Origin of the sequence: uncultured Pontibacter sp. (genome assembly GCF_947495565.1) — a bacterium.
In the GTDB taxonomy this organism is placed as follows: Bacteria; Bacteroidota; Bacteroidia; order Cytophagales; family Hymenobacteraceae; genus Pontibacter.
Genome location: NZ_CANLZM010000003.1, coordinates 1 through 57,671, shown reverse-complemented (window position 1 = coordinate 57,671; position 57,671 = coordinate 1). Strand labels below are relative to the sequence as shown.

The 57,671-nt window shown below is 48.5% G+C and carries 41 protein-coding genes (1 of these 41 running past the window's edge); 30 read left to right on the top strand and 11 right to left on the bottom strand.

The features are described from left to right. Together cysS and Q1B04_RS04935 are read right to left on the bottom strand one after the other, a co-directional pair. Positions 1-160: the 5' end (the start) of a cysteine--tRNA ligase gene (cysS, locus tag Q1B04_RS04940; protein ID WP_299756310.1), read on the bottom strand. Its footprint begins 1,337 nt before the window's first position; 160 of the gene's 1,497 nt are visible here — the first part of the coding sequence; its start codon is at positions 158-160; the stop codon falls past the left edge of the window. Positions 161-257: 97 nt separating this feature from the next. Further along, the gene (locus tag Q1B04_RS04935) at positions 258-1,397 is read right to left on the bottom strand and encodes an endonuclease/exonuclease/phosphatase family protein (protein ID WP_299756308.1); all 1,140 of its coding nucleotides are present in this window, start codon (positions 1,395-1,397) and stop codon (positions 258-260) included. Positions 1,398-1,741: 344 nt separating this feature from the next. Between Q1B04_RS04935 and Q1B04_RS04930 the strand changes: the two genes are divergently transcribed. The 3 genes from Q1B04_RS04930 (at position 1,742) to infB (ending at position 6,704) form a co-directional block, all read left to right on the top strand. Further along, positions 1,742-2,215 carry a ribosome maturation factor gene (locus Q1B04_RS04930; protein WP_299756305.1) on the top strand — a complete coding sequence of 158 codons (474 nt, stop codon included), beginning with the start codon at positions 1,742-1,744 and terminating at the stop codon, positions 2,213-2,215. Between the two features lie 7 nt (positions 2,216-2,222). After that, positions 2,223-3,476, top strand: coding sequence for a transcription termination factor NusA (gene nusA / locus Q1B04_RS04925; protein WP_299756302.1), 1,254 nt, complete (start codon positions 2,223-2,225; stop codon positions 3,474-3,476). Between the two features lie 123 nt (positions 3,477-3,599). Continuing rightward, positions 3,600-6,704, top strand: coding sequence for a translation initiation factor IF-2 (gene infB, locus Q1B04_RS04920; protein ID WP_299756299.1), 3,105 nt, complete (start codon positions 3,600-3,602; stop codon positions 6,702-6,704). Between the two features lie 369 nt (positions 6,705-7,073). Here the strand turns inward: infB and Q1B04_RS04915 are convergent, their stop codons facing one another. The 3 genes from Q1B04_RS04915 to mscL form a co-directional block, all read right to left on the bottom strand. After that, entirely contained in the window at positions 7,074-7,424 is a 351-nt protein-coding gene (locus tag Q1B04_RS04915) for a hypothetical protein (protein ID WP_299756296.1), read from the bottom strand. Positions 7,425-7,516: 92 nt separating this feature from the next. Further along, positions 7,517-8,464 (bottom strand): DUF3078 domain-containing protein, encoded by a 948-nt coding sequence (locus tag Q1B04_RS04910; protein ID WP_299756294.1) that lies wholly within the window; start codon positions 8,462-8,464, stop codon positions 7,517-7,519. A gap of 14 nt (positions 8,465-8,478) precedes the next feature. Beyond that, on the bottom strand, positions 8,479-8,928 hold the full coding sequence (gene mscL, locus Q1B04_RS04905) for a large-conductance mechanosensitive channel protein MscL (RefSeq protein WP_299756292.1): 450 nt from the start codon (positions 8,926-8,928) through the stop codon (positions 8,479-8,481). A gap of 179 nt (positions 8,929-9,107) precedes the next feature. Here mscL and Q1B04_RS04900 point away from each other — a divergent pair, with 179 nt between their 5' ends. The 18 genes from Q1B04_RS04900 (at position 9,108) to Q1B04_RS04815 (ending at position 36,941) form a co-directional block, all read left to right on the top strand. Further along, positions 9,108-9,890 carry an enoyl-CoA hydratase-related protein gene (locus Q1B04_RS04900; RefSeq protein WP_299756289.1) on the top strand — a complete coding sequence of 261 codons (783 nt, stop codon included), beginning with the start codon at positions 9,108-9,110 and terminating at the stop codon, positions 9,888-9,890. Between the two features lie 33 nt (positions 9,891-9,923). Beyond that, complete coding sequence (locus Q1B04_RS04895) at positions 9,924-11,414, top strand: oligosaccharide flippase family protein (protein WP_299756287.1); 1,491 nt, start codon at positions 9,924-9,926, stop codon at positions 11,412-11,414. Positions 11,415-11,432: 18 nt separating this feature from the next. Beyond that, the gene (gene dut / locus Q1B04_RS04890) at positions 11,433-11,882 is read left to right on the top strand and encodes a dUTP diphosphatase (protein ID WP_299756944.1); all 450 of its coding nucleotides are present in this window, start codon (positions 11,433-11,435) and stop codon (positions 11,880-11,882) included. 109 nt (positions 11,883-11,991) lie between these two features. Beyond that, positions 11,992-12,999 carry a sugar phosphate nucleotidyltransferase gene (locus tag Q1B04_RS04885; RefSeq protein WP_299756285.1) on the top strand — a complete coding sequence of 336 codons (1,008 nt, stop codon included), beginning with the start codon at positions 11,992-11,994 and terminating at the stop codon, positions 12,997-12,999. A gap of 3 nt (positions 13,000-13,002) precedes the next feature. Further along, positions 13,003-14,763, top strand: coding sequence for a tetratricopeptide repeat protein (locus tag Q1B04_RS04880; RefSeq protein ID WP_299756283.1), 1,761 nt, complete (start codon positions 13,003-13,005; stop codon positions 14,761-14,763). Continuing rightward, on the top strand, positions 14,756-15,508 hold the full coding sequence (locus tag Q1B04_RS04875; RefSeq protein ID WP_299756281.1) for a DUF4292 domain-containing protein: 753 nt from the start codon (positions 14,756-14,758) through the stop codon (positions 15,506-15,508). The genes Q1B04_RS04880 and Q1B04_RS04875 overlap by 8 nt, the downstream gene beginning before the upstream one ends. 76 nt (positions 15,509-15,584) lie before the next feature. After that, the gene (locus Q1B04_RS04870) at positions 15,585-16,820 is read left to right on the top strand and encodes a peptidoglycan DD-metalloendopeptidase family protein (RefSeq protein WP_299756279.1); all 1,236 of its coding nucleotides are present in this window, start codon (positions 15,585-15,587) and stop codon (positions 16,818-16,820) included. Between the two features lie 797 nt (positions 16,821-17,617). After that, positions 17,618-17,833 (top strand): twin-arginine translocase TatA/TatE family subunit, encoded by a 216-nt coding sequence (tatA, locus tag Q1B04_RS04865; protein ID WP_299756276.1) that lies wholly within the window; start codon positions 17,618-17,620, stop codon positions 17,831-17,833. Positions 17,834-17,873: 40 nt separating this feature from the next. After that, positions 17,874-18,092 (top strand): twin-arginine translocase TatA/TatE family subunit, encoded by a 219-nt coding sequence (locus Q1B04_RS04860; RefSeq protein ID WP_299756273.1) that lies wholly within the window; start codon positions 17,874-17,876, stop codon positions 18,090-18,092. After that, positions 18,089-19,525, top strand: a complete 1,437-nt coding sequence (gatA, locus tag Q1B04_RS04855) for an Asp-tRNA(Asn)/Glu-tRNA(Gln) amidotransferase subunit GatA (protein ID WP_299756271.1) — start codon at positions 18,089-18,091, stop codon at positions 19,523-19,525. Before Q1B04_RS04860 ends, gatA begins: the two co-directional genes overlap by 4 nt. Before the next feature lie 8 nt (positions 19,526-19,533). Further along, positions 19,534-21,057 carry a lytic transglycosylase domain-containing protein gene (locus Q1B04_RS04850; RefSeq protein ID WP_299756268.1) on the top strand — a complete coding sequence of 508 codons (1,524 nt, stop codon included), beginning with the start codon at positions 19,534-19,536 and terminating at the stop codon, positions 21,055-21,057. A 258-nt stretch (positions 21,058-21,315) separates the two neighbouring features. Continuing rightward, positions 21,316-23,589, top strand: coding sequence for an NADP-dependent malic enzyme (locus Q1B04_RS04845; RefSeq protein WP_299756266.1), 2,274 nt, complete (start codon positions 21,316-21,318; stop codon positions 23,587-23,589). Further along, positions 23,590-24,180, top strand: coding sequence for a Holliday junction branch migration protein RuvA (gene ruvA, locus Q1B04_RS04840; protein WP_299756264.1), 591 nt, complete (start codon positions 23,590-23,592; stop codon positions 24,178-24,180). Positions 24,181-24,196: 16 nt separating this feature from the next. After that, a complete protein-coding gene (gene sprA, locus Q1B04_RS04835) occupies positions 24,197-31,369 on the top strand; it encodes a cell surface protein SprA (protein WP_299756262.1) in 7,173 nt (2,390 codons plus the stop codon). Positions 31,370-31,428: 59 nt separating this feature from the next. Beyond that, positions 31,429-31,809 carry a glycine cleavage system protein GcvH gene (gene gcvH / locus Q1B04_RS04830; RefSeq protein ID WP_299756259.1) on the top strand — a complete coding sequence of 127 codons (381 nt, stop codon included), beginning with the start codon at positions 31,429-31,431 and terminating at the stop codon, positions 31,807-31,809. Positions 31,810-31,869: 60 nt separating this feature from the next. After that, positions 31,870-32,205 carry a VanZ family protein gene (locus Q1B04_RS04825; RefSeq protein WP_299756256.1) on the top strand — a complete coding sequence of 112 codons (336 nt, stop codon included), beginning with the start codon at positions 31,870-31,872 and terminating at the stop codon, positions 32,203-32,205. Positions 32,206-32,848: 643 nt separating this feature from the next. Beyond that, positions 32,849-34,132 carry a M28 family peptidase gene (locus Q1B04_RS04820; RefSeq protein ID WP_299756253.1) on the top strand — a complete coding sequence of 428 codons (1,284 nt, stop codon included), beginning with the start codon at positions 32,849-32,851 and terminating at the stop codon, positions 34,130-34,132. 232 nt (positions 34,133-34,364) lie between these two features. Next, on the top strand, positions 34,365-36,941 hold the full coding sequence (locus Q1B04_RS04815) for a S8 family peptidase (RefSeq protein ID WP_299756251.1): 2,577 nt from the start codon (positions 34,365-34,367) through the stop codon (positions 36,939-36,941). 87 nt (positions 36,942-37,028) lie between these two features. On the opposite strand, the gene Q1B04_RS04810 is transcribed toward Q1B04_RS04815, so the two are convergent. Together Q1B04_RS04810 and Q1B04_RS04805 are read right to left on the bottom strand one after the other, a co-directional pair. After that, positions 37,029-37,829 (bottom strand): M57 family metalloprotease, encoded by an 801-nt coding sequence (locus Q1B04_RS04810; RefSeq protein WP_299756249.1) that lies wholly within the window; start codon positions 37,827-37,829, stop codon positions 37,029-37,031. A gap of 502 nt (positions 37,830-38,331) precedes the next feature. Further along, entirely contained in the window at positions 38,332-39,129 is a 798-nt protein-coding gene (locus tag Q1B04_RS04805) for a M57 family metalloprotease (protein ID WP_299756247.1), read from the bottom strand. A 341-nt stretch (positions 39,130-39,470) separates the two neighbouring features. Here Q1B04_RS04805 and Q1B04_RS04800 point away from each other — a divergent pair, with 341 nt between their 5' ends. Further along, entirely contained in the window at positions 39,471-40,289 is an 819-nt protein-coding gene (locus Q1B04_RS04800; protein ID WP_299756245.1) for a hypothetical protein, read from the top strand. Positions 40,290-40,372: 83 nt separating this feature from the next. Here Q1B04_RS04800 and Q1B04_RS04795 read toward each other — a convergent pair whose 3' ends face one another. Further along, positions 40,373-41,254, bottom strand: coding sequence for a YicC/YloC family endoribonuclease (locus Q1B04_RS04795; RefSeq protein WP_299756243.1), 882 nt, complete (start codon positions 41,252-41,254; stop codon positions 40,373-40,375). A 131-nt stretch (positions 41,255-41,385) separates the two neighbouring features. Between Q1B04_RS04795 and purQ the strand changes: the two genes are divergently transcribed. Together purQ and Q1B04_RS04785 are read left to right on the top strand one after the other, a co-directional pair. Further along, positions 41,386-42,078, top strand: a complete 693-nt coding sequence (purQ, locus tag Q1B04_RS04790; protein WP_299756241.1) for a phosphoribosylformylglycinamidine synthase subunit PurQ — start codon at positions 41,386-41,388, stop codon at positions 42,076-42,078. A 557-nt stretch (positions 42,079-42,635) separates the two neighbouring features. Then, a complete protein-coding gene (locus tag Q1B04_RS04785) occupies positions 42,636-44,177 on the top strand; it encodes a SulP family inorganic anion transporter (RefSeq protein ID WP_299756239.1) in 1,542 nt (513 codons plus the stop codon). 111 nt (positions 44,178-44,288) lie between these two features. Here Q1B04_RS04785 and Q1B04_RS04780 read toward each other — a convergent pair whose 3' ends face one another. From Q1B04_RS04780 to Q1B04_RS04770, 3 genes are read right to left on the bottom strand one after another with little or no spacing between them, the layout of a single operon-like run. Then, positions 44,289-45,440, bottom strand: a complete 1,152-nt coding sequence (locus Q1B04_RS04780; RefSeq protein WP_299756237.1) for a serine hydrolase — start codon at positions 45,438-45,440, stop codon at positions 44,289-44,291. 15 nt (positions 45,441-45,455) lie between these two features. Beyond that, on the bottom strand, positions 45,456-48,665 hold the full coding sequence (locus Q1B04_RS04775) for a hypothetical protein (RefSeq protein WP_299756234.1): 3,210 nt from the start codon (positions 48,663-48,665) through the stop codon (positions 45,456-45,458). Positions 48,666-48,669: 4 nt separating this feature from the next. Beyond that, positions 48,670-49,758 carry an FAD-dependent oxidoreductase gene (locus Q1B04_RS04770; protein ID WP_299756231.1) on the bottom strand — a complete coding sequence of 363 codons (1,089 nt, stop codon included), beginning with the start codon at positions 49,756-49,758 and terminating at the stop codon, positions 48,670-48,672. 84 nt (positions 49,759-49,842) lie between these two features. Here Q1B04_RS04770 and Q1B04_RS04765 point away from each other — a divergent pair, with 84 nt between their 5' ends. The 6 genes from Q1B04_RS04765 (at position 49,843) to Q1B04_RS04740 (ending at position 57,524) form a co-directional block, all read left to right on the top strand. Next, entirely contained in the window at positions 49,843-50,478 is a 636-nt protein-coding gene (locus Q1B04_RS04765) for an MBL fold metallo-hydrolase (protein WP_299756228.1), read from the top strand. A 24-nt stretch (positions 50,479-50,502) separates the two neighbouring features. After that, positions 50,503-51,210: a CDP-diacylglycerol--serine O-phosphatidyltransferase gene (pssA, locus tag Q1B04_RS04760; protein ID WP_299756226.1), complete on the top strand. Its 708-nt coding sequence runs from the start codon at positions 50,503-50,505 to the stop codon at positions 51,208-51,210. Then, positions 51,207-51,458 carry a phosphoribosylformylglycinamidine synthase subunit PurS gene (gene purS / locus Q1B04_RS04755; protein ID WP_299756224.1) on the top strand — a complete coding sequence of 84 codons (252 nt, stop codon included), beginning with the start codon at positions 51,207-51,209 and terminating at the stop codon, positions 51,456-51,458. Before pssA ends, purS begins: the two co-directional genes overlap by 4 nt. A 108-nt stretch (positions 51,459-51,566) precedes the next feature. Next, positions 51,567-55,037 carry a type IX secretion system sortase PorU gene (porU, locus tag Q1B04_RS04750; RefSeq protein WP_299756221.1) on the top strand — a complete coding sequence of 1,157 codons (3,471 nt, stop codon included), beginning with the start codon at positions 51,567-51,569 and terminating at the stop codon, positions 55,035-55,037. Between the two features lie 50 nt (positions 55,038-55,087). Further along, a complete protein-coding gene (gene porV, locus Q1B04_RS04745; protein ID WP_299756218.1) occupies positions 55,088-56,221 on the top strand; it encodes a type IX secretion system outer membrane channel protein PorV in 1,134 nt (377 codons plus the stop codon). 16 nt (positions 56,222-56,237) lie between these two features. Further along, positions 56,238-57,524 (top strand): pitrilysin family protein, encoded by a 1,287-nt coding sequence (locus tag Q1B04_RS04740; RefSeq protein WP_299756216.1) that lies wholly within the window; start codon positions 56,238-56,240, stop codon positions 57,522-57,524. The last annotated feature ends 147 nt before the right edge of the window (positions 57,525-57,671 follow it).

The following is a 57,671-nucleotide window of genomic DNA, read 5'->3' as shown; positions in this document are numbered from 1 at the left end:
ACAGCACATCAAAAGTAACTGCGCTGCGGGCATGGCCCAGGTGCGGCTCACCGTATACGGTTGGCCCGCAGACATACATCCCTACAAAAGGGGCATGCAGCGGCTCAAACTCTTCTTTCTTTCGCGTTAGCGTATTATACAGGTTTAGTTTCTGTTGCATAGTTTACGAAGTATAAGCACCCCTGGCGCCGTACTCTATATGATCTCTGCCCTAAGGCCGGTTGTGGTTCAAAACTATAAATATTGCCTTCTTTCTCCTAACGCTGTTCCGCGTCCTTTGGCTGTAGCACATACGTAGCCGATATCGGAAAATGGTCTGAAAGGCCCATTTCGTAATGTGTCTCAAAGTGATAGGCTTCCAGGCCTTCGCTGTAAAACTGGTTATCGATGCGCAGAAACGGGAGCAGCCCATTGTATGTGGCCCCCACACCGCTTCCGGCCTCTTCGTGCGCGTTTTTCAGCTCCTTTGCCAGCTCGTTGTAAGTATAACTGAACGGTATATCGTTAAAGTCGCCGCAGATTATAATTGGGTAAGGCGATGCCTTTACATGGTCTAACAGTTGCTGCACCTGTGCGGCGCGCGATATAAAACCACTTCTCAGGCGGCGCGCCAGGTTTCGGCTTTCTTTCTCAAAGCTTGTCTCATCGCCAATGGCCGAGTACGTATTCTCGATATCCTCCGACTTTATACTCATCGACTGCAGGTGCACCGCGTACACGCGCACCATATCGCCGTTCACGTCTATATCCGCCCAGGCAGCACGGTTGGCGCTACGCTCCGGTGTGTTGGAAAAACGAATGGTACCACCCTCCACAATCGGGTACCTGGAAAAAATAACGATCCCTAAATCCGCTTTGATACGATCTCCTACAGAAGTAGAAGAAAATTTATACTTGCCGTAGCGGGTGCCGATGCGCTTAAAATTGTTGTACTCCACAGAGTTAACGCGGCTGTAGAACTCCTGCAGGCAGAACACATCGGCCGGGTGTGTGGCTACCCAGTCAATCATATCGGTGGATACCTGCGGCACACCCTCCACTATCTTATCGTAGGCGTTAAACACATGCGTGTTAAAGCTCATCACCTGCAGCGTTTTCGCCTCTGCCGGAATCACCTTTTCAAAGTTGAGGGTTACTAAGCGGGCGTAATAACTCCAGGCAAGAATAAACGCGGAGAGGGGCAACACCAGGAGCCAAGAGCGGCGCAGCACCCAGTAAAACAGGAACAAAAAGTTAAGCACCAGCGCCCCAGGCAGCGAAAAAGCCACAAAGCCCGCCAGCCAAAAGCTGCTGGGCGGCACCTGTAGGCAAAGCACTGCCACCAGCATCCAAAGCACCACCAGGGTGTTCAGAATAAGCCATACTCGCCTGCGTATATTTTTGAATGTTCCCGACACGAAAGCAAACTTACGAATTCTGCACCTATCTATTTCAAGCAGCCTCAGATATTATATTTGCGCGGTGCTTTATGGTTCTGCCGCGCTAAACTATAATTCAGATTATAGGCGAACTAAAATATAGCTCCGGGTGTTAAGCTACAAGTCTCGGGCTCACTCACCTCCGGTATAAACATACTTCTACCCATAAATTTGTTTTACAAGTATGCTGGTAAATATTTAATACAGAGCAACGCTGCACAATTTGTTGTGTATATTATGAATTTGTAGTAAATTTGCAGTAAATATTTCCAAGGAGCTGAGGGGACACTAAAGTCCCCTTCTTTATTTCTTAACCATTTGATATGGCACTTACCGCAAAGAATATAAGAGAGATGGCGGTGGCGAGCCTGCCGGATAACGAACTGTTTATTGTAGATGTTGCCGTGTCGGACTCTACGGCCAGGCCTAAAATAACTGTGCTGGCCGATGGCGAGCAAGGCATTACAATAGACCAGTGCGCCACCATCAGCCGCCGCATCAATAAGCAGATTGAAGAGCAGTTTGGCCCGGACATGGCCTATGTGCTGGAGGTGAGCTCTCCGGGGGTAGACTTCCCGCTTACACAGCCGCAGCAGTTTAAGCGCCACACGGGCCGCAGCCTGAAGGTAAAACTGCAGGATGGCTCCGAGAAAACAGGCAAGCTGGAAGAAGTAACCGAAACAGGGCTTAACCTGATGGAGGAAGTAAAACAAAAAGGAAAAAAGGCAACGTATGTGCCTGTGCAGATACCCTTCGGGGACATTGTAAAAGCAAATGTTGTAATCTCATTTAAATGATAAGATAATGAACAGTTCAGTCCTGATCGAGTCGTTCGCTGAATTTGCGAAATTCAAGAACATAGACCGCCCGACCATGATGCGCATCCTGGAGGATGTGTTCCGCACCATGATCCGCAAGAAGTGGAGCACCGATGAGAACTTCGACATCATCCTGAATGTGGAGAAGGGAGACCTGGAGATTTGGCGTAACCGCGAGATTGTGGACGACAACTCTGAGGACATCTGGGACCACGATAAAATAGCGTTGTCTGACGCCCGCAAGATTGAGCCGGACTTTGAGGTTGGTGAGGAAGTATCAGAGGAGGTGAAGCTGGAGGATTTTGGCCGCCGAGCTGTACTTACTGCACGCCAGACGCTGATTCAGCGCATCAAGGACATGGAGAAGGAATTACTGTTCCAGAAGTATAAAGACCTTGTTGGCGAGATCATTTCTGGTGAAGTATACCAGGTATGGAACCGCGAAGTGTTACTGTTAGACCAGGAGGAAAACGAACTGCTTATCCCGAAGGCGGAGCAGATCCCGAAAGATCGTTATCGTAAAGGTGACGTAGTAAGAGCGGTAGTGCAGCGTGTGGAGATTGTAAACGGTAACCCGAAAATTATACTTTCGCGCACCTCTCCTACCTTTCTGGAGCGTTTGTTTGAGAATGAGGTTCCGGAAATTTTTGACGGACTGATCGCTATCAAAAAAATTGTGCGCGAGCCAGGCGAACGTGCAAAAGTAGCCGTAGAGTCTTTCGATGACCGTATCGACCCGGTGGGTGCCTGCGTAGGTATGAAAGGTTCCCGTATACACAGCATCGTGCGCGAGCTGGAGAACGAGAACATTGACGTGATCAATTATACAGAAAACCTGGAGCTATACATTCAGCGTGCGCTTAGCCCGGCTAAGATCAGCAGCATGAAGATAGACGAGGAGGCAGGTCGCGTATCAGTGTTCCTGAAGCCCGACCAGGTATCTCTTGCTATCGGTAAAGGAGGCCAGAACATTAAATTGGCCAGCCGTTTGGTAGATATGGAGATTGATGTGTTCCGTGAGTCTGAAAGCTACGAGGAAGATATCAGCCTGGAAGAGTTTACAGATGAGATCGAAGACTGGGTAATTGCAGAACTTCGCCGTATTGGTTTGGACACTGCTAAAAGTGTGCTGGCCATTAGCAAAGAAGATCTGCTTCGCCGCACAGAGCTAGAGGAAGAGACCATAGATGATGTGCTCTCGATCCTCCGCGAAGAGTTGGAAGAAGAAGATAATCAATAGTTGTGAGTTGTGCTCCATTGCGCTAATTTTGAGAAAACTTAGACGTGGGGCACAACTTATACCTTCTAGGTAAGGCAGCTATACTTTAATACAGAACAAATAAGACAGCATATTAGAACAAAAATGGCAGAAGAAAAAACAAGGAGGCTTAAACAGGTTGCGACTACTTTAAACATTGGTACATCTACTATTGTGGATTACCTCTCTGCTAAAGGGTTTGAGGTGGAAAATAAACCAACCACCAAAATCACGGCAGAGCAGTTCGGTATGCTGGCTAAAGAATTCGCTGCGTCTATGCAAGAAAAGCAGGAGGCAGATGAAATTAACATTGGTAAGAAGCCGCAGAGCAACCAGGTAATTGAGTCGGAGCCTGCACACGAGCCGAAAAAAGCGAGTGAGCCCGAGGAAGAGATTCTTATTAAGAACGCTAAAAAGCCTGAAGCGCCCGCGCCTAAGAAAGAGGAGCCTGCTGCAGAACCTGCATCTAAGCTGCCAGGCATTAAAGTGCTAGGCAAAATAGAGCTGGATGCAAAAGGCAGACCTGTTGCTAAGCAACCAACACCAGCCCCGGCACCTGCTCCAGAGGCCCCTAAAGCCGAAGAGCCAGAGCCAGTAAAGCCAGCTGAAGCACCAAAAGCCGAGGAACCAGCTAAACAGCCGGAAGCACCAAAAGTAGAAGCAAAACCAGCTCCTGCACCTGCTCCGGAGCCCCCTAAAGCCGAAGAACCAGCGAAGCCAGCTCCGGAAGCACCAAAAGCCGAGGAACCAGCTAAACAGCCGGAAACGCCTGCAGCAGCACCTGTCGCTAAAGCCCCTGAAGCGCCTGCCACGCCTCAGAAGCCGGAAGCGCCAAAGCAGCAGCCGGAGGCCCCTGCTAAACCAGCCGCTGAGAAGCCAACTGAACAAGCACCAAAAGAGCCCGCAGCAGAGAAGGAGCCACAGCAACCGGCCGCACCTGCAGAGGCAAACAAAAGCACAGAAACAAAAGAAGACATAGAAAAGATTACAGCAAAAGCAGACCAGCTAAAAGGTCTTACTGTACTTGGCAAAATTGAACTGCCAGTAGAGTCGCGCAGAAAAGGCGCAAAGCCTGTTGCCTCATCCGATGATCGCAAAGGCAAGAAGAAAAAACGCAAGCGCATTATGGTGGCTACCGAAGGTGGCCAGCAGCAGGGTGCCGGACAAGGTCCAGGCCAAGGCAACCAGCGCCCGATACAGCCTGCCCAACAGCATGGCGGACGCCCAGGCGGTGGCCAGCAGCGCCCTCCAAAACCAACCGGCGGCAAAGGCAGACCAGCCAGAGCTGAGAAAACGGAGGTTACGGATAAGGAAATTCAGGAGCAGATTAAAGCTACCCTTGCTAAGCTTAGCGGAGGCAAAGGAGGCGGAGGTAACCGTGCCAAGTATCGCCGTGAGAAGCGTTCGGCTATTGCCGATGCAACCGAAGAGCGCCGCATGCAGGAGCAGGCAGAGTCTAAGACCCTGCGCGTAACCGAATTCGTTTCGGCTAACGACTTGGCTGCTCTTATGGATGTAAGCGTGAACGACGTAATCAAGGTCTGCATGCAGCTTGGTATGTTCGTATCCATCAACCAGCGTCTCGACGCCGAAGCTATCACCATCATTGCTGATGAATTTGGTTATAATGTAGAGTTCATCACGACAGAGGAAGAACAAGGCTTAGAGGATATTGTAGAGGAGAACGAGGAAGACCTGAAAGAGCGTGCCCCGGTTGTAACAATCATGGGCCACGTTGACCACGGTAAAACTTCCCTACTTGACTACATCCGTAGCGCCAACGTTACAGCCGGTGAGGCCGGTGGTATTACGCAGCACATCGGTGCCTATAAGGTACAGACGGAGAGCGGCCGTACCATTACCTTCCTGGATACACCTGGTCACGAAGCCTTTACGGCAATGCGTGCCCGTGGTGCCAAGGTAACAGACGTTGTTATTATTGTGGTAGCCGCTGACGACTCTGTGATGCCACAGACGAAAGAGGCCATCAACCACGCACAGGCTGCGGGCGCTCCAATCATCATTGCTCTGAACAAAGTTGACAAGCCAGGTGCTAACCCGGACAAAGTTCGTGAGGAGCTTGCCCAAATGAACGTTCTGGTTGAGGAATGGGGTGGTAAATACCAAGCCCAGGAAGTATCAGCCAAAACAGGACAAGGTATACCTGACCTATTGGAGAAAGTATTGCTTGAGGCAGAACTTCTTGAGCTGAAAGCTAACCCAGAGCGCCAGGCTATCGGTACTGTAATCGAAGCTTCCCTAGATAAAGGGCGCGGATATGTTGCCACTGTACTTGTACAGACCGGTAACCTTAAAATAGGTGATGTTGTATTGGCAGGCTCTCACTACGGTAGAGTAAAAGCCATGACAGATCACCGTGGCAAGAAAATGAAAGAGGCTGGCCCTTCTACACCGGTACAGTTACTAGGTCTGGATGGAGCGCCACAGGCAGGTGATAAGTTCCTGGTAATGGATTCTGAGCGTGAGGCCAGAGAAATTGCTTCTAACAGATCGCAACTGCAGCGTGAGCAAAGCCTGCGCACACGTAAGCATATCACACTTGATGAGATCGGTCGTCGTTTGGCAATCGGTACATTTAAGGAGCTGAACGTGATTGTAAAAGGTGACGTGGACGGTTCCGTAGAGGCACTTTCCGACTCCCTATTGAAGCTGTCTACTCCTGAGGTTCAGGTGAGCATCATCAACAAAGGCGTGGGCGCAATCTCAGAGTCTGACGTGTTGCTTGCCTCAGCATCTGATGCCATTATCATCGGCTTCCAGGTTCGTCCGTCTGTAAACGCACGAAGGCTGGCAGAGCAGGAGCAAATTGATGTGCGCCTGTACTCTATCATCTACGACGCCATTAATGAGGTGAAAGACGCCATGGAAGGCATGCTTGCCCCTACCCTGAAAGAGGAGATTACCGGTAACGTAGAAGTACGTGAGGTGTTCAAGATCACAAAGGTGGGTACCATAGCCGGCTGTATGGTGACAGATGGCACGATACAGCGTAACTCTAAAGTACGCTTAGTACGCGACGGCATCGTAGTGCATGACGGCGAGATACTTGCCCTGAAGCGCTTCAAAGACGATGTAGCGGAAGTAAGACAAGGCTACGAGTGCGGTATCAGCTTGAGAGGATACAATGATATCCAGGAAGGTGACGTGATCGAAGCTTATGTAGAGAAAGAAGTGAAGCGTACGCTGTAGTATAAAGCGTAGCATATAACAAAAAATCCCCCTGTAGCTCTTAAAAGCCGCAGGGGGATTTTTTGTTATAATGAAGTGAAGTGGCTTGCCAACTGTTTCAGCTTAAGCTGTGTAAACTTAGCACCTGCTAACAAGTACAAACATCAGCTAAAGTATAAATGGCTAAGCTGAACGAACCTGTTCAAAACAGACTATACTTCAGCTGCACTTCATCACAATCTTGTTAACTTTTACAAAGCTTCACGGTACGTTGGGATAAGGAAGAAGCTGCTAACACAAGTATAACTAAAGTATAAGTGAACGTTTAAAACAGAAAGGGCTGCCCATACAGGCAGCCCTTTCTGTTTTAAACGTGGTTCTCTTGATACATTAATTGCTAGGACCTTGAAGAAGCCCCATACGCTTAAGCCTGCTTCGGTCGCGCTTTCGCTTCTTCATCATCTTATCTTCTTTCTTTAGGATCTCTTTCATGCGTTTGCTATTGGCAATTGATCTTTTAGCGAAGTTAGATCGAGACTGGCCTTCGTAGGTATTGTAACGTGTGTCCAATCCGGCGGCGCGGCGGTCTACCGCATCTACAGCTGTACCTTTAGTTTCAGCCTTGGCTGTGCCCCAAAATTCATCCTTGCCACTTTCGCTGCTTAAAGATGACTGGGCTTTGGCCTCTGACAAGAAAAGTACAATTCCAAGAGAAAACAGCAAAAGGGTTAGTTTTTTCATAACAGCTTGCTAATGTTTAGTGTATACAACGTAAGCACTATCTAAAAGTATACATTTTTTATTAAACGCAAAGCTGCAACAGAAAATTCCTGCTATTTAAATTTGTACGAAACTCCGATTCCGAGTGTCTGCTTCAGTTGCAGGCGTGGCCCTCTCCCATCTACTTTATCGTCGTTATTGCGGTCTACATCTACCTTCACATTGTCGTCATAGATCATGTGCGCAAAGAAACTAGCCGACACTACTTTATTAACTTTGAAATTTATCAGGTTCTCCCAGTTCAGGTCCACATTCTCAGGCTTGCGCAGGTAATTCGAGAACAGGTCCAGCTTAGACTGTAGGGTGATATTCTTCAGAACCTCATTTTTATAGCGCACGTTCACGTACCCGCCAAACTCCTTGCGTAAGTGCTTGCCTGTGCCCGGAACAATGTTACCTTCCACATCTTTTTGGGCAGGCTCTACTCCGAAAGCGCCTTTATCTGCCAGCACCTGGCTCGAGACAATGGTATACTTACCTGTAAAAGGCGAAATGAAAACAGACAGCTTGTTATTCGGCTTAAAATCCATACCAAGGGAGGCAAGTATAAAAGCCGGCGCGAAGAAGTTGGACCGCAGCGTATCGCGGGTGATAGTATAGGTTGGCGTTAGCTGTGTTTTAACGTTCAGCTGGCTGGTGTAAAACCATCTTTTTGAAGCTCTGTAACCATACTTCAAATTAAGCTCAAGCTTATCGTCACTTTTCTGAACACGCCTTCCCTCCAGTTTCACAAGCCCGTAAGTCAGGTCCAGGGAGTTGTTCCAGGTATTTTTGCCCTGCTCATAGTTGGCGTGCAAATTGGCGTTGCCCAGCACCGATACAGTATTTTGGCCGCCAGCTGCCCAGTTAGACAAGCTAACCTGGCTAAAGTTGAGGGTACCTATTCCGCCGAAGTCCCAGATGTTAACTGTATCAGCGGGAGACTGGGCCATAGCGCCTGTGAGGCAGAGAAGTATAAATGTGAAGAAGAGTGAGAAAAAACGGCAAAAAGCAAAAAACATGATCAATACTATACTTATACAATTTTGTTATGAGGCTCTGCGGCGGCATCAGGTTGCTGCCCTTTAAGTAAGTCGCGGATTTCGCCTAAAAGCACCTCCTGCTTGTTAACTGCAGGGGCTGGCTTGGCGGCCTCTTGCTCGCGCATGCGGTTTATAGTGCGCACAAGCAGAAAAATAGCGAACGCAATGATCAGAAAGTTAAGCACAACCTGCATGAAATTACCGTAGCGTATGGCTACTGCTTTTGTAACTACCTCTCCGTTCTCTACCACCGCCTCTTTCAGCACCAGTTGCATGGCTGTAAAATCAATGCCACTAACTAGCAAGCCGAGTGGCGGCATAATAACATCGTCTACTAATGATTTGGTAATGGCCCCAAAGGCTGCGCCAATTACAACGCCCACAGCCAAATCAATTACATTACCTTTAACAGCAAACTTTTTAAACTCAGACAAGAAACTCATTCCTATAAAATGCTTAGGGTTAAAAAATCATCTGAAGCTGCAGCCAAAACAATGCACCCGCCGTATTCTCAACCTACCCCACAAAAGTGCTGCATTTATAACCGCTGTTCCGAATTGAACTAAATCCTTATATTTGTGACAAAGAAAACAGATTCTCACAAGAATTGACACTGAACAATATGGCAATATACGAAAACCTGCTGCTAGACCAGCAAAACGGCATCCTATTCATCACCATCAATCGCGCTGACAAACTTAACGCCTTAAGCATAGATACTGTAAAGGAAATAAGAAATGCGATGCAGCAGGTGTATGACGACGCCAGTATAAAAGGAGCTATTATTACGGGAGCAGGTCCGAAGGCATTTGTGGCCGGCGCCGATATTTCCGAGATTGCTGAACTGAGCGAGGTAACGGCCCGTAGCTTTGCCGAGCGTGGCCAGGACGTATTTGCTATGATTGAGCGTAGCAACAAGCCAGTTATTGCCGCAGTAAACGGTTTTGCCCTTGGCGGAGGCTGCGAGTTAGCAATGGCCTGCCACATTCGGGTGGCCGCTGAGAATGCGAAATTCGGTCAGCCGGAAGTAAATTTAGGCATCATACCAGGTTACGGCGGCACTCAGCGCCTGACACAGCTTATCGGGAAAGGTAAGGCCGTAGAGTTGATGATGACCGCCGACATGATAAATGCACAAGAGGCCCTGCAGCTTGGCTTAGCGAACCATGTGGTGCCGCAAGAGCAGTTGATGGATAAGTGCGTGGAGATTATGGGGAAGATCATGAGCAAGGCGCCGCTGGCCATTGGGTTAGTAATTGAGTGTGTGAACGCTGTATTCAACAACGACGAAAACGGTTACCAAACAGAAGCCAACGCGTTTGCCCGCTGCTGCACCTCCGAAGATTTTGTAGAAGGAACCAGCGCATTTATAGAGAAGCGTAAGGCCAACTTTGCAGGAAACTAAGTATAAGCCTCTCCCGACCCTGAACTAAATTACATGAGTATAGCCAAGAAATTGGTCGGGCAAACTGCTGCCTATGGTTTAAGCAGTATCGTCGGCAGAGCGCTTAATTACCTGCTAGTACCAGTTTATACCCGGGTTTTTCTGCCTGAGGAGTATGGTATTGTATCCTATCTCTACGCCTTTGTGGCCTTCTTTAACATCCTGTATACTTATGGGATGGAAACGGCCTTTTTCCGGTTTGCCAATAGGCCCGAGTCGGATGCAAAGGCAGTATATAACCGCGTATTAAGCGCCATACTCGTCAGCAGTGCAATTTTAACGGCAGTGCTGCTGCTGGCTTCTGGTGCTATTGCACGCTACATCGGCTACCCAGACCAAAAGGAGTATATTGTTTGGTTGGCACTGGTACTGGCTATCGACGCTATCGTTGCGATACCATTTGCCTGGCTTCGGCATCAGAACAAGGCCATTAAGTTTGCCTCCATTAAGCTTTCCAACATCCTGATAACAGTAGCTGCCAACCTGCTTTTCCTGGTGTTTTTCCGTCATATCTATGAGGGTAAGTACCTGCAGGAGCTAAGGCCGCTGGTAAGTTATGTCTATGATCCTGATTTCGGGGTAGGCTATATTTTCCTTATCAACCTGGTAGCCAACGCACTGCTGTTGCCTATGCTATGGAAAGAACTTCGCATTTTCCGGTTTAAGCTGGATGTGGAGCAACTGAAGCCTATGCTGCAGTATGCTTACCCCCTGCTGTTTATGGGGCTAGCTGGCATGGTGAACGAGGTGCTGGACAGGCTGTTGCTGGAGCAGCGGCTGCCTGAGAACTTTTACCCAGGCATGAGCAATATGGCGGCTGTCGGCATCTACAGTGCCTGCTATAAACTCGCTATTTTCATGACGCTTACCATACAGGCGTTTCGGTATGCGGCTGAGCCGTTCTTCTTCTCACAATCAAAAGATAAAGACTCGCCGAAAACCTTTGCCACAGTCATGAAGTGGTTTGTGATTTTCTGCGCCTTCATATTTCTGTTCATCTCTGCCAACCTGGAAGATTTTGCTTACTTTATCGGGCCTGAATACTGGGACGGCCTTATGATCGTGCCTGTGCTGCTGCTGGCCAATCTATTTCTGGGTGTGTACTACAACCTTTCGGTATGGTTTAAGCTGACAGATAAAACACACTTTGGCACCTACATCAGCTTCGGCGGCGCGGCCATCACTGTACTTTTCAACCTGCTGCTCATTCCTATACTTGGCTATATGGGCTCAGCTATTGCCACACTTGTCTGCTATTTTAGCATGGCATTGGTGAGCTATATTTTGGGCCAGCGCCACTATCCTATCCCTTACCCGGCCAAAAGTATACTTGCCTATGTGTTGCTGGCAATTGGGCTGGTGTGGCTGGCCTTAGGTATTGACATTGAGGGCTTTTGGCTCCGCCATGCTTATCACTTGGCATTATGCGGGGCCTTTCTGGCGATTGTGTGGTTGCGGGAGCGCCCTGGCTTCCTTAAACTTTAATGCATATATTTAAAGATGATGAACAACAAGATCCTTTCGGTTAACGTCATTAACCAATCTAAGCACGATTTACCGAGTTACCAAACCATACACGCTGCGGGCATGGACCTGCGGGCAAACCTGGAGACAGCCGTTACGTTGAAGCCACTGCAACGCGCCCTCATCCCGACAGGCCTTTTTATTGAGCTGCCAGAGGGGCACGAGGCGCAGATTCGCCCGAGAAGCGGCCTGGCGTATAAGCACGGAATCTCTATTGTAAACAGCCCGGGCACCATAGATGCTGATTACCGTGGCGAGATAAAAGTGCTGCTGGTTAACCTGTCGGATCAGGATTTTGTGGTGGAAGACGGCGAGCGTATTGCCCAGATGGTAGTGGCCAAGTATGAGCGCGTGGCGTGGCAGGAGGCAACCAGCCTGCAAGATACCGACCGCGGCGCGGGCGGCTACGGCAGCACCGGCACCAAGTAAGTATAACTTATACTTACAAAGCATCTTATAGAGAAAAATCTATTGTTAAATAAAGTATAGCTGCAGCAGGCGCTGTAGTTTAAATAAAACTTGAAACCATAAAAAAGCTATGAGGATTATCATACCGATGGCCGGCATGGGTAAGCGCATGCGCCCCCATACTCTTACAGTTCCAAAACCACTTATACCTATCGCGGGCAAGCCTATTGTGCAGCGCCTGGTGGAGGATATCGCTAAAGTATGCCATGAGCCGATTGAGGAAGTGGCATTCATCATCGGCCATTTCGGTGAGGAAGTGGAGAACGACCTAAGAGAAATCGCCACTAAAATTGGCGCTAAAGGAACAATTGTGTACCAGGAGGAAGCGCTGGGAACAGCTCATGCCATACTTTGCGCCAAGGAGTCTTTAGAAGGAAAAGTAGTTGTGGCTTTTGCCGACACGCTTTTCAAGGCTGATTTCCAGCTCGACACCAATGCTGACGGCACTATTTGGGTGCAGCGCGTGGAGGATCCGCGTCCGTTTGGCGTTATCAAGCTGAACGAGAACAACGAGATTACCGATTTTGTAGAAAAACCACAGGAGTTTATCTCTGATTTGGCCATTATCGGTATCTACTACTTCCGCGATGGCGCTTACCTGCGCGACGAACTGCAGTACCTGCTCGATAACGACATCAAGGATAAAGGTGAGTACCAACTGACCAATGCCCTGGAGAACATGAAGAACAAAGGCACTAAGTTTATACCTGCCGTTATCTCTGAATGGTTAGATTGCGGAAATAAAAACGCAACTGTTTATACTAACCAACGCTATTTAGAGTATATAAAGGATGAGGAAGGCCTGGTGGCCTCGTCAGCGAAGCTGGAGAACGCAGTGATTATCCCGCCTGTGTACATTGGCGAAAATGCACAGATCACCAACTCGGTGGTTGGCCCGCATGTTTCTATAGGCAACGGCACAAACGTAACCAACTCCGTGGTGAGCAACTCCATTATTCAGGAGAACACCACCCTTAAAAACGGCAACGTTGCAAACTCAATGCTCGGCAACTTTGTTGTGTATGAGGGGCGCCAGTCTGACCTCAGCCTTGGCGACTACAATACACTTGCGGAGTAAACCATGACTACTACATTCAGAAACATTATACTTGCCACCTGCTGCCTGGCTTTTATAGCCCCAGCAGAAAGCACGGCACAATCCTCAAAAAAGAAAAAAGCCAAAGCCGCACAGGAGGCACCAGCACCGCAGGTGCAGGCCCTAAACGAGCGCGACAGGCAGATAAGTGAGGCGATGTTTCTGGATGGGATGAAATACTTTATGCTGGAGGACTATCAACAAGCCCTCCAGCTTTTTCAAAAGGCGTATACCGTAACTCCGGGCAATGCTGCACTTAACTATAAGATCGGCGAAACCTACCTGCACCTGAAGGAGTCAAAATCGGCTATGCCTTTTGCCCTGGCGGCTGTAAACCTGGAGAAGAAAAACGCCTACTATTACCTGCTGCTGGCTCAACTGCATACAGAGCAAAAGCAGTACGACGCTGCCGCACAGGCATTCAATGACCTGTTACGCAACGTTCCAAACTCCAACGAATATTTATTCAACCTTGCCGATTTATACTTGTCTCAGTCGCGCTACGATGATGCCCTGCGCACCTACGACCGCATAGAGAAGGAATTTGGCGAAATGGAGCAATTACTGGTTAACCGCCAGCAAATATACTTGCGCCAGAAGAATGTTGACAAAGCCATTGCCGAGGGCGAAAAACTCCTGAAATCAAATCCTTCGGATGTTCGCTACTTTTTATCGCAGGCTGAGCTATACAATGCCTCCCGCCGACCTGATGAAGCCATCAATACTTTAAATAAAGCACTGCGCCTGGAGCCCGGCAACCCGTTTGCCCACCTGATGCTTTCGGACCTTAAGCGCCAGAAAGGTGATCTGGGGGAGTCGGAGCGGCAGGTAAAATTAGCCTTTGCCAGCTCTGACCTTGACATTGACACCAAGGTGCGTATACTTGTAGATTTTATTCGGCAGCTGCCTAACCCGCAGATTGAGCCTGTAGCCTTAGATCTGGTAGATTTAACGATAGAAACACACCCTGAGGAAGCCAAAGCCTACGCCGTAGCCGCAGACCTGCAAACAATTGTCGGCAGAAAAGAGGTAGCCCGCAATAATTACCTCAAAGCGGTAAAACTGGATGACTCACACTTTAAGATTTGGCAGCAGATTGTTTTGCTGGATGCTGAGTTAGAGCAACCTTCTGAAATGGTGAAGCATGCGGAGCAGGCGCTGGAGTTGTTCCCAAACCAGGCTGTTTTCTGGTTTTACAGCGGCACAGGTCACCTGATAGAAAAGAATTTTGAGAAAGCCGTAAAGGCACTTGAGTACGGAAAACGCCTATCCATAAACGAACCTGAGTTAGCCATGCAATTTAACATGCAGTTGGGGGATGGCTACAACTCACTAAATGACTTTAAAAAATCTGATGCCGCTTATGATGCCGTATTGGCTCAGGATGCTAACAACGAGCACGTGCTTAACAACTACAGCTATTTCCTGTCGCTGAGAGGTGAGCACCTGGACCGTGCCAAGCAAATGGCTGAGCGGCTGGTAAAAAATCACCCCACAAACCCTACCTACCTGGACACCTATGCTTGGGTGCTCTACAAAATGGGCAACTTTACAGATGCACGCAAGTACCTGGAGCAGGCTGTTGCTATTTCTGATGACGCTACTATTGTAGAGCATTACGGCGATGTGCTGTATAAACTGGGCAAAAAAGAAGAAGCCGTAAGCCAGTGGCAAAAAGCCAAACTTAAAGGCGAAGCCTCCGCCTTTATCGACAGAAAGATAAAAGAGAAAAAACTTTATGAGTAAGCATCTATTGCTTTTAGTTTTCGGCTTGCTGCTTTTGGCAAGCTGCAAGAAAGATAATGTACCTACCTCCGCCACTGCCGCCACCACTGCCATTGGTGCTGTAAAAGTAGATAACCTGGATTTCGAGTACCTCACCAGCAAAGGCCAAGTAACCCTGAATGATAAAAACGACAACCTGTCCTCCGGTGTAAGTATCCGCATGCAGAAAGACAGTGTGATTTGGATTTCGGTGCTTCCAGGGCTTGGCATTGAAGCTGCCCGTATGATGCTGACGCAAGACTCGGTATACTTTATGAACCGCCTTAAGAGAGAATATGCAGCCACAGATTACCGTTTTCTGCGCAATAAACTGCAGGTAGATATTGATTTTGAGGTACTGCAGGCTATACTGTTAGGCAATTATCAGGCGATAGGTTCAGAAAAAGTCATGAGCCAGGACCAGCAGCACCATGTACAGCAGCAACGCCAGAACCTTACCTTCGACTACTTCATCAGCAACCTGAATAATAAACTGGAGCAACTAAACGCTAAAGATATTAACACAGGCAATACCATCACTGTAAAGTATAATAGCTTTGAGGCCATTGGGCAAGTGCCTTTTGCTTATGAGTTGGTGGCCCAGGTACTGCAAAAGGGCGAAGTCTCAGACTTTACCCTAAAACATAGCCGCGTTAACGTTTCTGAGGAGCCTCTCTCCTTTCCGTTTGGCGTTCCAAGCGACTATAAACACCTCACATTTAATTAAATCTCAGGGCCTGTTGGTTCTTCCGTTTTAGATTCACCATATTTGTAGACTGAGAGAAGAAGAACCATACGTTTTGATGAAGGCCCTTTACAGATTAGCCTTTTTCTTGCTTCTGCTAAGCCTGCCGTTTGTTACCGTAGCCCAAAAAGCAAAGTCTAAAGCGCAGCTAGAGAAGGAGAAAAAGGAAAACCTCAACCGAATAAAAGAAGCTAACCGAATTCTGCAGCAAACCAAGAAGCAGAAGCAAGCTTCTATTGGCCAGCTAAACGCCATTAAAGAAAAAATAACGGTACAGCAGGGCGTTATAGAAAACATCTCCCGCGAAATATACTTACTGGAGTCTGATGTACAGGAGACAGAAGGTATTGTAGGAGCACTGCAAAACGACCTTCAGAAGCTAAAGGAAGAGTATGCCACCATGGTGTACGCAGCATCTAAAACAGCGAACAGTTACAATAAGCTTATGTTCCTGTTCGCATCCGACTCATTTAACCAATTTGTGATGCGCCTGCGCTACCTGCAGCAGTACTCAGAGGCGCGCAAAAAGCAGGTTGAGCAGATAAGTAAAGTACAGGCTGCCCTAAACGGCCAGTTGGCTGTGCTGGAGTCTAAAAAGGATCAGAAGAAAAAGCTGTTAGGCAAACAGTTGGACGAAAGCCAAAACCTGCAAGGCCTAAAGCAGCAGCAGGATACGATGATATCGCGCCTAAGCCAGCAGGAAAGCGGCCTGAAGAAGGAAGTGGCAGAGCGGCAGCAAGCGGTAAAAAAACTGGACAACCTGATTGCAGACATAGTGCGGGAAGAAATTGCCCGTGCAGCGCGCGCAGCACGTGAGGCAGGCAAAGCAACCAGCGGCAGCCCTAACAAGGTAACACTAACACCAGAAGCCGCACTTATTTCATCCTCTTTTGCAGGTAACAAAGGCAGGCTTGCATGGCCAGTAGAGCGCGGCTTTGTTTCACAAAAGTTTGGTCGCCACAATCACCCGGTTTTAAAGGGCGTGGTAGTAGAAAACCGTGGTGTAGACATTCAAACGGCGCAAGGCGCTACAGCCCGTGCCATTTTTGAGGGTAAGGTACTAACAGTAGCAACTGTGCCAGGCATGAACAACATTGTGATGGTACAGCACGGCGAATACTTTACAGTCTACGCAAAGCTGAAAACCGTAACAGTGAAGCCTGGCCAAAGTATAAAGCTGAAAGACACCATCGGCACAGTTTACACTGACAGCGACGGCACAACAGAACTGCAGTTCCAGATCTGGAAGAACAGCTCAAACATGAACCCGGAAAGCTGGATTGCCAAACCGTAACAAAAGATATCTTGCTGTAAATGAAGAAAGCCACAGCAAATGCTGTGGCTTTCTTCATTTGGCTTGCCTCCCCCAGGCAAGCCAACTTGATAACTAAAGGTCTGTTTGTGATATAATCCAGAACAGCACCGGGTAAAAATAAAAAAACACCCCACAGTGTAGGGTGCCTTTCCAAGCTATGAAAACAAACTTAATATTTATATCTATAAGCAAGCCTTACCGGCTGCTGAGACTTCGTATCACTAAATTACAACCTCCTTTGTAGAAATGCAACACTGAGGCAAAAACTAATTGCTATTTACTGAAGCATCTTTGTATAGCTATACTGCTATTTTAAAGTAAAGTTTCAGAATTTAGCTCTTATTTCTGAAACAGTAACAAATGCAATAAAGTTGCATTGAAGGTTAAAAATTAACAGCTGCTCTATTAATTAAAAAGACAGGAATGAAACTATTTTATTCCCTTCTTTGATATCTGACATTACAAGTCGTGTGCCAAAACAAATAAATTTCATAATCTACTAATAATCAGACACCTCAAAACCTATCTACACCTTGGGTATTCCATTAATGGGACAAATTTTTTGACTTATTTCCTGATTATGGAAAATGGTAAAAGCATAGAGAAGATTAGTATTGAATTTAAGCTATAAACGAGGCAGCTTTTTGGGGCTAAGCCAAAAAAGTAAAGCATTTATACTTGTACTTAAATCTGGGGTTTTAAACTTATCGTATCTTAGATGGGTTTATTTAAAATATTAACCCTAATTTTGTAACACACTTTTAAAGATTAATGACATGGGTATCACCAACATTTTCTTATTTATTGGAGGCCTAGGCGGTACAGAAGTAGTTCTGATTTTATTCGCTATTCTGTTACTGTTCGGCGCTAAACGTATTCCTGAGCTGGCTAAAGGTCTTGGCCGCGGCATCCGTGAATTTAAGGACGCTACCAAAGAGATCAAAAGTGATATTGAGAGCTCGGTAAAAGACGACAATAACACTACAAAGTAATTTCTTTCCCACAGAAGTATAGTTTTTAAGGTAGCAGCACGTGTGCCTTAATATCATATTCCTCTTCCTGGGGGACCTGGGAGGAGGTGAGATGATGGTTATCTTAACCGCCATCCTTTTGTTGTTTGGTGCAGACAGGATTCCTAACATGGCTCGCTCTTTAGGGCGAGGTATGCGGGAGTTTAAGGACGCCACAAACAACATTAGACACGAACTAGAGCAATCCATTAAAGACGATCTTAAGTCCAAAGAAGATTGAGACAGTATAATTCGCTACACGAAATACGCACAGACATTGCCGGTGGCCAGGTCTCGTGCAGGCAATTAGTAGAGCAATACCTCCAGAATATTAAGGAGAGAGCCGAGTTAAATGCCTTTCTGGAAGTTTTTGAAAAAGAAGCATTGGCTCAGGCTGATGTTGTAGATAAAAAATTAGCAGACGGTGCGGCTGGTAAGCTGGCAGGTATGGTGATAGGTATAAAGGATGTGCTAGCCTATGAAGGTCACAGCCTGCAAGCCTCCAGCCAGATCCTGAACGGCTTTAAGTCGCTTTATACTGCTTCTGCGGTACAACGCCTGCTGGCCGAGGATGCTGTTATAATTGGCCGCCAGAACTGTGACGAGTTTGCAATGGGTGCCTCTAACGAAAACTCATCCTTCGGGAATGTGCTGAATGCTGATGATCATACCCGAGTGCCAGGCGGCTCTTCGGGTGGCTCTGCCGTAGCCGTTCAAGCTGACCTTTGCCTGGCCTCTATCGGTTCCGATACAGGCGGCTCGGTGCGTCAGCCAGCTTCGTTCTGCGGCGTTATTGGCCTAAAGCCTACTTATTCCCGCATTTCCCGCTACGGGCTTATTGCCTATGCCTCTTCTTTTGACCAGATTGGCTTGATTACAAAAAGCGTAGAAGATGCGGCCCTGCTGCTAGAGGTTATGGCCGGCCAAGACGGCATGGATAGCACTGCCAGCCAGCGCGAGGTACCAGCCTATAGCCAGCTGCTGCAAACGGATAAGAAGTATAAGATCGGATATATCCGCGACTGCTTTGAGCGCGAAGGTCTCGAAACAGAAGTAAAAGACGCCATACTTGGTGTAAAGGATATGCTGCGCGATGCAGGCCATGAAGTAGAGGCTGTGGACTTCCCATACCTGGATTTCATGGTGCCAACCTACTATATCCTGACTACCGCAGAAGCCAGTTCTAACCTGGGCCGCTACGATGGCGTAAAGTATGGCTATCGCTCAAACAATGTAACGGACCTTACATCGTTGTACAAGAAGACAAGAGCCGAAGGTTTTGGCCAGGAAGTACAGCGCCGTATTGTGTTAGGCACCTTTGTTCTCAGCGCCGATTACTATGACGCCTATTACACCAAGGCACAGAAGGTGAGACGCCTTATAAAAGAGAAGACCGACGAGTTGCTGCAGCAATATGATTTCCTTATATTGCCTACGGCTCCTACTACTGCTTTTAAAATAGGAGAAAACACAGCGAACCCGTTAGCCATGTACCTGGCTGATATCTTTACAGTCCAGGCCTCACTTGCAGGCGTGCCAGCCATCTCTATTCCGGTGGGGCGCGATGCCAACGGCCTGTCCATCGGGTTGCAGTTAATGACCCGCTCATTTGAGGAGCCGCAATTGCTTGCTTTCTCAAATTACATCCTGGACAAGATAACCGTTGAAGCCTAAACCTTGACATGACTTACAGCAAATTCTTTACATTGCTAACGGCTATGGCTGGCAGCATCTGCGCATTAAGTGCCAGTGCTATCGGCCATAGCCGTTTAGCTGAAACACCAACTATTTCCGGCGAGCCTGCTTCCATCGCCACAGATTCTCTCAAATTAAAACCAGCTACTGCCACCGACACTACGGTGTTTATACTGACACCTGAGGAACTGGCTTTGATGGTAGAAATCGTGCCTAACGAGCCGCACGAGGTAATTGCCGATAGGCTTAGCTGCCTGGAAGCAGATATTCCACTGGTATACAATGATTTTGTAAGGAATTTCATCGATTACTTTACCATCCGTAACCGCAAGTATACACGCACCATGCTCACGCGCGAGAATGTATACTTCCCTCTTTTTGAGAAATACCTCAAGAAACACAACATGCCGGAAGAGCTTAAGTATCTGGCTATTGTAGAATCCGGCTTAAACCCGTTGGCGCAGAGCCCTGTAGGCGCAGCTGGACTGTGGCAGTTCATGAAACCTACCGGCAGGGAATACGGGCTGCACCAGACACAGTACATAGATGAGCGCCTGGACCCTGAGAAATCCACGGAGGCTGCCATGCTCTTTCTGCGCCGCCTGCACAAGTATTACGGCGATTGGGAACTGGCGCTGGCGGCTTACAACTGCGGCCAGGGCAACGTGAACAAAGCCATTCGCAGAGCAGGAGGCAAAAAATCTTTCTGGGATATTTTCCCGTACCTGCCGCGTGAAACCAGAGGTTATGTGCCAAGTATGACCGCTGTGCGTTATGCCATGCACTACGCCGGCGAACACAACATCTTCTCTGATTCTATACTTTATCAGCCGGAGGTAGCTTACTTGGAAATAAAACAGGAACTGGAGCTGGATAAACTGGCAAAGGAACTGCACCTAACTCCTAAAGAACTACTGGCTCTGAACCCAGAGCTGAAGCAAAACACCATTCCTGGCAACAAGTATAAGCTGCGTGTGCCGTCAAGCAGAACCGCTTTACTGGCCACTGCCGAAGACCAAAGCTGTATACTTTTAGCCGCAGCCCCTGCCGCTCATCAGCCGAAGGCGCAAGAGCAAACACCTGTTATGCTGGCATCTGCTAAAACGGAGGCAACCCCATCAGATAATAAAACCACTGAAAGCCTGACAAAGGTTGTTTATACGGTGCAAACAGGAGACAACCTTACCAGCATTGCCAGAAAGCACGATGTTACAGTAGAGCAGCTAAAGGAGTGGAATGATCTGAGTAACACCAATATAAAACCGGCTCAGAAGCTTCAGGTTATGCAGCAAGGGCAGGCTTTAGCAAGCACTGCACCAGCTGCCACCGACAGTAAACTTAATGCAAAGTTTGTTGTGGAGAAAAAAGAGATGATCTACCACGTACAGCCAGGCGATACGCTTTGGCAAATATCCCGCAAGTATGACGGAATAAGTATAGATCAGATTAAAAAACTTAACAAGTTAAAGTCTAATAACCTAAAGCCGGGTCAGAAACTGATCCTGAGTTAGGCAACAGTAGCATTTGCTACGCCAGGAGCACCTTCTTTACAGGAGGTGCTCTTTGTTTATAATGTGTTACAAATATGCAGCGATGTTAAAAAAATAATAATTTCTGCACTCATAACTATTGCACCACTTATCTTTGAAGGTCAGCTTTGGATTAACGGTAAATTCTTATAAAATTGGTCTTTAACCAGATATACTTGGGGAAAAGTTAAAGACGTGTAACCCGGCTGAGAGAGTACATTACTTACAACAACACAACAAATGATTAAAGTAAACAAAGAGGACGCCCTTAATTATCACATGGACGGCAAGCCCGGCAAGATTGAGGTAGTACCAACCAAAATGGTGAGTACGCAGCACGATTTAGCACTGGCATACTCTCCGGGTGTTGCAGAACCTTGCAAGGAAATTTACGCTGATAAAGATAATGTATATAAGTATACCGCTAAGGGCAACCTGGTAGGTGTAATCTCTAACGGTACGGCCGTATTGGGTCTTGGCAACATAGGCCCCGACGCGTCTAAGCCAGTAATGGAAGGGAAAGGCGTGCTTTTCAAAAAGTTTGCCGGTATTGATGTATTTGACATTGAAATTGACAGCACAGATCCGGAGGAGTTCATCCGTATTGTAAAATCGCTGGAGCCGACATTTGGTGGTATCAACCTGGAGGATATAAAGGCGCCGGAGAGCTTCAAGATAGAAAATGCACTGAAAACGCAAATGAATATCCCGCTGATGCACGATGATCAGCACGGCACTGCTATTATCTCATCTGCTGCCCTCCTGAATGCGCTGGAGCTGGTAGCTAAGAAAATCGATGAGATTAAAATGGTGATAAACGGCGCCGGAGCCGCTGCCATTGCCTGTGCCAAACTTTACGTATCTCTGGGTGTGCAGCTCGATAACATCGTCATGTTTGATAAGGACGGAATTATACGCCCAGAACGCAATGACCTGGATATCTACAGAGCGCAGTTTGTGACCACACGTAAAATCAATACGCTGCAGGAGGCTATGCAAGATGCGGATGTGTTTGTAGGCCTTTCAGCAGGCAATGTGCTGCCGCCTCAGTACGTGCAACTGATGGCAAACGACCCGATCATTTTCGCACTGGCCAACCCGGACCCGGAAATACCTTACGAGGCAGCAATGGCTACGCGTGAGGATCTGATTATGGCCACTGGTCGCTCAGATCATCCTAACCAGGTAAACAACGTACTTGGTTTTCCATACATTTTCAGAGGTGCCTTGGATGTGCGTGCTACCGAGATAAACGAGGAAATGAAACTGGCCGCTGTGCGCGCGCTGGCCGAACTGGCGAAAGAACCCATACCGGAGATTGTGAACAAAGCCTATGGCGATAATACAATCAGTTTCGGACGCTTTTATCTTATACCAAAACCACTGGACCCACGTCTGATCACCACCGTATCTCCGGCAGTGGCAAAGGCCGCCATGGAAAGCGGTGTGGCCCGCAAGCCGATCACCGACTGGGAGGCTTACGAGCAGGAGCTTAAGGAGCGCATCGGCATCGACCAGAAGCTGATGTCGCGCATTACCACACAGGCGAAGAAAGACCCTAAAACAGTGGTGTTTGCCGAGGCAGACCATTATAAAATACTGAAGGCTGCCCAGATCGTGAAGGAGCAGCGCATTGCCAATCCTATACTTTTAGGTAACCCAGAGCGCATCCAAGCCATTATTGCAGAAAACAACATGGACCTGGAGGGTGTGCAAATCATTAACCCAATAACCGAAGAGGCTAAAAAAGAAGAGTATGCGCAGCAGTTGTACCAGATGCGCCAGCGCAAAGGCCTGACCCTTTTCGATGCGCAACGACTGATGCGCGACCGCAACTACTTTGGCAGCATGATGCTGAATACAGGAGAGGCAGACGCACTTATCTCTGGCCTTACCCGCGACTACTCTAAAACCATAACTCCGGCCCTGCAAGTGGTAGGCGTGGAAGAAGGTATAAATAAGGTGGCCGGCATGTATATTATACTTGGCCCTAAAGAGCCATACTTCTTCTCAGATACTACGGTAAACGTAAACCCAACTGCAGACGAACTGGTAGATATTATTGGCCTTACAGCCCGTACGGTTCGCTTCTTCGATACCGAGCCGCGCGTAGCCATGCTCTCCTACTCTAACTTTGGCTCTGTGCGGGGCGATATTCCGAACAAGGCCGCAGAGGCGGTGCAGAAGGCTAAAAAGCGTTACCCGGAGTTGCTGATAGATGGCGAGATGCAAGCCAATACTGCTTTGAACAAAAGCCTGTTGCGCGAGCATTATCCGTTTAGCGAGTTAGCTGAGAAAGGCGCTAACACATTAATCTTCCCTACCCTTACATCAGGCAACATTGCCTATAAGGTGCTGCAGGAAATAGGTGGCGTTGAGGTGATCGGCCCCGTGCTGATGGGCATGCGCAAACCAGTACATATTCTTCAGCTTGGCTCTTCCATCCGCGATATCGTGAACATGGTGGCCATTGCTGTCGTAGATGCTCAGAACTATAATAATCAACATATATAGATGATAGCCTATATCGATGGCAAGCTGACGCACAAAGATCCAACCTACGTCATTATTGAAACTAATGGCGTAGGTTATCAGATCAAGATTTCGCTTAGCACCTACTCTTCGTTACCGGCAGGCGAGCGCTGCAAATTGCATACTTACCTGCACATAAAAGAGGATGCCCATACTTTGTATGGCTTTACTACAGTGGCAGAGAAAGAGGCTTTTTTGCATCTTATCTCCATTTCCGGCGTTGGCCCGAATACAGGTCTGATGATCCTTTCTTCGCTCTCTGTGGAGGAAATACAACAGGCTATCGTTCGGGAGGATGTGCGCACTATACAGCACGTGAAAGGTATAGGAGCCAAAACAGCCCAACGTATCATTCTGGAGCTGAAGGATAAAATAAAAAAAGAGGTACTGCTATCGGACGCTCCTGCCTCTGCTGCTGCACACAATACGAACCGTGCCGAGGCGTTATCAGCATTAGTAACTTTGGGCTTTGCCAAGAACGTTGCCGAGAAAACGTTGGATGCCATTATCAAACGCGAGGGAGGAAATCTGAGTGTTGAGGAGTTGATTAAGTTTGCGTTGAAATCTTCATAAGAGAGAATATCCTATTTTGATCTGGAAAAGTAAAAAGCACAACCTGCTGCTTGCCACGGTTGCTACTGTTTCTTTGTTGGCCTGGTGGTCTCGGGCGGAAGGGCTGCGCGTGCCAGATCAGTATAATGCCGGTATACTTCAAAGCTTCTTGCACTGGCAAGACACCGTTCGTCAGGATACGGCCAAGTATATTCCGAGCCGCAAACCAACTTTTACCCCCTCCGACCGCTACGGCAACCCTTTCGGCGCCCGCAGCAGCAACTCTCCTTTGTTGCTGGGCCAACCCAGTAACCTGCAGCTGAACGTGGAGTTGGATGATAGCCTGCAGCAGTACAACATTACTGAAACCATTGGCGATAGTATCATGTACCGTCCGCCATCTTCTATGTCGATGCGGGAGTACTCGGAGTGGCAGCAGCGTGAGGCTATCCGTAACTATTGGCGCGCTAAATCTGCTGGCCTGGATGGCGAGAGTGTGGTAAGCAGCAACCGCCTGATACCTAAACTATACATCAGTCCGGTGTTTGATCGGATCTTCGGGGGTAATTATGTGGATATTCAGCCAAATGGTAACGTATCGTTGAAGTTTGGCGCCCGCTTTAACCGTAACGAGAACCCAACCATACCGCTCAGCCAGCAACGCACCGGCGACTTTGACTTTGAGCAAAATATCTCCTTGAATCTGGTAGGTAAGATAGGCGAGAAAATGCGCCTGAACTTTAACTGGGACAACAACGCCAACTTCGACTTCGAGAACAACATGAAGCTGGATTATACCGGCTACGAAGAGGAAATTATACGTAAGGTGGAGGCCGGTAACGTAAGCCTGCCGCTCAACAACTCGCTTATAACAGGTGCACAGAACCTGTTTGGCGTGAAGGCGCAGCTGCAGTTTGGCCGCCTCGGTGTTACCACCATTGCCTCCAGTGTGCGTGGCACTAACGATGAGGTTGTCATCCAGAATGGTGGCCAGAATAAGCCTTTCGAGATTAGGGTAGATGGCTATGACCGCGATCGCCACTTCTACCTGTCGCAGTTCTTCAGAAGCCGTTACAATGATGCGCTTAAAAACCTGCCGCTCGTAAATTCAGGTATCGTGATACGGCGCGTGGAACTTTATGTAACCAACAACAGCCGCTCTACAGAGAATCTCCGCAACATGGTGGCTTATATGGACCTCGGCGAAGCTAACCCTTTCCGTGAGACCTTCGATAATGGCAGACCTGCCACTGCCCCTGCCGATAACCAGGCCAACTCGCTTTACAGTCGTGTTTCACCGCAGAACAGCGCTGCCCGCAGCAACTCCCGTGTGGATGGCTACCTGCAGTCGCTGGGGCTGGAAAAAGGAATAGACTTTGAGCATGTGCGCGCGCGTAAACTGGAGCCCAATGAGTATAAATTTAATCCGCAGCTAGGGTATATCTCCCTTAACTCCGCCCTGCTGCCCGACCAGGTGCTGGGTATAGCCTTTGAGTATACCTACAACGGCAAAACCTATCAGGTTGGCGAGTTGATGGATAGCTACCAGAACCTGGAGTCTGATCAGGTAATACACATGAAGTTGCTGCGCGCCACTAACCCATCTTTGGACTACCCAACCTGGGACCTGATGATGAAAAACGTGTATGCTCTGGATGCTACACAAATAAACCGTGAAGACTTTAAACTGCAGATCGTTTACAAGGATGACGAGACAGGCGTAGACCTGACAAGTATAAAAGAGCCGAGCCCGATCCAGAACATTCCGCTGGTGGAGGTGCTTAACCTGGATAACGTTAACTCAAACAACGATAAGCCAAGCGACGGCAACTTTGACTTTCTACCAGGTATTACAATAGACACTGAGAGCGGCCGCATATACTTCCCGCAGGTAGAGCCATTTGGCGACTACCTGGCCAGCAGGCTGGAAGGCTACCCTAATCTTATTGAGCAGTACGTGTTTCAGGAGCTTTATGAGCAGACGCAGACCGATGTGCAGCAGAACAATGTAAAGGCGAAATTTTACATCAAAGGCAGGGTACGTTCTACTGCCACAGACGAAATCATGCTGCCGGGCTTCCAGATTGCAGAAGGGTCAGTGGCCGTGTACTCTGGCGGCACACGCCTGCAGGAAGGCACCGATTACCAGGTGTTCTACGACCTTGGCCGCATCAAAATTTTGAACCCAAGCTACCTTAACTCGGCCAACGACCTGCGCGTGACCTATGAAAAGGCTGAGCTGCTGAACATACAGCCACGCACCATGCTGGGCGCCCGTTTCGACTACCGCCTGAACGATGACGTTAACTTAGGAGCCACGGTGCTGCACCTAAACGAACAGACTTTTATTAACCGCGTAAGTATAGGCGACGAGCCAACCAACAACACCATCTACGGCTTCGATGTAAATATGCAGAAGGAGTCCAGGATGCTGACGCGCTTTGTGGACGCCATTCCGCTGATCCAGACAAAAGCACCTTCGCTGATTACTTTTAGCAGTGAGTTTGCGCAGCTGGTTCCGGCCAAGTCCAAATCCAACGCCAACGAAGACGGAGCCTCTTACCTGGATGATTTTGAAGGAGCCGAAACACCGTACAGCCTGGGTGGCTTTAACAACAGCACCTGGCGCGTGGCGGCCACTCCTGCCCCGCTTATACCTGGGCAAGGTTTAGAATATTCTTACAACCGCGCCAAGCTTGCCTGGTATACGGTAGATCAGATTTTCTACCGCGACAACAATAACCTCAAGCCGGACAATATTACGGATCAGGAGCTTGAGAACCATTATGTGCGCCCAGTTAGGAGAACTGAAATTTTCCCGGGACGTGATGCAGAGGTATCCAACAGCTTTGAGTATACTTTTGACTTGGCTTACTACCCTCGTGAGCGTGGCCAGTATAACTACAACCCTAACTTAACACCGCAGGGCCTGCTGACAGGCGACCCGCGTAATAATTGGGGCGGCATCAGCCGTGAGATATCCTTTGATACAGATTTCGACAATGCCAACATTGAGTATGTGGAGTTCTGGATGATGGACCCGTTTATGTCAGGTGCAAAGGGCAGGGACGGTGCATTTGAAGGAAACATCAATAGCCAGGATCCGGGCCAGCTGGTGCTTAACTTAGGTAATGTATCCGAGGATATCCTGAAGGACAACGAATATGCTTTTGAAAACGGTTTGCCCGCCGATGCCACTGATGTTCAGAACCTGGAGGAAACAATCTGGGGACGTATAACACAGCAGCAGTTCCTGACAGACGCGTTTACAGGCATACCGGGCGGCAGGCAGCGGCAGGATATCGGACTTGATGGCTTAAATGATGCGGATGAGGCTACTTTCTTCCGGAATACATTTCTGGATCGCATACCAGGTACACCGCCGCAATCGGTAATAGACGACCCATCGGCTGATAACTTCTTCCATCACCTTGACCCGGTTTATGATCAGCAAAACGCAGGCATCCTGCAGCGCTACAAGAACTTCAATGGCATGGAGAACAACTCCCCGGAGAACAGCCGCTTTGCCAACTACGCCTTTCCGGATAAAGAAGACCTGAACGGGGATAACGTTATCACAGACCTGGAGCAGTATTACGAGTATAAAATCAACCTGACGCCGGGCCAACTGAATATTGGGCAAAACTACATAGTGGATAAAGTGGAAAGCAATGCCGGGGCAACCTGGTATCAGTTCCGGGTGCCAGTGCGCCAGCCAACAGGTTCTGTGGGCAACATCAACGGCTTTAAGTCTATTCGCTTCATGCGCCTGTACATGACCGGCTTCTCCGACCCTGTGGTGCTGCGTATGGCCCAGTTTCAGTTTATAGCCAACCAATGGCGCAAGTTTGAGCAGCCACTGACGGAGGGCACGCCTTGCCTTACCTGTACCGACGATGCCCGCAGCTTTACGGTATCAACAGTTAACATCGAAGAAAACGGACCGCAGAACCAAGTATCAGAAAACAGCATCCCATACGTGGTTCCTCCGGGCATTGACCGCCTCCGCGACTACGCCTCTACCAACGACCGCCGCCAGAATGAGCAGTCGCTGCAACTATGCGTGGAAGACCTAAAAGACTCTTTCTCTAAAGCGGTGTTCAAAAACATTAACCTGGACCTGCTTGCTTATAAAGAGCTGAAGATGTTTATACATGCACAGTCGGATGAGCCGGGCATACAGGATGGCGAGATGCAGGCATTTATCCGTATCGGCACAGACTTTACGCAAAATTATTACGAGTATGTAGTGCCGCTGAAGTTCACACCGCCCGGCAGCAACACGGCAACAGCTATCTGGCCAACCGAAAACGAGGTAAACATTCCGCTGCAGGAGCTGGTGGATGCCAAAGCGGAAAGGAACAAAAAGGCACCGGGCAGTATCTTTGCACCCTACTCCGTAAATACTGCCGATGGCAAGATAATACGCATAGTGGGCAACCCGGATTTTAGCGAAGTAGAGGGTATCATGATCGGTATCCGGAACCCATCTGATGTTAACACGGATGCTCGCCAGCACTCGGCCTGTATCTGGGTAAACGAGCTGCGCGTGGCTGACTTTGTGAACCGAACTGGTTGGGCCTCCAACGCCCGCCTGAATGCTAAACTGGCTGACTTTGCCAACGTAACGGCCACTGGTGCTTATACTACGGTAGGTTTTGGCGGGCTACAGCAGCCCCTGTCGCTGCGCTCCAGAGATGACATTGCTCAGTTTGATGTGAGTGCCAACATGGTGCTGGACAAATTTTTGCCAGAGCAGTGGGGCGTAAAAGTGCCTATGACGGTGCAGTATGGCGTAACCACCGCTCAGCCCCAGTACGACCCGCTGGACAAAGACATGCCGCTGGAGCAGTCGCTGACCAAGTTTGATGATGACGAGGCGCGCGATGCCTACAAAAAAGAAGTAATTACACAGGAGACGCGCAGAAGTATAAGTTTGCTAAACGTACGCAAGGAGCGGACAAACCCTGAGGATAAAGTTCGTGTTTATGACATTGAGAATTTTGCCCTCTCCTACTCTTACTCCGAACGCCTGTTCTCTGACATCGAAACCGACCGCGATTATACGAAAACCTATACTGGCGGCCTGGCTTATACTTATGATAACGCACCGAGAAGCTATCAGCCGTTTGCCAACAGCGAGAAACTGAACTCACCGTACCTGCGCCTGATCAAAGACTTTAACTTTTCGCTGTTGCCGAGCCGCTTCTCGTTCCGGGCTGACCTGAACCGTTTCTACAACGAAACATACTTGCAGCGCCCTGACCCGGAAACTCGTTTTGTTACAACCAGAGGCATCGAGCCGGTGTTCCAGAAGTCCTTCTTCTTTAACCGCATTTACGACATGCGCTGGGACCTGACCAAGAGCCTCTCGCTGGACTATACTGCCACGAACCGCTCTGTGGTGGATGAGCCGGATGGCCGTGTAAACAGCGATATAGATTCCTTGCAATACAAAAACGAAACGATCAGAGAAAACCTGCTGAGCGGAGGGCGTAACACAAACTTTAACCAGCTCATCGCCTTAAACTATAAACTGCCTTTCGAGAAGTTTCCGCTGACAGACTGGTTGAGCGCCGACACCCGCTACGCCACCACCTATATCTGGACGGCTGGCTCCACAGCTCTGAACCAGGACACCACTTTCAGGCTTGGCAACACGGCTGAAAATAACGTGGAGTTTAGCGTGAACGGTAGAGTAGATTTGGTAAAGCTGTACAACAAGGTAAAATTCCTGAAAAACGTAAACTCGCCAACGCCTGCCAAACCGGTTCCGGCTGCCGCTACAGACACAGCCGCTGCTAAGGCTCCAGCTGACCTGAAGTTCCTGAAAGGCCTGGCACGGGTACTGATGATGACACGCTCTCTGAACGTAACATACTTACAGAACCGTGGCTCCATGCTGCCGGGCTACCTGCCGGATACAGAGATATTCGGTTTTGATGATCGCTTTGAAGCACCAGGTGTGCCGTTTATACTTGGTAAGCAGTACGACCTGCACGAATTGTATAGCCGCGCCAACCGCAACGGCTGGTATACTGATAGCAGCCAATACTTAAACACACCTTTCAGCGGCATTTACAGCGAAACATTTACAGGCCGTGCCAATCTGGAGCCTTTCCGTAACTTTAACGTGACAGTGGATGTGCGTCGGGCAAAGTCTGAGATTGAGGAGGTGTTTTACCGCAAAGAGTTTGACGATTTTGGCAACGTAGGCACAGCAGACCAACGCCAGAATCCTTTTACCTCCGGCGCTTTCAGCACTTCGTTTATGGCACTGGGCACCTTGTTTGAGTCTACGGATGATGGTTTATCAGACGCCTTTGATCAGTTTGTACGGAACCGCCATGTGGTGCGCGACAAGCTGACAGACGCTAATGCCGCCGCCGGAGACTCAGGGTATAGCCTTAACTCGCAAGAGGTGTTGCTGAAGTCATTCCTGTATGCTTACCAGGGTAGGGAAATAAACGGATATGAAGCGAACGCGGAGAACCCGTTCAGCCGCCTGCCTATTCCGAACTGGAGCGTAACGTATAACGGCCTAGAGCGCCTGCCGATCTTCCAGAAATGGTTTAGCCAGATCAGCATTCTGCATGCCTACAACTCAAGCTACAATATTACCAGCTACTCTACCTCGCTGGCTTACCAGCAGGAGCCAAACGGTTTCCCGACGCAGCTAAATGAATTCGGGCGGATAGAGCCATACTACATCGTAAACCAACTAACTGTGGTAGAGCGCCTGGCTCCGCTGCTGGGGGTTAACTTCAGAACAAAAACTAACCTTACCGGCCGTCTGGAGTATAAATTGGAGCGCAACCTGTCGCTGAACCTGACGAATGCGCAGATTACCGAAACGAATGTGAAGGATTATGTAGTAGGCTTCGGCTACAGCACCACCAGCTTTAAAGTGCCGTTTACAAACACGACGCTGGACAATGAACTGACCATGCGCCTGGACCTGCAGGTGCGGGACAACCAAACCGTGCAACGCGCCATATTTACAGACGACGCGGGTGTAGAGCGCAGCCAGAACCAGATCACCAACGGTACACGCCAGCTGCAGCTGCGCCCAACTGTAGATTACGTACTGAGCCAGCGCCTGAACCTGCAGTTCTATGTATTACGTACAGTTTCAGACCCTAAAATCTCTACTTCGTTCCGCAACAGCGTAACCGAGGGAGGCGTTCAGCTGCGGGTAAGCCTGCAATAAAGTTTTAGCATTCGGAAAAAGGCCGTATTTTTGAAAAGTAATTAAAAAACACATATCACATGAACCTACCTGAAAACCTAAAGTATACAAAAGACCACGAGTGGGTGCGCGTAGAAGGCGATGTAGCTTACGTTGGCATCACTGACTTTGCTCAAAGCGAGCTTGGCGATATCGTTTATGTTGACATTGATACTGTAGACAAGCAGATCAGCCAGAACGACGTTTTCGGTACAGTAGAGGCCGTAAAGACTGTTTCTGACCTGTTCAGCCCACTGAGCGGCACTGTGCAGGAGTTTAACGATAAGCTGGAGAACAACCCGGAGCTGGTAAACTCTGACCCATACGGCGATGGCTGGATCATCAAAATGTCTATAGACGACGCGAGCCAGGTTGAAGAACTGCTTACTGTTGAGGGTTACCGCGAAGTAATCGGCCAATAAGTAAAGTATAGAATAGGTTTGATACTACGTTACAATCTATTCACTTTTATTTGGGCAGCAGTGATCCTACTGACGACACTGCTGCCCTCTACCTCCCTTCCTTCTTCCCTTTCCATCTGGGAGCTGATCTCTTTCGATTCCTTTGCGCACGTGTTCATGTTTTGTGTGCTTTGCTTCCTGATGATTGTGGGAATGTCCAAGCAGTTTACCTTTCCCCGACTGCACCACTACGCTATCCGGTTCAGCCTTTTTGCGAGCACCCTTTTTGGTATAGGTATCGAGCTGATGCAGCATTTCTTTATTTATGGCCGCCAAGGTGACATTATTGATGTAGTGGCTAACACATCCGGCTGTCTCCTTGGCATTGTGCTGTTTAAGCTGATTTATATTTGGTAGCAGAAGGTAGTTTTATACTTGGCTGCTTCTTTTTTTTACTTGCTTAGCCGCTGCTTCTGTATTTTGACTTAAACTATACTTGTTTTCTGCTGCTGATCCTAGGCTTTATATCCTGCTTGCTTCATTTCTGGCTTTGGCTCCCTCAAGGCCGGGAGGCCTCGTCTTCCAGCATCGCGCTGGGACCTTTTCCTTTGCTCCTGCGTCGCAATGCCTCGCTGTCGCTCGTCACCGGAAAAACTCCAAAGGCGCTCAACGGAATGACTGGGATCAGTTTTCAATAGCCACTGCTGACGGAGCTTGAACCGAACTCCCTCCCCTGTTTGGGGTAAGGGCCCTCGATAAAAAAGCCAGGCCGAGACGGGGTGAAGGAAAGTTCCCCGCCTTAGACAAGGAGGGGTTAGGGGTGGTTGGATGATGCAGCTAACGGAGCTTTTTATAAGTCCCCCTCCTGATGGTCAGGAAAATGAAATCGTTCACGAGCAATTCCCCTCTAGGGAGGGGCTGGGGTGGGTTTATACTTCTGCTGATAACTACTGCAACTATGGAACTTATGCTTCTGGTGTGGCAATAACAAGCTTCCCTCCTTAGCGAAGGAGGAGCGAGTGGTTGCACTACCTATACTTCGTATTCCTATTTTAGCAACATGAACAAGCTTTATACTTTATTCTTTGCCCTGTGCCTGGCTACTCCTGTCGTGCTGCAGGCACAGGATATGGCGCGCGTACGCCAAACTATTGACACTCTTACCTCTGAAAGCATGTATGGCCGCGGCTACACTTTTAGTGGTGACCTTAAGGCTGCGGAGTATATCAAAAACAGATTTAAGGAGATGGGACTGCAGCCTTTGGCAGGAGATGCATACTTCCAGGAGTTCAACTTCTCTGTTAACCGCATCATGGAAACACCGCAGCTGCAGGTAAACGGCAAAACACTTGTGCCAGGGCAGGATTTCGTAGCCAGATCTTCTTCCGCATCAGGGGCAGGAAATGCCGAAGTACTACCGCTTGATACGCTCATTTTTACAGATGCCGAAGCAGCCCAGAAATTCTTTCAGAAGAAGCTCACAAACAAAGCACTGGTCTACTCGCAGCAGGAGCAGAAGCGGTTGGCGCAGTTACCGGCACACTTTCAGCAACAGCTGCAACAGACAAAGCTGCACATTATACTTCAGCCTAAAAACCTGCTTACCACTGTAGCAAAACAGCAGGAGGCGGTGCCGGTGCTGGAGGTACTACAAAGCGCATGGTCCCAGCAGCCACAGCAAGTATACTTTAAAGTGGAGGCCGACCTGAACCCACAGCACCAGACGCAGAACGTGATCGGTTATATTCCGGGTAGCCAGCAACCGGATTCTGTGCTGGTATTTTCAGCGCACTACGACCACTTGGGCAGCCAGGGCAAAGGCCTGTATTTTCCGGGGGCCAACGACAACGCCAGCGGTACAGCCATGCTGCTGGAATTGGCGCAACATTACAGCCAACCCACTAACCGGCCAAAGTATAGTATGGCTTTTATTGCCTTTGCTGCCGAAGAGGCTGGTCTGCTTGGTTCTTCTCATTATGTGCGCAACCCGCTTTTCCCGCTTAGGCAAATTCCTTTTCTGCTAAACCTGGATCTGCTGGGCACCGGCGACGAGGGCTTAATGGTAGTGAACGGCAAAGTACACGAGCAGGAGTTTCAGCTGCTGCAGCGCCTAAATGAGCAACAGCAGTACCTGCCCCAGATTAAAAGCCGTGGTAAAGCCGCCAATTCCGACCACTATCCTTTCTCCGAAGCTGGCGTTCCGGCCTTTTTCCTCTATACTTTGGGCGGTACTGCCGCTTACCACAACCCACAGGATCACGCTGGGCAACTCCCGCTCACAAAATTCTCAGAAGTTTTTAATCTGATAACTGATTTTACCGAAGCGTTGATGACGATGGAATAACCTGTCTCTTGACTTTTTCTTTTATCAATTTTCGGAGAATAATAAGAGCTCAAAAGTATCTCAATTTTCTAGATACTCCATTTAATGTTACCTGCTAACCTATTGCTTCTTAAGCCCATATTGTGTAGCTTCCGTACAATTTTATCTCACCATGCATTTTATGGCGCGTTATACTTTGTGTGTTAATTTAAACATACTTAAAAAAGGCTTTTGGGCCACCAGGTTTAGCTTATTGCTTCTACTAACCGGTATTACGGCGTCGGCAGTTGCCCAGCAAAATACTGCGCCGCTCCGTAAAACCGCCGCCGCTTTGCAACAGGTGTCTGCCTCTAAAATACAAGAGGTGCGCGTATTGCCAACCGATGAACATAAGTTGAAGGGCTGGTTGCAAGTGCATCTGCCGCACGCAAACTATCAGCAAAGTGTGGCGCAAAGTATAACGCTAAGCAACCTGCAGCCAGGTGATCTTACCAAATTGCAGCAGTGCCCCTGGCTGAAGTATATCGACCGCGGCAACCGCCAGGCTCAGGAAGAACTGGAGTTGAAAGACAGCGACTTAAGCGCCAACAACATCTCTGCGGTGCATGCACTTTACACGGAGCTTAACGGCGCTGGCCTGGCAGTTTCCATCAAGGAGAATTATTTCGACACAACTGATATTGACCTCAAAGGGCGTGTGCTTCCCGCTCTTGAGCCGGAAGAGGAAACATCTATACACGCTACTACCATGGCCACTGTCATCGCAGGCGCAGGCAATTCTTCACCTAACGCGACAGGTGTTGCACGGGCTGTTTCCGTTACTTCCTCCAGCTTTGCAAACCTGATGCCCGACGATGCAGCCGCGCTAACAGCACAAGGTGTAAGCGTGCAGAATCACTCGTATGGCGTAGGCGTGGAGAATTATTATGGCCTCGAAAGTATGGCTTATGATGAACAGGCGTTGGCTTACCCGCAACTGCTACACGTATTCTCGTCGGGGAACAGCGGCAGCGCAACTCCAGAAACCGGCACCTATGCAGGTATAGCCGGTGCGGCAAACTTAACAGGTCAGTTCAAAACTTCTAAAAACACACTGAGTGTTGGTGCTTTAGACAGCGATAGAACCGTAGGCGCACTCAGTTCGGTTGGCCCCGCTCATGACGGACGTATAAAGCCCGAGCTAGTGGCACATGGCACGGGGGGCACCTCTGAGGCTGCGGCTGTGGTATCGGGGGTAGGCGTGCTGGTGCAGCAGGTATATGCTGCCCAACACCAAAATAAGCTTCCTCCTGCGGCTCTTGTTAAAGCTATTCTGATAAACAGTGCCGATGACGTAGAAAACCCGCACCCGGATTTTAAGAGCGGCTATGGAAATGTAGATGCGCTAGGGGCTGTGCAGACGGCGCAGGAGCAGCGGTATTTTTCTGGAAGTATAGCTGCCGGCGCCTCAAACAAATTTACCCTGCAAATACCTGTACAGACAGACGAGTTGAAAGTAACGCTGGTGTGGCATGATGCAGCCGCCTCTCCCGATGCACCAACTGCACTGGTGAACGACCTGGACCTGCGCCTGGTGCACACGTCTTCCGGCCATGCCTGGCTACCCTGGGTGCTTAACCCTCATCCTCACCCTGATTCCCTGAACCAATACGCAAAGCGCCAGGCTGATCACTTAAATAATGTAGAGCAGGTTACGCTACAGTCTCCTGCAGCAGGAACTTATGAGCTGCAGATAACTGGACATAACATGTCGGATGGACCGCAGGCATACAGTATAGCTTACGAATATACCTCCGGGATTTCCTGGACCTACCCTAATCAATATAGTAGTTTACATGCTGGCAGCAGCAACCGCCTTCGCTGGAGCGGGCTGGGTGTGGGTAAGGCCAGGCTAGAGTATAAATTGAGCGGCAGTAAAGAATGGATATTGATTTCTAACGCGGTGGAACTCGCCCAGCCATACTTCGATTGGGTAACTCCTGACACGTTTGCACTAGCACAGGTAAGGCTTACAACAGAAAAGCAGACGCTGCTCTCACCCGAATTTATACTTGCTTTTGAAGCTCAGCCTGCCATCACGCTGAACTGTGGCAATGAACTGCTTCTGCAGTGGCCTGCCATAGCAGGAGCCAGCAGCTATCAGCTTTATGCTTTACAAGGCAATTACCTGCAGCCACTGCTTACCACCCCTGACACCGTAGCTGTGCTTGCCAGTAATCAGGAAGTTGCCTCATACTTTGCAGTATCACCGGTACTAACGCAAGTACCCGCCGCACGAAGCCAGGCAGTGACATTTAACCCTGATTCGGAGCTATGCTACATCAGCAATTTTTTACCGAGGCAGCTAGCCATGGATTCCGTTTTGCTGGACCTTTCGATCAGCACCAACTATAAAGTTCAGGAAGTGGCGCTGGAGCGCTGGGAGCAAGGCGCTTTTAAAACAGTGCACACCGAAACCGCAGCAAATCAGGAGGTATTTGTATTTCATGATCCAAATCCTAAACCCGGCCTTAACCGCTACCGTGCCCGTGTCACCACGCAGTCGCAGTTATACTATAGCCAGGAAGAGGATGTGCTGTATACCACACAAAATTTTATACAAGCAGCTCCTAACCCGGTTGTTGCCGGCCAGGACGTGCAGGTGGTAGCCTATGGCAACGGCACAGCTCAGTTACAACTCTATAACCTGATGGGCCAGCTTGTTTATACTTCATCTGATAGCGGCACCATCAAAACCTTATCTACCGCCGGCTTGTCGGCTGGCGTGTATATTCTGCGCCTTTACACCGAAAAGGGAGAAAAGCTGAGTACGCGCCTGCTTATACTTTAACCTAGAGCAGCAAAAGCAAACGGCCCCTGCAGCGCGTGCTGCAGGGGCCGTAACTTATACTTTACCAGGTTTTAAGGAGAAAATTGCTTAGTAAAGGTAGCTCAATGCTGTTCTGTCGTTTGAGTTGAACGGACGGTTTACACCTGTTCCGATACAAGCCAGCATCCAAGAAGTTGCATCTGGACCGGTTGGCGTGCCTGGTACATGTACAGCGCCAACTGAGCTGGCACCTTCGTTGTAGTAAGCGCCGCCGCAGCTATAGCTTCTGTCCATATAATCTGTGTGGCGGAAGCCGATGCAATGGCCCAGCTCATGCGCAAGGATGGTAGCCAGGTAATTTGTTCCTGGGTTAGAACCAAGGTAGCTAGAGTTTACCTGTACTTTGTTGTATGGATTACCGCCAGATGGGAAACCTGCAGAAGCCAAGTAGCTAGCTCCGCCTGGCGCTTTTGTGAAAAGCACATCATACCCGGAAGACACACGACGGAATTTTAATTTAAGGTTTTCGGCATTGTAACGGCGTATCATCTCATCTACGGCAGTTACATAAGCCGATGGCAAGCTGGTAGAAACCGCAATATCAATTGTGCGGCTTGTGCCAACGCTTACCAGGTTGTTTGTGCGGTATTGCTCCGACTCACCAACACGCAGCGCCTTTTGGTCATAGTGGCTGGTTAGTTGCTTGTCTGTAAGTATAATATCGCCTTCTACAAGGTAACCACCCTCTACACGCTGCACATTCTGGTTGTTAAAGCCCATAGCAGAAATCTGCTCCAGGGTTTGAGCAGAAACTTCGTCTTTAGTAGAAATCTCTTCGTCTTGCTGGCAAGACGAAAAACCTAGCACTGCTGCGATGGCTGTGCACATAAACATGTATTTGATTTTCATTTTTTCAATAATTTAAAGTTAGACATATAGGAATAGTAAAGTATAAGGTGTCAAAACAGTGCAAGAAGTAACCTACAGCAGGTTGTTGTTTAAACAGCAACCCAAATCTTTCAAGGATACAATAACCTCTGACACTCAAACAGGCATACAATAAAACCTATCATACTTCAGAACAGCTACTTGCCTAACAATAGTAAAACATATTTATTAGTTAAAACAGGAATAACATAACATAAAAGTAACATCAAAATAAATCCGGCTATAACTCTTAAATGTGCCAAAAAACTATATTTTACTATAATTACACATTGTAAAACATCCTAAAAGTAACATTTACAGGAATTAAATTTTTAGAACAAATGCTCCGTACCTGCACTTTATGGGCCTTGCAAAGCTTTAGATTATACTTTAGTTACTTATAAAACCAGAGCGGCCCCTGTAACTGTTGCTACAGGGGCCGCTCTGGTTTTACACCTTAGCTTAGTCTACAAGGCCTGGCTCTTTAATATAAATAGTCTAGTGCTATCTTGTCATTCTCGTTAAACGGACGATCGTCGCCGGTGCCGATGCAGGCCAGCATCCAAGAATTCGGATCTGGGTTAGACGGAGTACCTGGCACCTGAACAGCACCAATTGAACTGGCTCCCTCATTTACCGGAACTCCACCGCAGCTGTACTGTCTGCTCATAAAATCGGTGTGGCGAAAGCCGATGCAGTGACCAATCTCATGGGCCAGAATAGTTGCCAAGTATGCTTGATCAGGCCTTACGCCCATGTAACGGGAATTTACCAATATCTGGTTATGGGGGTTGCCGTTGACAGGGAAACCAGCTGATGCAAGGTATGGTGCAGTGCCGTAGGCTTTACGGATAGTAATATCGGCATTTCTGGATACACGCTTGAAGGTTATTTTTAGCCCTTCTGCATTGTAACGGGTAATGGCTTCATCCAGCGCCGCAGTATAAGTTTTTGGCAAGCCATAATCCATAGAGATGGTTATAACGCGCGGCAGGCCGGCAACCAGATTAGTAGTGTGGTACTGCTCTTCCTCCCCTACGCGCAGCAGTTTTCTTTCGGCAAATGAGTTCAGCTCCTTTTCCGATAGCAGGATGTCTCCTTCTACCAGATAGCCGCCGTCCACGCGCATAACGTTATGGTTGCTGAAACCTAAGTCGGAAACTTGTTTCAGAACCTGTTCTGAAACTTGGTCATCAGCCATCACTTCTTCTTCGCTTTGGCAAGAGGTCAGGCCTAGAGTAACTGCCAATGCTGAAAATAGTAGTAAGCGTTTTGTAATCATGGTGTTTAAGGTTTATGGTTAGAAATAGTTTAAAAACAGGAAGAGCAGCTGATGCTATTGCTATATTTTAGCATATAAGCTATAAATAAATTTAAATTATTGGGTGTTTTACGGAGGCTTAAAAAAAATGATTAGATTTTTTTTAACAATTATTCAAATAAATATATATTAAATCCTAATATATAAAATGTTTTACTAGTGATCTTATATATGTATGTATTAAAGTCAATTACTTAATGATTTATTTATAATAAACTATTAAGATATGTAACTATTACAATTAATATTAGTATATTGCGTTTGTAAATCATTTTAAACCTCTCACTAATATCCAAGTAAAAATGAAGAAACCATTATTATTCACTACAGCTCTCGCTTTGGCAGCTGGTTCAGCATTTGCACAAAGCACAAACAACACTGCAGATGTACATCAGTCCGGATATTTAAACGAAGCAGCAGTTACACAGTATGGTAGCGATAATATTGCCTACCAAACACAAGCTATCGGTATAGACGGTACATCTGAAGGCAACCTTGCTGTTATTGTGCAGGAGGTAGCATCTAGCAACAACTATGCAGAGCAAAGCCAGCAAAGCTATAGTATAGGCAACCAAGCTTATATTACGCAATCCGGCTCTAGCAACAGTGCCTACCAAAGCCAGGATGCAATTTCATTGGATAACTATGCCAGCATTACACAAACCGGCAGCGGAAACGATGCGCAGCAGTACCAAAGCTGGTACAGCATCTCTAACTCAGCTACTATTACCCAAAGCGGCACAAGCAACATGGCTGGCCAGGAGCAAACAGATTTTAGCGCTGGCAACGAAGCCACCATCTCACAGGATGGTATACTTAATGAAGCATCGCAGCAGCAATATTATGATGCGTATGAAAATACTGCCAGCATCGACCAGTCAGGTATGTTAAACTATGCGCTGCAGGAGCAGGGCGTGGGATCTCTAAACGTAATCTCTTCCTCTCAGGATGGTTTATATAACTATAGTGAGCAGTACCAGCAGTATGGCGACTTAAATGTGGCTTCAGTCTCTCAGAGCGGGGACTTTAATTATGCGGGGCAGTTGCAGGTGGGCAACGAAAACAACTCCACTATAACACAAAGCGGCATTAATAACAGTGCTTTAAGCATACAGCAATAACACGTTTGCTTTCTAAAAAACGGCGGGCCCGCTGCAAATAGTTTTGCAGCGGGCCCGCCGTTTTGTGGTGCTATACTTTAAATTTACAGAATATTATTGATCTGCTCTTTAATCTTCTCCAGTTCCTCTTTCATCTCTACCACATGGTGCTGTATGGTGGCATCGTTGGCTTTTGAGCCGATGGTGTTGATCTCGCGGCCAATCTCCTGCGATATGAAGCCGAGCTTTTTGCCTGTTGGCTCAGGCAGGTACACAGTCTCTGTAAAATAGTGCAGGTGGTTTACCAAGCGTACTTTTTCCTCCGCAATATCAAGCTTCTCCATATAGTAGATCATCTCCTGCTCAAATCTGTTTTTATCGAAGTGCTCAGAAGTTGATATTTCAGCCAAATGGCCACGGATGCGCGTACGGATATGCTCCATCCGAACCGGGTCGTGCTTTTCTATCTCGGCCAGTAGGATACGGATACGGTCTATGTACGACATAATTTCGGCTGTAAGCGCCTTGCCCTCATCGGCCCTGAAGGTATTTATACTTTGTAGCGCCTCCTGCATAAGCGGCTGCACCAGGTTCCATTCTGCCTCAGCGGTTTCTCCGTCCTGCTCCTCCTGCTGCAACACCTCTGGCATGTGCAGCGCCAGCCTGAACAGTTCTCCTTTGTCGGCTCCCAGTTGTTCGGCCACCTCGCTCAGGTCCGTGTAGTATGCCTTTAAGAGGTCTTTGTTCACAGTATTGCGCGCCTTCTGCGTTTTGTTCTTTGAGAACTCCACGTTAACGCTCACTTTACCGCGCACCAGTACCTTTTGCACCATGTTCCGGATCTCGTACTCTTTATCAGAAAGTACTTTTGGGGTGCGCACGCTCAGGTCCATGCTCTTGGAGTTAAGCGATCGGATTTCTACGGAGATACTATACTGGTCGGCATCGAGGCGGGCACTGCCAAAGCCTGTCATAGACTGCAACATAAGCTCTTTACTAAATGATACCTTGGCAAATTAGGTATAATTATTCAAATTTGCGCAGCAAGCGCCGCTAAAGCTCTTAAAAGCCGCTGATAATGTGTGCAGCCCAAGTATAAATTACTTAACTTTGAACCATGAAATTTGGTGTAGTCGTTTTCCCGGGGTCCAACTGCGACCAAGACCTTGTTGATGCCATAAGCCTTGGCATGGGGCAAGAATGCGTAAAGCTGTGGCATAAAGACCACGATTTGCAAGGAGTTGATTTTGTTTTGCTGCCAGGTGGCTTCTCTTACGGCGACTACCTGCGCTCCGGTGCCATTGCGCGCTTCTCTCCTATTATGCAGGAAGTGGTGCAGCACGCCAACAAAGGCGGCTATGTAATGGGCATCTGCAACGGTTTTCAGATACTGACGGAGGCAGGTTTACTGCCCGGCGCTCTGCTACGCAACGCCAACCAGAAGTTTATCTGCGACAACGTATACATTAAGCCTGTTTCTACCAGCCTGCTGCCAACGCGCCACCTGGACCCGGACAAGGCCTACAAAATACCAGTTGCTCACGGCGAGGGCCGCTACCACGCTGATAAGGAAACGCTGCGCAAGCTGGAAGACAATGATCAGATTATGTTTAAGTACAGCAGCAACATTGCCGACACGCACGATATCTATAACATTAACGGCAGTTTGCTAAACATTGCCGGCGTAAGCAACGAGCAGAAGAACGTATTCGGGATGATGCCGCACCCAGAGCGGGCAGTAGACCCGGAACTTGGCAATACCGATGGCCGCGCCATTTTCGAGTCTATCCTGAACTTAGTAAACGCTTAGAAAAGTATATTTAGACCGCGTTCCGGAATAAGATATAAAGCCGGGTAATGGCCACAGCTGCCGTTATCCGGCTTTGTTTTTTTGCGTCTCTAGCCGCTTATAAAACCGGCAGAGGCTACAGGAGTGTGGCCAGCTGTTCTTTTTAAAATAAAAACTTTACCTTTGCACCCGCAATGAGAAAAGCTACACCATTTCTGTCACTTACTCCACCCTGAAGCCGATAACGGGCAAGTTACTATCGGCTTGAGCCACATTGTAGCCTCCTGCCCTGCAGGTTTATACTTATACTTTCTGCCCCGCAGCTAGAACCAATGCTTATTAGTATACTTTAAGTCAAAAGCGAAAGCCACTTTTACAGCAGGCGCTCGCTTTGTTGCAGACACATATAACCTTTCTGCTGCCGCTGCTTATGTATGCAGAAGCGGGCGAAGTGTTATACCCGCCAAAGCTACAGCCATAGGTCAATGGTGCAGCCGGGCGAGAGGATATTGATGCTGAGAAATGCATTTTCATGAAAGTGTTGTGTCTGCTTTATCTAAAATTTATCTTCTTTTAAAATGAAACAATATCTAAGACTTTTCGACTTCAGCCAAAAGGTCGATTATAAAGTTGAAGTGCTGGCTGGCCTCACCGTGGCCATGACAATGGTTCCGGAGTCGCTCTCATTTGCCATTCTTGCCGGTTTCCCTCCTCTGGTGGGGCTGTATGCTGCTTTTATTATGGGTTTGGTTACTGCTGTGTTTGGCGGCAGGCCAGGCATGGTATCAGGCGGAGCAGGTGCTACCGCCGTTGTACTTATCGCCCTGATGCAGTCTCATGGGCTGGAGTATGTGTTTGCTGCTGTGGCACTGGCAGGTATTCTGCAGATTCTGGTGGGCATATTCAAGCTTGGCAAGTTCATACGTTTGGTGCCGCAGCCGGTAATGTATGGCTTTGTGAACGGTTTGGCTGTTATCATCTTCATGTCGCAGATCGAGCAGTTTAAAACCGTGACAGACGGCAGCGTATCCTGGCTTGCCGGCAGCCCTTTATATATTATGGTTGGCCTGGTAGCTTTAACCATCGCCATTATTGTGCTGCTGCCTAAGTTAACCAAAGCCGTGCCGCCTTCGCTGGTAGCTATTATCGTGGTTTTCCTGCTCGTGCTTGGCTTTGGCATCAATACTAAAACCGTTGCAGACATTGCCGCAGTAAGCGGTGGCCTTCCTCCTTTCCACATACCGGAAGTACCGCTTACCCTGAACATGCTGCAGGTTATTTTCCCGTACGCGCTGATTATGGCTGGTGTAGGCCTGACAGAAAGTTTGCTTACACTTAATTTAGTGGATGAGATTACCGCCACCAGAGGGCAGGGCAACAGGGAGTGCGTAGCACAAGGCAGCGCCAACCTTCTAAACGGATTCTTTTTTGGCATGGGAGGCTGTGCGATGATTGCACAAACACTGGTAAACCTTTCTGCCGGAGCCCGCGCCCGTTTGGCCGGTATAGTGGCAGCTTTTACCATACTGATTATCATACTTATCGGCGCACCAATCATCGAAATGGTGCCAATGGCGGCGCTGGTAGGCGTTATGATTATGGTTGCTATCGGAACGTTTGAGTGGATCAGTTTCAGGATCATCAACAAAATGCCGAAGCAAGATGTATTTGTAGGCATATTGGTAGCCGCTATTACTATCTGGCTGCACAACCTTGCTTTGGCGGTACTGATAGGAGTCATTATTTCTGCTTTGGTATTTGCCTGGGAAAGTGCCAAACGCATCAGAGCCAGAAAGCACCTGGACGAAAAAGGGGTGAAACACTATGAGATTTTCGGCCCTCTCTTTTTCGGCTCCGTTACGGCTTTCTCCGAAAAATTTGATGTTCTGAATGATCCTGAAGAGGTTGTTGTCGATTTCCGGGAAAGCCGGGTGGCTGATATGTCGGGGATTGATGCGCTGAACAAGTTAACAGAGCGCTACCAAAACGCGGGCAAAAAACTCCACCTAAAGCACTTAAGCGAAGACTGCAGGATACTGCTTAAAAACGCAGAGCAGGTGATAGATGTAAATATTCTGGAAGACCCGCATTATGCTGTCGTAACCGATAAGCTGTCGTAAAGTATACTCCGGCGCAAAGTATAAACCCCGCTGCTGTTCTAACCATGAACGGCAGCGGGGTTTAACTTTTATACTTGTAAGTATGAAATGCTTTTCATTTGAAATACCCTGCTATTTCACCATTTTGTTAACGGCATCAATCATAGCCATCACCTCGCTTGGGTGCTCCCCAATACGCTCGCCGCGTTGCTTGCCGAGCCGCACAATTACGATGTTCTTTTCTGGTATTACAATAATGTACTGCCCAAGTATACCTCGAGCGTAAAAAATCTCCTGCCCTTTATACTTTGGCATCAGCCACCATTGGTATCCGTAGAAGTCCACTTGCTCGCCATCAGAGGCTTTGGTTAAACCATTGGGTGTGAGAGACGCTTGCACATAAGCAGGCGGCACCAGAGTATCGCCGTTCCAGATGCCGTTGTGCAAGTATAGCTTTCCTAACCGGGCAAAATCGCGGGCATTGGAGAAGAAGCAGCAGTAAGCTTTTTCCATGCCATCGGGTTGGTCCAGGCTCCATTCTGCATCCTGAGCGGCTCCCATCGGCTTCCAGAGTTTTTCCTCGGCATACTTGCTCAGGCTTTGGCCTGTCGCCTCTTGCAGCACAAAGGCCAGCACTTGCGTATCTCCGCTTTTGTAGGTCCACTGCTTCCCCGGCTCCTTTACAGCATCCAGCCTTTTAATAATTTTTCTTAAGTCAGAGCCATAATAAGCTTCGGTTGTCATGGAGAGCGGGTTGCTGTAAGATTCGTCCCAGTTCAGGCCAGAGCTCATCCAGAGCAGGTGCTTTAGCTTGATTTTTGCCTTATCGCCCTTTTTGAAATCAGGAAGAAAATCTCCTACCGGCTGCTCTACACTTTCAATCTTGCCTTCTTTTATAGCCACACCTATCAGCATACTTACAATGCTCTTGGCCATGGAAAAAGAATTACTCAGCGATTCATCCGAATAACCATCCCAGTACTGCTCGTAAAGTATAGAGTCGTCTTTTACTACCAGAAAAGCTACTGATTCCAGTTGCTGATGCAGTTGTTCCATTTCCTGCGGCATCTGCACCCGGTTATACTTCTGCGCCAGCGGCCAAGGCTGAGCTGTAACCGGTGCGTCTATCTCGCGCTGCTCGAAAATAGTATGGTCATCGATATCGGCAAAATTGTACACAATGGCCTTGTACACATAATTCTTGTCGGCCATGTGTATCCAGGCTGCCAGTAGGCCCAGCAACAGCAAAGTGCCCAGACCAAAGCGTTTGGCTTTGCGGTTCATGCGGTGTGGTTGTTTTTAGAAGTCGTAGCCCAGTGTTACGTAAAACTTTGGACCGACACGGTTATCTTCTTCCTCTCCCCAGGCTACATCCAGCTTGCCGTACACGCCCAACAATGTGGTGCGCGCACCAAAACCGTAGCCTACCAGGAACGGATTACGATAGTTAATGACAGTAATATCAAACTTATCTACATTGAGCTGGCCGGTAGTGCCGCCACTAATGCGGGTATTGATGGAGTTGTTCCCTGAGAAAGGATTTGCGCCGCTATAGGCAGAGCCGGCATCGGCAAAGGCTGTTAGCTGCAGGTTCCGGAAAAAGCCAGAACCGATTGGCCCGTTGTACAGGTACTGCACAATTGGGATGCGCAGCTCGGCGTTGGCCAGCAAATGGTTACTGCCGCTGCGCACGTTAAAGTTAAAGCCTCTAAGCGGTGTGATGTACTCCAGGTAAAACAGGTCTGCAGGAGAGTTAACCTGCACATCGTTCAGTTCTGCCTCTTCGTCCTCATCAGCCAGCAGCCAGTTGTTCATACCGCCGATCAGGAACTTTTTGGTTGAGTTTCCGAAGAACCGGCCGTAGCTTACGTGGGTGGCAAGTATAATTTGGCGGTGTATTTTAAGGTAGTGTCTGAAATCGGCATAAAATTTATTAAAGTTGCCCCGCGAGCTTTCAAAACCTTTCAGAGACAGCAGGCCTACTTTAAAACGGGTGCCTTCGCGCTGGTTTACTCCGGTTATCACGCTGTTGTCGTACACCAACTCCACATTGCCTCCCCAGAAAGTTTCTACAGTATCTGGTATCGAGAAATCGTTTTTGTAGGTAAAGCGCGTGCTCACGAATTTTGGCTTCAGGTGCAGACTGGTGCTGTGGCTAAACGGATACTTCAGCACCGGTGTAAGCTCGTTTTTATTAAAGTTCACTATAGAACCTGGTGCGTTTAAAAGGCTGCCTCTAAGTGTAGAGCGCTCAAACTGCACTCCCAGATCCACACGGTTGGTCAGGTTCATGTACTCGGCAAAGAAGTTGCTTGTCTCAAAGTCGGTGCGCATAAAGGCAGTACCCTGTATGCGGTGGTTCTCGAAAAGGTCGGCCATCTCTACACCTGCCACTATACCAAAGCCCAGCAAAGGATCTGCATGCACAGAGGTAATGATTTCCTGCACACTAAAGCGCAGGTCATAATCCAACGGGCCTAACAGGTCTACACTGCTGTTACCGCTGCTGGCTCTGCGCACAGGAGCTGAATTACGCTTCTGCTGCTGGGCCTGCCGCTGGGCATCATTAAATTCGTAATCCTCAATATTTATCTCGCCATCTTCGCGTACGTTGCTGCTCTGCGTTCTTTTTTCCTGCTCCAGCAGCCTGCGCCGTGTGGCAGCGGCGGCGGCTTCCTGGCTGGTTCGGGCGCGGGTTTCAAGTATGATCTGGCGTGAAGTCTGTGGCAACTCCTCTAAGGCGGCAGGTTCATAGTTCGGCAACAGGTACACAAAACGATTTCCTTCGTCGCGGGCTACCACCGCCAGCACATTGGCAGCTGGCACATAGTCAAACTGCTCTATATTCTGCAGAAAGTTTGTAACAGGCGTGCTGGTGCCGGTGCTAAGGTCGTAGCGGTACACACTCCGGATGCCGCTTGCCTCGCCTAAGTATACCAAGTTGCCATCAGCGGTAGGGCGTGGCTTTGTTTCGCTGGCAATGGAGCTGGTTAATTGCCGAATGTTGTTATCCGCCCCCTGCTGCTGCAGCAAGAAGATATCGAAGTTATTGACGATGCTGTTAAAAGTGGGCTGCGATGCGTTACTTGTTGTATCATCCCAGCGGTTAGAGCTGAAGGCGATCCCTTGGTTGTTGCGCAGGTAGACAGGGTCTATATCATCAAAAATATCGTTGGTGAGCTGCCGCTGCAGCCGTCCGTTGGCTCCAAGCAAAAACAAATCTGTCTGTCCGTTACGCACAGCACTCACCACTATGGACTGCCCATCTTCAGAATAATCCATTCCGTTAATGTGCACAAACTGCTCTAGCGTGGCTGCGGGCGTCACGAGGTTCTCATAGAAAGGTATAAACGAGTAGCTGCTGCGGGCATTTACCTGGCGCAGCACAACCTTGCCTCTTCTGGATTCTATTAAACCTAACTGCGAGTTTGTTCGCCAGGCCAGTACAGGCATGTCAAAGTCTACGCGCTGATCCAGGTTCTTGTAGCCAGCCCGCCATACTACACGGTCTTTGCCACTCCGCACATCCTGCACAAATACCTTGAAAATACCGTTGTCGTTTTTCACGTAGGCCAGTAGCGTGCCGTCCTGGTTCAGGACCGGTTTGCCGTAGTAGTGGCTTTCCTTGTTCTTCTTAAACAGTTTCGCTCCTTCGGGCAGTTGCACCAGCGGGCTTTCGGAGCTGGTGTTTATCTGCATATAGTAGTTATACCAATCCTGCAGAAAACGTTTGTAAGGGATGTTCAGACTGCTGGTAATACCTATCTCTACGTCGCGGGTAATGCGGGTCAAGTTCAGGATATTTTGGATGGCGGTGTAGCCGTAGCGCTCTGCAATGTAGTTCCAAACGCTTTGTCCGGCTAGTTTAGGGCTCTTGGCGAACACCTTTTCGGGGCGTGGGTTCCCTTGTTGCTTCAGGAGCATATCCCGCATAAAGCTGTCCATCTCCAGGCTCCAGCCTTCTGACGTATATGCCGACACGCCGGCAATAAACCACTCGGGCAGGCGCAACAGGTAGCTGCTTTGCAGGGCTTCTTTTAAGCTGCCGCCATACATCATGTCGTTCATCAGCAGCTCAGTCAGCTGGTAGTTCAGGTCATGCTTAAACTCCGTCTGAGCTCCTCCATAGGCCACTTCAATCTTACTCTTCATGAAGAGGGTTTCGCCGCCGGTCTGGTACTGGTCGTTGTCAAGGCCGATGTTGCTCTGCAGCAAGTCAGAGGGTGAGTTGTAAAGTATGAGTGTGATTTTGGAGTAAGGATAATAGCCGATCAGGCTGGTTATGCGCTTCAGTTCCCGCTCTGCGTATGCGGCTGCATTTACAGCTTGCTCCTGCCCGTTCTGGTAGAAGTATACGTTAAAATTTTGGGTGCTGTAAAGCTTCCAGTCAAAGTTCTTATACTGTATCCGGCTCTTGCCGAACGCATCTACGTTTGGCTGCGCCTGTAAGGCAGAGGCCGCCAGCAGGCAAAGGACGAACAGTGGTAAAAATCTTATGGAAAAACGCATGCGCTTAGAGTTGCTGGTTTTGTTGATTTATGTAGTCGTAATATAACGATAAATATCTTAAAATGTGTATCTCCGGCATTACCTCTTCTGTACCGGCAAGTGCGGCGGCAAAGCGCTGAGCCAGGTAAGGAGCCATTAAAACGCCTTTTGAACCCATGCCATTAAACACGCTTAACTGCGCAAACTGCGGGTGCGTGCCAGCCAGCGGGCGTCGGTCACGCACGGCGGGCCTTATACCTGCCCAGTGCCCTGTTACATGAAACGGCTGTGTGGTAATCTGCCCGAAGCGCTCTGCGAGTTCTTCCTGGCCCTGAGGCGTAGGCTCTTCGTCGGGTTGGCGCCAGTTATAGGTAGCCCCAATCTTAAAACGCCCATCTCCTACCGGAACAACGTAAACAGCTTTGTTATAGATGCATTCCGGGTCGTAATTCTCCGTCTGCACTTCCAGCACCTCGCCTTTGGTGGGCTGTATCGGCAACCACTTAAAGTATGGGTTATTCACCACCTGAAACCCTTCGCAGAAAATAAGATGCGCAGCTTCTGCGTCCTTATAGCGCACACCGCCCTCCGTTAGTTGCAGCTGCTCCACATCAAACCGCTCCGGCAGCATCATTTTTTGCTCCAGCAGCTCCTGCGTCAGCAGGTCCAGCATTTCGGCTACCTGCAGGTACCCGCCCCGCCCAATCATGATTCCGCCGTAAGGGTCGTCGATATCCGGCTGGTGTATACTTTGGGTATGCGTGTCCAGAATATAGTCTCCCCAGCTGGAATCGGCACTCTTAGCCATCCAGGTATTTTGCTCTTCTATGGAAGAAAAGATCTTATAGATAGGTTTATGGATGAACAACTGACGCCCAAAGTGCACCTCCAACTCATCGTAAAAGGCATCGGCGGCAGGTATAAACGTATCGGCCAGCCAGGATTTGGCAAAGCGCTTGCCCGCCACAGGGTTCAGTAAACCGGCTGCCACGCGTGAGGCGGCGCTTGCCCGAGGCTCGTCTATTACCAGCACGCGGCGGCCCTGCTTGCGTAAAGTATAGCTTAGAATAGCGCCAGCCAGGCCGTGCCCTACTACTATAAAATCGTATTTCATAAGGGCAAGTTACGAGATGTACCGCGTAAATTAGTAACTTAGAGCCACGATTTTGCGCTTACCCAATCATCAGAAGAGAAAGCTATGAATGTTACCTGCCTTACATTTAACCCGTTTCAGGAGAACACGTACCTGCTGCACGACGATACTAAGGAGTGTGTGGTGGTAGACCCCGGCTGCTACGAGCGGCGGGAGCAGGAGCAGCTCAAAAAGTATATAGAGGAGAATGGCCTGAAGGTAGTGCGCCTGCTAAACACCCACTGCCACATAGACCACGTGCTGGGCAATAAGTTTGTAGCCGACACTTATCACGTAGGCCTGGAGATACACCAGGAAGACGAGCAGGTTTTGCGTGCCGTACCAACCTATGCCTCTAACTATGGCTTTCCGTTGTACGCGGAGCAGCTGCCGGCTTCTTATTTAAAGGAGGGTGAAAGTATAAAATTCGGCAACACGGAGCTGGAGGTCATTTTTGCGCCGGGCCATGCGCCGGGCCATGTGGTATTTTACAACAAAGCTGATAAAACCGTATTAGGAGGCGATGTACTGTTTCAGGGCAGCATTGGACGCACCGACCTGCCCGGAGGCGACTTCGACACGCTCATCCAAAGTATAAAAAACAAGCTTTTCACGCTGCCCGACGAGGTGACGGTTTATCCTGGCCACGGCCCGGAGACCACTATCGGTTACGAGAAAAAGTATAACCCGTTTCTGCGGTAGCCATTTCTGCCGCCACACGCCTGCATGAAAAAACATATCCCGAACGCCATCACCTGCCTTAACCTGTTTTCTGGTTGCCTGGCCCTGTACTTTGCTTTTAAAGGAGAGTTGGTAATTACCGCTTACCTGGTAGGCATTGCCGCCGTGTTCGATTTTTTGGACGGGATGGTGGCCCGACTGATGCACGCTTACTCCGAAATTGGCAAGCAGCTGGACTCTTTAGCCGACATGGTGTCTTTTGGCGTGGTGCCGGGCACGGTAATGTTTATGCTGCTGCACCGCCTGGAGGCACCGCTTTTAGGTATTCCTGCTGATGTGCTGCCTTTTTTCGGCTTCCTGATCACGATATTTTCGGCGCTGCGCCTGGCTAAATTTAATATCGATACCCGCCAGACGACCTCATTTATCGGTTTGCCGACACCTGCCTGCACCCTTTTTGTGGCTTCGCTGCCGCTGATACTGGAGACGGAGGGCCTTGTGGCTTTCGAGATCATCCTGAACCAGCCGGTACTGCTGGGGCTAACGGTTTTACTGTCTTTCCTGCTGGTGGCCGAGCTGCCGCTTTTTGCTCTTAAGTTCAAGAACTTTACGTGGCGGGATAATTCTATCCGCTTTATTTTCCTGGGCTTATCGGTTATCTTGGCAGCTATGCTTAAATTCGCAGCCATACCGCTGATTATTCTGCTGTACGTACTTTTGTCTATTGTTAAAAAAACATCCCATACATCATGAAATTTGTTGCTGAAATTGACGTAATGCCCCGCCCTGAGTTACTTGACCCACAAGGCAAAGCCGTACTATTAGGTCTGGAGCACCTTGGCCTGGACCAAGTGGACGATGTGCGTATCGGAAAACACATTACCCTGAACCTGGAGGCGGAGACGGAGGAGATAGCGCGTGAGAAGGTAGAGAAGGCTTGTAGCAAGCTGTTGGCTAACCTGATCATGGAGTCTTATACTTTTGAGCTGAAGCAAGTATAAAAGCTACCTCTATTTCAATATTTTAGCCGTATCTTTGTTAAGCATAAAAATGCTGCCTGCCTATACTTGTAGTATGGTGGGCAGCTTTTCATTATTTTATACTTGCCTATGATGTGGCCCAAGCGATTGGTTTATGCATGCGTTCTTTGTCTGCTCACCTGCCTGACAAACGCTACCGCACAGCCTACTGCCCCCACTTCTTTTCCCAATCAATCTGTACTTAGCACCGGCGAGTGGTATAAACTGGCCGTAACAGAGAGCGGTGTACACAAAATTGATAAAGCCGTACTGCAGTCCCTGGGCATCAGCACCCAAAGTATAGACCCCAAAAAAATACAGCTTTACGGCAACGGAGGCGGCATGCTGCCCCAGCCCAACAGCGCCCCCCGCCCCAATGACCTGCAGGAAAATGTCATCACTGTTATAGGTGAAGAAGACGGCAAGTTTGATGACGACGATTATGTGCTGTTTTACGCTCAAGGCCCGCACACCTGGCAGCATGACGCCGCTACACAACAATTTAAGCACGTCTATAACGTCTACTCCGACACAGCTTACTACTTCCTGAGAATTAACCATAGCCCTGGCAGCCGGGTAGCTGCACGAGGTCAGGCAGCAGGCACCGGACAAATTATAACAAGCTATAACGAGCGGCTATACTATGAGAAGGACCTGAAAAACATGGTGTTTTCGGGCAGGGAGTGGTACGGAGAGGAGTTCAGCACGCTCCAGACATCGCGTAGCTTTAATTTCCTTGTTTCAGATATAGTGGCAGGATCTGAGGTAAAGCTGGAGGCGGCCTTGATGGCGAACGCTCCATCCAGCAGCAGTTTCACAGTTCAGCTTAACAACCAGACACTCGGCTCTCAAGATATCCCTGGGCGCGGCTATCACCCGGACCCTAATTATCAATATCACCTGAGGGGGGTAAACAGCACAAAAACTTATACTATAAACCAGCAGCAGCTAGGCAACAGCAGCGAGTATAACATTACACTTAATTTTAACCCCGGCGGCAGCCCCACAGCCATGGGCTACCTGAATTACCTGGAGCTGCACTATCAGCGGAAGCTAAAGCTCTATGGCGAGCAAACCTCCTTCCGCTCTACCCAAAGTATAAACCAGCCAATTAGCAGCTTTACGATTGCCGGCGCTCCTGCCAGCGCTACTGTTTGGGATGTAACCAACCCAACACAGCCAGTGGCGCAGCAGCACAGCAACGGGAGTTTTACCACGGCTACAGCGGAGCTGCGCGAGTTTGTTGTGTTCCAGAGCGGCAGCATCAGCCAAAAACCCATTGCGGCTGGCCATGTAGAGAACCAGAACCTGCACAGCCTCAACCAAGGCGGCTCCCTCGATTTTGTTATCGTGACACACCCGGCCTTTCTGCAGGAGGCAAACAGGTTGGCAAACCACCGTGCGCAGCACAGCAACATGGAAGTACAGGTAGTTACCACCCAACAGGTATTCAACGAGTTTTCATCTGGCGCACAAGACGTTACAGCCATTCGTGATTTTATGCGCATGCTCTACAGCCGTAGCAGCAAATCCAGTGGCGATGTGATGTACCTGCTGCTTTTCGGCGATGCCTCCTACGATTATAAAGACCGCATCCGCAGCAACACGAATTTTGTACCTGTCTATGAGTCGCGTGAGTCTCTGCACCCGATTACCAGCTACAGCTCAGAAGATTATTATGGCTTTCTGGATGAAGAAGAAGGCGAATGGGCTGAGAACGTACAAGGAGATCACTTGCTGGACATTGGTATCGGCAGGCTTCCGGCAGCAACTACAACTGAAGCAGCCACTCTTGTCAATAAAATCATTAACTATGATAGCCCGAGCCACTTTGGCAGCTGGCGCAGCAGAGTAACGTTTGTTGCCGATGATGCCGATTACAACGAGCACCAAAACGATGCCGAATTCCTAAGCAATTACCTGATAGAAAATCACCCCAAGTATAACCCTAACAAAGTATACATAGACCTGTATCAGCAGCAGGCAGTGGCAAACGGGCAGCGCGTACCTGCTGCTTCCGCAGCTTTAGACAAAGCCATTGAGCAGGGCTCCCTTATCACCAACTACACCGGCCACGGAAACGAAGTAAGCTGGGCATCTGAACAGGTGCTTACGCTGCCCCAAATCAACAGCTGGAAAAATAAGGATAACCTGACGTTTCTGCTTACCGCCACCTGCGAGTTTGGCCGCTACGATGACCCAGGCAAACCATCTGGAGCGGAGCAGGCGCTACTGCACACGTATGGAGGCGCTGTTGGCCTGCTTACCACAACCCGGCCTGTTTACTCTAATGGCAACCGCATACTTAACCGGAATTTCTTTAGCACAGCCTTTACACCTGTAAACGGCCGTATGCCACGCCTCGGCGATGTGATGATGCTAACCAAGAATAACAGCATTACAGATAACGTAAGCGGCTCTAAAGGCGTGAACAACCGTAACTTCACCCTCCTCTCCGACCCTTCTATGCAACTGGCCTACCCTAAGCTGGAAACTGTTATTACAAGTATAAATGAGAAGCAGGCTCCTTTTGATACAATCAGCGCCCTAAGCAAGATAAAGCTGCAGGGGCAGGTGCAGACACCCGAGGGCAACCTTGCCAGCAACTTCTCCGGCGAGCTGCACCTGAAAGTCTATGAAAAGCCAACAATGCTCTATACCCAAGGCGACGAAAAAAGTCCCAAACAGCCAGTGCAGGTGCGCGAAAACACACTTTACGATGGCAGAGCCAGTGTACAACAGGGGCTGTTTGAGGTGAGCTTTGTGGTGCCCAAGGACATCGCTTACCCTTTTGGCCAAGGCAAAATAAGCATCTACGCCAGCAACAACACCCAAGACGCCATGGGAGCAAATCAGGAAGTTGTAATTGGAGGCACAGCCAAAAACGCACCTACCGACAATACACCACCATCTGTTAAATTATATATGGATGATGACTCTTTTGTGTCTGGAGGAACAACCGGCCAGACCACAACTCTGCTGGCCAAGCTTTTTGATGAGAATGGCATTAACTCGGCAGGTATAGGTATTGGCCACGAGATTACAGCTTTGCTGGATGAGGAACAGACTAGCTTAGTTGTACTAAACGATTATTATACATCGGCACCAACCAGTTATCAGGAAGGCGAGGTAAAGTATACTTTAAAGGATTTGGAGCCTGGGCCTCACACTCTCCGCCTCAAGGCCTGGGATACACACAATAACTCAGCAGAGGCATATATAGAATTTTATGTATCTAATGATGTCGATATTGCGTTAGAGCATGTAGCAAACTTCCCAAACCCGTTCTCAACTGAAACCACATTTCTTTTTGACCATAACAGAGCCGGCGAAGACCTTGAGATTCAAGTGCAGATCTTAGACATATCAGGTAAGCTGGTAAAAACTTTGCAAACCATGATTTATGGAAGCAGAACGCGTGTGGCAGAAATATCGTGGGATGGCCGGGATGAACACAATGATGTGCTGGCACGTGGCGTTTATCTTTATAGAGTAAATGTGCAGTCGCTGGTGGATGGCGCTAAAGCCACCAAGTTTCAGAAACTTGTAATTATAAAATAGAATAGTAGTACATATTTTCTATATTTGATATAGCTATCAATACCCTTCATATGCAGAAAAATAGTAAGATACTGAAGGCCGCCGCCTTAGCGTTCGCCTTAATTTCAGCGCCAGCTGCTTTTGCACAACAGACGCCACCGCCTGCTACTTCTACAGGCTCTGATCTTAACGCAGTTACCACTGCGGTTCCGATCCTTACTGTTGGCCCGGATTCGCGCGCAGCAGCTTTAGGTGATGCTGGTGTGGCTGCATCGCCCGATGCCAACGCATCTTACTGGAACCCTGCTAAGCTTGGTTTTGTACAGAACGATTTAAGCGTTTCTTTTTCATACTCTCCTTGGCTGAGTAACATTGTTGACGACATGTCGCTTAATTACCTGTCAGGGTATAAAAAGCTAAATGAGACTTCTGCTATCTCTGTTTCCCTCATGTACTTTGATTTAGGTGAGATTCAGTTTATAGATGCGCAGCAAAACCCACTTCAAAACTATAACCCGAAAGAGTATGCAGTGGCTGTTTCTTACGGTCAGGCCCTGAGCGAGAATTTCAGCGTGGGTATTTCTGCGCGTTTCATACACTCCAACCTTGCCGGCGACGTTAACGTGAGCGGCAGCAACACAGAGTCTCAGCCGGGTAACACAGCTGCTGTTGATGTAGGTGTATACTATAACAAAGATCTAAGCCAAAACTTAAACTTGGCTTTAGGTGCAAACATATCTAACATCGGGGGTAAAATTGCTTACTCTGAGGATGAAGACAAGAGCTTCTTGCCTACAAACCTGAAACTTGGTACAGCTCTAAAGTATAACTTGGATGCCTACAACTCTCTTACCTTCTTACTGGATGCCAACAAGCTTCTGGTGCCATCTCCGGGCGGCGACACAGACCAAAGTGTAATTGGTGGTATTTTTTCATCTTTCGGAGATGCCGAAGGCGGTGCCAGCGAAGAGCTGAAAGAGGTAAACCTTTCGACAGGAGTAGAGTACTGGTATAATGAGTTGTTTGCGGCACGTGTAGGTTACTTCTACGAGCACCCTGATAAAGGCGGAAGAAAATATTTCTCAGCTGGTTTGGGTATTCGCTATCAAAAGTTTGGCCTAGATGCCGCATACCTCATCCCGAATGATCAGGGCAACCCGCTAGCCGATACTTGGCGCTTTACGCTTGCCCTTAACTTGGAATAATAAATACATTTAAAGAATGCTTGATAGATCAAAAGCTCCTGAAACATATGAAATAGATGCCGTCAGCATCCAGATAGCCGAGGTAACTCACCTAAGCAACGGAGCCCGACTGCATTTAATAAAAAGCGAAACCCAGCCTGTTGTCAGGCTGGATTTTGTTTTTAAAGCCGGTAAGTGGTACGAAGAAAAAAAAGGCACTTCAGATTTAGCAGCTAAAATGCTTCTGGAAGGATCCATAAATCACACAGCCAAGCAAATTGCGGATAAGGTAGGATTTTATGGCGCCTCCTTGGAGAACAACCACGGTTATGACCGTTCAGAATTCACGCTTTACTGCCTGGCAAAGTATACTTCAGATTTACTTGCGCTTGTATTGGATGTACTTCAAAATCCTGCATTTCCGGAAGAAGAATTTAACCTGCTCAAGCAGCGTACTTCTCAGTCGCTAAAGGTACAGCGCCAGAAAAACAATTATTTGGCCACTCATGCTTTTACCCAACAAGTGTACGGCAGTAGCTATCCTTATACTTTTGGATTTGATGAGGGAATTTTAGAAGCAATCACAAAAGAAGAAGTAGAGGCATTCTATCGCAAAAGATTCGTGACACAGGAACTGGAAGTATTTGCCTGTGGTGCAATTGATGACGTACTGCAGTTGCAACTCGAAAACGAGATTTCCAGCCTACAGCTTCAACCATCCGCCGCATCAGCCACTACTAATTTAGAAGAGGTTTCTTCTGCTAAAGATAAGTTTAAGTTGGTATCGGTGGCTGATAGCCTTCAATCATCTATCAGAATAGGTAAGCGTTTCCCTAAAATTGATCATGCAGATTACCATAAGCTACTTGTCTTAAATGAAATCTTCGGTGGATACTTTGGCTCTAGGTTGATGCGCAATATCCGTGAAGACAAAGGTTATACTTACGGTATACATTCTGTGGTATCTCCTAAAGAACAAGACAGCATCTTTTATATAGGCACTGATGTTAATTACGCTGTTACTGATAACACAATTGAAGAAGTTCTAAAAGAGATAAAGTTGCTGCAGCAAGAGCAAGTTCCGGAAGAGGAGTTGGAAACAGTTAAGAACTATATGTTAGGTAAATTCCTCAACGATATATCTACCATATTTGATCAATGCGACAGGTATAAGCGTATCACGCTACACAAATTAACTCCAGAGCATTATAACAATTACGTTACAACAGTACGTACCGTAACTGCTCCAGAGCTACAGGATTTAGCGAACAAGTATTTACAGCCAGATGACTTATATACTACTGTAGCAGGTAGAAAAGAGTAACAGATTAGCTCATATCTCTACTAACAGCAAAGGCCGCACCTGATCGGGTGCGGCCTTTGCTTGTTTACAGGGTCCAGCTGCACGCTGCGAGCAGGGCTCCCATTGCGGTGTACACCTGCTACGGCCTATGCCTCCCCCGTTCTGCTG

What these genes read in the sequence shown, in the direction of transcription:
- Q1B04_RS04875 (WP_299756281.1), top strand. Translation starts at nt 14,756, where the DNA reads ATGAGTAAGCATCTATTGCTTTTAGTTTTCGGCTTGCTGCTTTTGGCA.
- Q1B04_RS04765 (WP_299756228.1), top strand. Translation starts at nt 49,843, where the DNA reads ATGAATGTTACCTGCCTTACATTTAACCCGTTTCAGGAGAACACGTAC.
- ruvA (WP_299756264.1), top strand. Translation starts at nt 23,590, where the DNA reads ATGATAGCCTATATCGATGGCAAGCTGACGCACAAAGATCCAACCTAC.
- Q1B04_RS04885 (WP_299756285.1), top strand. Translation starts at nt 11,992, where the DNA reads ATGAGGATTATCATACCGATGGCCGGCATGGGTAAGCGCATGCGCCCC.
- Q1B04_RS04915 (WP_299756296.1), bottom strand. Translation starts at nt 7,424, where the DNA reads ATGAAAAAACTAACCCTTTTGCTGTTTTCTCTTGGAATTGTACTTTTC.
- Q1B04_RS04800 (WP_299756245.1), top strand. Translation starts at nt 39,471, where the DNA reads ATGAAGAAACCATTATTATTCACTACAGCTCTCGCTTTGGCAGCTGGT.
- Q1B04_RS04775 (WP_299756234.1), bottom strand. Translation starts at nt 48,665, where the DNA reads ATGCGTTTTTCCATAAGATTTTTACCACTGTTCGTCCTTTGCCTGCTG.
- nusA (WP_299756302.1), top strand. Translation starts at nt 2,223, where the DNA reads ATGAACAGTTCAGTCCTGATCGAGTCGTTCGCTGAATTTGCGAAATTC.
- Q1B04_RS04740 (WP_299756216.1), top strand. Translation starts at nt 56,238, where the DNA reads ATGCTTGATAGATCAAAAGCTCCTGAAACATATGAAATAGATGCCGTC.
- Q1B04_RS04785 (WP_299756239.1), top strand. Translation starts at nt 42,636, where the DNA reads ATGAAACAATATCTAAGACTTTTCGACTTCAGCCAAAAGGTCGATTAT.
- Q1B04_RS04805 (WP_299756247.1), bottom strand. Translation starts at nt 39,129, where the DNA reads ATGATTACAAAACGCTTACTACTATTTTCAGCATTGGCAGTTACTCTA.
- Q1B04_RS04870 (WP_299756279.1), top strand. Translation starts at nt 15,585, where the DNA reads ATGAAGGCCCTTTACAGATTAGCCTTTTTCTTGCTTCTGCTAAGCCTG.
- Q1B04_RS04900 (WP_299756289.1), top strand. Translation starts at nt 9,108, where the DNA reads ATGGCAATATACGAAAACCTGCTGCTAGACCAGCAAAACGGCATCCTA.
- gcvH (WP_299756259.1), top strand. Translation starts at nt 31,429, where the DNA reads ATGAACCTACCTGAAAACCTAAAGTATACAAAAGACCACGAGTGGGTG.
- infB (WP_299756299.1), top strand. Translation starts at nt 3,600, where the DNA reads ATGGCAGAAGAAAAAACAAGGAGGCTTAAACAGGTTGCGACTACTTTA.
- pssA (WP_299756226.1), top strand. Translation starts at nt 50,503, where the DNA reads ATGAAAAAACATATCCCGAACGCCATCACCTGCCTTAACCTGTTTTCT.
- Q1B04_RS04780 (WP_299756237.1), bottom strand. Translation starts at nt 45,440, where the DNA reads ATGAACCGCAAAGCCAAACGCTTTGGTCTGGGCACTTTGCTGTTGCTG.
- Q1B04_RS04895 (WP_299756287.1), top strand. Translation starts at nt 9,924, where the DNA reads ATGAGTATAGCCAAGAAATTGGTCGGGCAAACTGCTGCCTATGGTTTA.
- dut (WP_299756944.1), top strand. Translation starts at nt 11,433, where the DNA reads ATGAACAACAAGATCCTTTCGGTTAACGTCATTAACCAATCTAAGCAC.
- Q1B04_RS04795 (WP_299756243.1), bottom strand. Translation starts at nt 41,254, where the DNA reads ATGTTGCAGTCTATGACAGGCTTTGGCAGTGCCCGCCTCGATGCCGAC.
- tatA (WP_299756276.1), top strand. Translation starts at nt 17,618, where the DNA reads ATGGGTATCACCAACATTTTCTTATTTATTGGAGGCCTAGGCGGTACA.
- purS (WP_299756224.1), top strand. Translation starts at nt 51,207, where the DNA reads ATGAAATTTGTTGCTGAAATTGACGTAATGCCCCGCCCTGAGTTACTT.
- Q1B04_RS04880 (WP_299756283.1), top strand. Translation starts at nt 13,003, where the DNA reads ATGACTACTACATTCAGAAACATTATACTTGCCACCTGCTGCCTGGCT.
- Q1B04_RS04770 (WP_299756231.1), bottom strand. Translation starts at nt 49,758, where the DNA reads ATGAAATACGATTTTATAGTAGTAGGGCACGGCCTGGCTGGCGCTATT.
- Q1B04_RS04820 (WP_299756253.1), top strand. Translation starts at nt 32,849, where the DNA reads ATGAACAAGCTTTATACTTTATTCTTTGCCCTGTGCCTGGCTACTCCT.
- porU (WP_299756221.1), top strand. Translation starts at nt 51,567, where the DNA reads ATGATGTGGCCCAAGCGATTGGTTTATGCATGCGTTCTTTGTCTGCTC.
- mscL (WP_299756292.1), bottom strand. Translation starts at nt 8,928, where the DNA reads ATGAGTTTCTTGTCTGAGTTTAAAAAGTTTGCTGTTAAAGGTAATGTA.
- Q1B04_RS04810 (WP_299756249.1), bottom strand. Translation starts at nt 37,829, where the DNA reads ATGAAAATCAAATACATGTTTATGTGCACAGCCATCGCAGCAGTGCTA.
- Q1B04_RS04930 (WP_299756305.1), top strand. Translation starts at nt 1,742, where the DNA reads ATGGCACTTACCGCAAAGAATATAAGAGAGATGGCGGTGGCGAGCCTG.
- Q1B04_RS04850 (WP_299756268.1), top strand. Translation starts at nt 19,534, where the DNA reads ATGACTTACAGCAAATTCTTTACATTGCTAACGGCTATGGCTGGCAGC.
- Q1B04_RS04910 (WP_299756294.1), bottom strand. Translation starts at nt 8,464, where the DNA reads ATGTTTTTTGCTTTTTGCCGTTTTTTCTCACTCTTCTTCACATTTATA.
- Q1B04_RS04845 (WP_299756266.1), top strand. Translation starts at nt 21,316, where the DNA reads ATGATTAAAGTAAACAAAGAGGACGCCCTTAATTATCACATGGACGGC.
- porV (WP_299756218.1), top strand. Translation starts at nt 55,088, where the DNA reads ATGCAGAAAAATAGTAAGATACTGAAGGCCGCCGCCTTAGCGTTCGCC.
- purQ (WP_299756241.1), top strand. Translation starts at nt 41,386, where the DNA reads ATGAAATTTGGTGTAGTCGTTTTCCCGGGGTCCAACTGCGACCAAGAC.